The sequence below is a fragment of the Pseudomonas sp. NPDC089422 genome, assembly GCF_044749405.1.
Lineage (GTDB): Bacteria > Pseudomonadota > Gammaproteobacteria > Pseudomonadales > Pseudomonadaceae > Aquipseudomonas.
The window spans coordinates 113,130-169,651 of record NZ_JBIVHW010000004.1; the positions used below are offsets into that span (position 1 = coordinate 113,130).

Sequence of the window (56,522 nt, forward strand, 5' to 3'; positions counted from 1 at the left end):
CATCGAAGCCCGTCATCAGCCGCTCGGTCCGCTCGAAGGCGTGATTGGTGCACAGGTCAGCCGCAACGAGTTTTCGGCGCTGGGCGAGGAAGCTTTCGTCCCGCAAACCGACACCGACAGCCTGGCGCTGTTCATGCTCGAGCAGTGGCAGGCCACCGAGCGCCTGAACCTGAGCCTGGGCGCTCGCCTGGAACACACCCGCGTCGACCCCGATGCCAAGGGCAACGAGAACTTCGTCGACGCCGACAGCGCCAACAGCTTCAACGCCTTCAGCCTGTCCTCAGGCGCGGTGTACCAGCTCGACCCGATCTGGTCGCTGGCGGCCAATCTCGGCTACACCGAGCGCGCCCCGACGTTCTACGAGCTTTATGCCAACGGCGCCCACGTCGCCACTGGCGCATATGAAGTCGGTGATGCCAGCCTGAACAAGGAAAAGGCCATTTCCGCCGACCTGGCCCTGCGATTCGACAATGGCACGCACAAGGGCAGCATCGGGGTGTTCTACAGCCACTTCCGCAACTACATCGGCCTGATCGGCACGGGTAACCTGCGGGAAGGCCATGATCACGACCATGACGAGGATGATCACGATCATGACGATGACGGCTTCCCCGAATACCAGTACCAGGGCGTGCGTGCGCGCTTCTACGGCATCGAGGCGCAGGACCGCTGGAAGCTGCTCGAGAACCGCTATGGCAGCTTCGCGCTGGAGCTGTCCGGCGACTACACCCGGGCCAAGAACCTCGACAGCGGCGAGCCCTTGCCGCGCATCGCACCGTTGCGCCTGAACAGTGGCCTGGTCTGGGAACTGGACCGTTGGCAGGCGCGCGTCGATGTGCAACATGCCGCATCGCAGCATCGCAAGCCCGAGAACGAGACCAGCACCGACGGCTACACCACACTCGGAGCCAGCGTCGGCTATCGCTTCGACATTGGTCAGAGCCAGTGGCTGGCCTTCGTGCGCGGCGAGAACCTGACCGACCAGACCGTGCGCTATGCGAGTTCGATCCTACGGGATATCGCGCCTGCGCCGGGGCGTAGCGTGGAGGTTGGACTGCGCACCACCTTCTAAGCTGCGTGGGGCTGCTCAGCAGCCCCTTTCTCAGCTGACTGTTACCGGCTCAGCAATAATCAACTGCGACAATTTGTCTTTTTTTCTTACAACTTCCCCTATATCCTCCCCGCCGCAAGCTGAATCGCTTCACCCAGCATTCCCAATTGCCAACTCCATCGAAGAGCACGCTCCTCGGTGCGCTTGCCGTTTGCTCAACAATCAAAAGATAGCGCTATCTCATGTTCCAACTGCCCAACACCCGCTACACCGGCTTCGCCCTCATTGCCCTCACCGCCGGCCTGCCGAACTCGGCCAGCGCCAGCGAACCCTTCGCCAAGGACTCCCCATGGATGTTCGGCGACTGGGGTGGCACCCGTACCGAGCTGCTGGAGAAAGGCTACGACTTCACCCTCGGCTACACCGGCGAGATGGGCAGCAACCTGCACGGCGGCTACGACCATGACCGCACGGCACGCTACAGCGACCAGTTCACCTTCGGCAGCCACCTGGACCTGGAGAAGATCCTCGGCTGGAACGACACCGAGTTCCAGCTGACCCTCACCGAGCGCCACGGCGACAACATCAGCAATGACCGCATCAACGACCCGCGGGTCGGCGGCTTCACTTCAGCCCAGGAAGTCTGGGGCCGTGGCGAAACCTGGCGGCTGACACAAATGTGGATCAAGCAAAAGTACCTCGACGGCGCCCTGGACGTGAAAGTCGGCCGATTCGGCGAAGGCGAGGATTTCAACAGCTTCCCCTGCGACTTCCAGAACCTGGCCTTCTGCGGCTCGCAGGTAGGCAACTGGGTCGGCGGCATCTGGTACAACTGGCCGGTCAGCCAATGGGCCATGCGCGTTCGCTACAACCTCAACCCTGAGCTGTACGCCCAGGTTGGCGTGTATGAGCAGAACCCGTCCAACCTCGAATCGGGCAACGGCTTCAAGCTCAGCGGCAGCGGCACCCAAGGCGCGGTCATGCCTGTCGAACTGGTATGGAGCCCGCGCCTGAATGGCCTGAAAGGGGAATATCGCGCCGGCTACTACTACAGTAATGCCAAGGCACAGGATGTTCTCAAGGACAGCAACGGCCAGCCGGCCGCCCTCAGCGGCGCCGCCTACCGCAGCAGTTCGAGCAAGCACGGCTTGTGGCTCGGGGCCCAGCAGCAGGTCACCTCGCTGGCGTCCGACCAGTCGCGCGGCCTGAGCCTGTTCGCCAACGCCACGGTGCACGACAAGAAGACCAATGTCATCGACAACTATGTTCAAGCTGGACTGGTATTCAAAGGCCCCCTCGACGCCCGCGCCAAGGACGACATCGGCTTCGCCGTCGCCCGCGTGCACGCCAACCCGGCCTACCGCAAGAACGCCCGCCTGGCCAATCAGGTGGCCGGCCTCGACGACTACGACAACCCGGGCTACCTGCCGGTGCAAGACACCGAGTACAGCGCCGAACTCTATTACGGCATTCACCTGGCCGACTGGCTCACAGTGCGCCCGAACCTGCAGTACATCCGCCATCCGGGCGGGGTGTCGCAGGTCGATAGCGCGCTGATCGGCGGCCTGAAGATTCAAAGCACGTTCTGACCACTTTCACACTGACCACCTTCACTAAAGGGAGAACCTACGATGAGCACTGACGGTGCCAACCAAGGAACCCGCTGGCTGCCACGCCTGATGGGCGTGCTGCTGTTGCTGATGGGCCTGGCCCTGTTGGCCGGCGGCATCAAACTGAGCCAGCTGGGCGGATCGCTGTACTACCTGATCGCCGGAATCGGCTTTGCCCTGTCGGGCGCCTTGCTGCTGGCCAAGCGCCGTATTGCCCTGGGCCTGTATGGGCTGGTGCTGCTGGGCAGCACGGTCTGGGCCATGCTCGAAGTGGGCCTGGACTGGTGGCAATTGGTGCCGCGCCTGGCCATCTGGTTCGCCATCGGCGTGGTGCTGCTGCTGCCGTGGGCCCGTCGCCCGCTGACCGGCCCTGCCGCCAAGGCCAACACCGCGCTGCTGAGCGTTGCCGTGCTGGCTTCGGGCGCCTGCGCCTTGGGCAGCCAGTTCACCCACCCAGGTGAAGTGTTTGGCGAACTCGGCCGCGACAACAGCGAAATGGGCAGCGCCGCTCCGGCCATGCCGGATGGCGACTGGCAGGCCTATGGCCGCACCGAGCACGGCGACCGCTATTCCCCGCTGCGCCAGATCACCCCGCAGAACGCCTACCGCCTGGAAGAAGCCTGGCGCATCCGCACCGGCGACCTGCCGACCGACAACGACCCGGTCGAGTTGACCAACGAAAACACCCCGCTGAAGGCCAACGGCATGCTCTATGCCTGCACCGCCCACAGCAAGGTGCTGGCCCTGGACCCGGACACCGGTGCCGAGATCTGGCGCTACGACCCGCAGATCAAGACCCCGGTCGGCACCTTCAAGGGCTTCGCCCACATGACCTGCCGCGGCGTCTCGTACTATGACGAGAACAGCTACGTCAGCCGCGACGGCAGCCCGGCACCGAAAGTGTCCGACGCCGGCCAGGCCGTGGCCCAGGCCTGCCCACGCCGCCTCTACCTGCCGACCGCCGATGCCCGCCTGATCGCCATCAACGCCGACAACGGCAAGGTCTGCGAAGGCTTCGCCAACCAGGGCGCGATCGACCTGACCACCGGCATCGGCCCGTTCACCGCAGGTGGCTACTACTCCACCTCGCCCGTGGCCATCACCCGCAGCCTGGTGATCATCGGCGGCCATGTCACCGACAACGAGTCGACCAACGAACCGTCCGGCGTGATCCGCGCCTACGACGTACACGACGGCCGCCTGGTGTGGAACTGGGACAGCAACAACCCGGACGACACCAAGCCGCTGGCCCCGGGCAAGATGTACAGCCGCAACTCGGCCAACATGTGGTCGCTGGCCAGCGTCGACGAAGACCTGGGGATGGTCTACCTGCCGCTGGGCAACCAGACCCCTGACCAGTGGGGCGCTGACCGTACCCCGGGCGCCGAGAAGTACAGCGCCGGTGTGGTCGCCCTGGACCTTGCTACCGGCAAGGCCCGCTGGAACTACCAGTTCACCCACCACGACCTGTGGGACATGGACGTCGGCAGCCAGCCGACCTTGGTGCACCTGAAGACCAAGGACGACGTCAAGCCGGCGATCATCGTACCGACCAAGCAGGGCAGCCTGTACGTGCTCGACCGTCGTGACGGCACGCCGATCGTGCCGATTCGCGAGATCCCGGTCCCGCAAGGCGCGGTCAAGGGTGACCATACCGCACCGACCCAGGCCCGCTCCGACCTCAACCTGCTTGGCCCTGAGCTGACCGAAAAGGCCATGTGGGGTGCCACGCCGTTCGACCAGATGCTGTGCCGCATCCAGTTCCGCGAGCTGCGCTACGAAGGCCAGTACACCCCGCCGTCCGAACAGGGCAGCCTGATCTACCCGGGCAACGTCGGCGTGTTCAACTGGGGTAGCGTGTCGGTCGACCCGGTGCGCCAGCTGCTGTTCACCTCGCCCAACTACATGGCCTTCGTGTCGAAGATGGTGCCGCGCGAGCAGGTGGCCGCCGGCAGCAAGCGCGAAAGCGAGACCAGCGGTGTGCAGCCAAACACAGGCGCGCCTTATGCAGTGACCATGCACCCGTTCATGTCGCCGATCGGCATCCCCTGCCAGGCACCCGCCTGGGGTTATGTGGCGGCCATCGACCTGTTCACCAACAAGGTGGTGTGGAAGCGCAAAAACGGCACTACCCGGGACAGCACGCCGGTGCCGATCGGCATGCCGGTGGGCGTACCGAGCATGGGCGGTTCGATCGTCACTGCTGGCGGCGTCGGCTTCCTCAGCGGCACCCTCGACCAGTTCCTGCGCGCCTATGACGTGAACAACGGCAAGGAACTGTGGAAGGCCCGCCTGCCAGCGGGTGGCCAGGCCACGCCGATGACCTATACCGGCAAGGACGGCAAGCAGTACGTGCTGATCGTTGCCGGCGGCCATGGTTCGCTGGGCACGAAAATGGGCGATTACATCATCGCTTACAAATTGGCTGAGTAATGCCAGCGAGCCCCGCTAAGGGGCTCAATTACCTGTACCGGCGATGCTGCCGGTACAGGCCTGCAAAGATGAAACCCTCCCCCTGCGCCCTTCGTCTACCATTGAAACCCATCCCCCCCCGCCCCATCTAAGCACCATAGTCATTCACGCAGGTGCCCCATGAGCGACCAGCAGGATTTCCCGGAACAACCCGACGAACACAGCGCAGTCGAACAGCCCGACACCCAGGCCGATACCAGCCACGGCCACGCCCTCGCCCTGCCCGGCCAGCAGCTGCCGGACAAGGTCTACGTGATCCCGATCCACAACCGCCCGTTCTTCCCAGCGCAAGTGCTGCCGGTGATCGTCAACGAAGAGCCCTGGGCCGAAACCCTCGACCTGGTAGCCAAGACCGAGCACCACTCGCTGGCACTGTTCTTCATGGATACCCCGCCGGAAGACCACCGCCATTTCGACACCTCGGCCCTGCCGGAGTACGGCACCCTGGTCAAGGTGCACCACGCCAGCCGCGAAAACGGCAAATTGCAGTTCGTCGCCCAGGGCCTGACCCGGGTGCGCATCCGCACCTGGCTCAAGCACCATCGCCCGCCGTACCTGGTCGAGGTCGAGTACCCGCGCCAACCGGCCGAGCCGACCGACGAGGTCAAGGCCTACGGCATGGCGCTGATCAATGCGATCAAGGAGCTGCTGCCGCTCAACCCGCTGTACAGCGAAGAGCTGAAGAACTACCTCAACCGCTTCAGCCCCAACGACCCGTCGCCACTCACCGACTTCGCCGCTGCCCTCACCTCCGCCACCGGCAACCAGCTGCAGGAAGTGCTCGATTGCGTGCCCATGCTCAAGCGCATGGAGAAGGTCCTGCCGATGCTGCGCAAGGAGGTCGAGGTCGCGCGCCTGCAGAACGAGATTTCCGCCGAGGTCAACCGGCAGATCGGCGAGCACCAGCGCGAGTTCTTCCTCAAGGAGCAGCTCAAGGTCATCCAGCAGGAGCTGGGCCTGACCAAGGACGACCGCAGCGCCGACCTCGAACAGTTCGAGCAGCGCCTTGCCGGCAAGACCCTGCCTGAGCAGGCGAAAAAGCGCATCGACGAAGAAATGGGCAAGCTGGCCATCCTCGAAACCGGGTCGCCCGAATACGCCGTCACCCGCAATTACCTGGAATGGGCAACCGCCCTGCCCTGGGGCGTGTACGGCAAGGACAAGCTCGACCTCAAGCATGCACGCAAGGTGCTCGACCAGCACCACGCCGGCCTGGATGACATCAAGGAGCGCATCCTAGAATTCCTCGCCGTCGGCGCCTGGAAGGGCGAGATCAGCGGCTCGATCGTGCTGCTGGTGGGCCCGCCCGGGGTGGGCAAGACCAGCATCGGCAAGTCCATCGCCGAGTCCCTCGGCCGGCCGTTCTACCGCTTCAGTGTCGGCGGCATGCGCGACGAGGCCGAGATCAAGGGCCACCGCCGCACCTACATCGGCGCCCAGCCGGGCAAGCTGGTGCAGGCGCTGAAGGACGTCGAAGTGATGAACCCGGTGATCATGCTCGACGAGATCGACAAGATGGGCCAGAGCTACCAGGGCGACCCGGCCTCGGCGCTGCTGGAAACCCTCGACCCGGAGCAGAACGTCGATTTTCTCGACCACTACCTGGACCTGCGCCTGGACCTGTCCAAGGTGCTGTTCGTGTGCACGGCCAACACCCTCGACTCGATCCCCGGGCCGTTGCTCGACCGCATGGAAGTGATCCGCCTGTCCGGCTACATCACCGAAGAAAAGCTGGCCATCGCCAAGCGCCACCTGTGGCCCAAACAGCTGGACAAGGCCGGCGTGGCCAAGACCAGCCTGAGCATCAGCGACAGCGCCCTGCGCACGGTGATCGAGGGCTATGCCCGTGAAGCCGGGGTGCGCCAGCTGGAGAAACAGCTGGGCAAGCTGGTGCGCAAGGCTGTGGTCAAGCTGCTGGAAGACCCTGACGCCAAACTCAAGATTGGCACCAAGGACCTGGAGCCCGCCCTGGGCATGCCGGTGTTCCGCAGCGAGCAGGTGCTGGCTGGCAAGGGCGTGATCACCGGCCTTGCCTGGACCAGCATGGGCGGTGCGACCCTGCCGATCGAGGCCACCCACATCCACAGCCTCAACCGCGGGCTGAAACTCACCGGGCAACTGGGTGACGTGATGAAGGAATCGGCGGAAATCGCCTACAGCTACATCAGCTCGAACCTGAAGCAGTTCGGGGGCACACCTGGCTATTTCAACGAAGCCTTCATTCACTTGCACGTGCCCGAGGGCGCCACGCCCAAGGATGGCCCCAGTGCCGGGGTGACCATGGCCAGCGCCCTGCTGTCCCTGGCCCGTGACCAGGCGCCGAAAAAGGGTGTCGCCATGACTGGCGAACTGACCTTGACCGGCCAGGTGCTGCCAATTGGCGGCGTGCGCGAGAAGGTAATCGCGGCGCGACGGCAGAAGATCTTCGAGCTGATCCTGCCCGAACCCAATCGCGGTGACTACGAAGAGCTGCCGGACTACCTGCGCGAAGGCTTGACCGTGCATTTTGCCAAGCGCTTCGCTGACGTGGCCAAAGTGCTGTTCTGACCTGCACCGGCCTCTTCGCGGGCAAACCCGCGAAGAGGCCCGCACAGCCAGCACAATTTCCGCTGGTCATCGGGTATCCTCAGGCCATCGCCAGCCTTCGGAGCCACCATGACCGCCCCTCGTCTGCTCGTTCCCCTGAGCCTCGCCCTGCTCGCCGCCTGCGCCCAGCAACCCAGGCAAACCGTCGAACTGGACGCCGAAAGCGAATGCCCCAAGCGCCTGCAGGTCGGCCAGAGCCTCACCCTGACCCTACCCAGCAACCCCACCACCGGCTACCGCTGGCTGGTGCAGAACCCTGCATCCAACGTGCTGCAAAGCCTTGGCCCAGAGGTCTACAGTGCCCCCGAGGACGCCGGTATCGTCGGCAGCTCGGGCATCTCGACCTGGCGCTACCAGGCCCGCACCGCCGGTGAAGGCCACCTGGTGCTGGTCTATCAGCAGCCCTGGGCGCCGGAAGTGCGCCCGGTACAGACCTTCGATTGCGCCATCCGGGTCAACTGACCGGGCAGCGCTGGTCAGCCAACCATGCATCCTGGCCGCGGTTTGGCTAGAATGCCGGCCCTGCATATCGCCAGCCGCCTGGATTCACCGTGAGCAAACAACCCGACCGCCTTTTCGCCCAACCTCTGGAGCAAGTCCCCGACTTCGTGTTCAACGAAGACGTGGTGCGCGTGTTCCCGGACATGATCAAGCGCTCGGTGCCCGGTTACCCGACCATCGTCGAAAACCTCGGCGTGCTGGCCGCGCGTTTTGCCCAGCCAAACACCGCGCTATACGACCTGGGCGCCTCCCTGGGTGCCGTCACCCAGGCGCTGCGCCGCCATGTGCGCAGCGATGGCTGCCGGGTGATCGCGGTGGATAATTCCGCCGCCATGGTCGAGCGTTGCCGCCAGTACCTCACCGCCCAGGACTCGATGTTCCAGGAACTGCTGCCGGTCGACGTGCTGGAAGCCGACATCCTCACCCTGCCCTTCGAACCGGCCTCGGTGGTGGCGATGAACTTCACCCTGCAGTTCATTGCCCCGGAACAACGCCTGGCGCTGCTCGGCCAGATCCGCCAGGCACTGCTGCCCGGCGGCGCGCTGATCCTCTCGGAGAAACTGCGTTTCGCCGATGACGAGGAACAGTCACTGCTCAACGAACTGCACCTGGACTTCAAGCGGGCCAATGGCTACAGCGAACTGGAAATCGCCCAGAAGCGCAGCGCCATCGAGAACGTGATGAAGCCCGACACCCTGCAAGCCCATAAGGAACGCCTGCACGCGGCCGGTTTCACCAAGGTGGTGCCGTGGTTCCAATGCCTCAACTTTGCCTCGCTGATAGCCCTGCCATGATCGATCTGTCCCCCCTCGTCCGCCGCCTGGCGGGCACGCCCCTGGCTTCCTGGTCCCAGGGCCTGCAAGCACAACTGGAAGCCAAGCTGGAAAAAGGCCACGGCGACCTCGACCGCTGGCGCGGCGCGCTCGACGCACTGCCAGCCCTGCAGCCCAGCGAAATCGACCTGGCTGACGGCCTGCGCCTGGATTGCGAATGCGATGACGCCACCCGCGCGCAGATGCGCCAGGCGCTGATGGGCCTGTCGCCCTGGCGCAAGGGGCCGTTCGACCTGTTCGGCGTGCATGTCGACACCGAATGGCGTTCGGACTGGAAGTGGTCGCGGGTCGGCCCGCACCTCGACCTCAAGGGCAAGCGCGTACTCGATGTCGGCTGCGGCAACGGTTACTACCAGTGGCGCATGCTCGGTGCCGGCGCCGACATGGTCATCGGCGTCGACCCCAACTGGCTGTTCTTCTGCCAGTTCCAGGCGGTGCAGCAATACCTGCCCGAACTGCCCGCCTGGCATCTGCCATTCGCCCTGGAAGAGCTGCCTGCCAACCTTGAAGGCTTCGACACGGTGTTCTCCATGGGCGTGTTCTACCACCGCCGCTCGCCCATCGAGCACCTGCTGGCGCTCAAGGACTGCCTGGTCAAAGGCGGCGAGCTGGTGCTGGAAACCCTGGTGATCGAGGGCGATGAAAACCAGGTACTGGTGCCCGAAGACCGTTACGCGCAGATGCGCAACGTCTGGTACCTGCCGTCGGTGCCGGCCCTGGAGCGCTGGTTGCGCCGTGCCGGCTTCACTGACGTGCGCTGCGTGGATGTGAGCGTCACCAGCGTGGAGGAACAGCGCAGCACCGAATGGATGCGCTACCAGTCGCTGGGCGACTTCCTCGACCCGAACGACCACAGCAAGACCATCGAAGGTCTGCCCGCCCCGCGCCGCGCCACCCTGCTGGCGCGCAAATAAAAAAGGCGTCCATGTGGACGCCCGAATCACACCTGTGCCGGGGAGCAGTGCCGGCACAGCTGCTGTTGCCTCAATCCTTGGCCACCTCGCGGGCCTTCTGCTGCGCCTTGCGCTCACGCTCGGCGATGGCCTGTTGCTTGTCGCCGTGCAGGCGCTCCTGATCCTGGCGGAACGCTTGCCAGAATTGCTGGGAACGTTCGGCGCCGCCTTCGGCGTAGACACTGGCGCTGCCCAGGGCGAGGGTCGCCAGCAGCAGGTATTTGCTCAGGTTCATGGTGCTTGCCTCGTTGATAACCGATCAGACAGGGCAATCGTATCCACCGGCAGCTAACGCCAAGGTGAGGCGGGCATTACAGTCTTGCAATGTGGCCCTGACAGACAGCCAGATAACACCAGAATTACAAATCCGTTATCTGCGCCGATGGGCCATACGCATGCCGTAACATCCTGCTGCTTGACCCTGAAGCCCCTACAGGCCTGAAAATCCTGCCCTTTCCCGCCTACCGAGCCTACCCATGCGTCTACTGATCATCGAGGACGAACTGCGTACCGCCGACTACCTGCAACAGGGCCTGCGCGAAAACGGCTATGTGGTCGACTGCGCCCACACCGGCACCGACGGCCTGCACCTGGCGCGCCAACAGCCCTACGACCTGATCATCCTCGACGTCAACCTGCCCGAACTGGACGGCTGGACGGTGCTGCAGCGCCTGCGCGCCGAGTCGGCCACGCGGATCATGATGCTGACCGCCCATGGTCGCCTGTCAGACCGGGTCAGAGGCCTGGACCTGGGCGCAGATGACTACCTGCTCAAACCGTTCGAATTCCCTGAGTTGCTGGCCCGTATTCGCAGCCTGCTGCGCCGTAACGACCAGCAACTGCAACCCAGCACCCTGCGCGTCGCCGACCTGGAACTGGACCCAGGCCGCCACCGTGCCTACCGCGCCGGCAAGCGCATCGACCTGACCGCCAAGGAGTTCGCCCTGCTGCACCTGTTGATGCGCCAGAGCGGCGAAGTGCTGTCGCGCACGCAGATCATCTCGCTGGTGTGGGACATGAACTTCGATTGCGACACCAATGTGGTCGAAGTCTCGATCCGCCGGCTGCGGGCGAAGATCGACGACCCGTTTGACGACAAGCTGATCCATACCCTGCGCGGCGTCGGTTATGTCCTCGAGGCCCGCGTTTGAAGCACGCCAGCCTGTCGCTGCGCCTGGGCCTGAGCATGACCCTGATGGGCGCCGCCCTGGTCTTGCTGCTCGCCTGCCTGGCGGTGTTCGCCCTCGACCACGAACTGGACAGCCGTGCCCGCAAGGACCTCGCGCGCAAGATGTTGCAGGTGGAGCACAACCTGCGGGTCGACCTGCGCAGTGAGGACCTTGGCAACCGCGCCCATCCGTTGCTCGACCTGGTGATGGGCCACGACAACCTCAGCCTGAGCGTACTGGCCCTTGAGGGCCGCCACCCGCACCTGCTCAGCCTCGGCCCTGCGCTGGAGTCCCGGGTTGGCGAATTGCATACCGATTCACGGCTGAACTACCACGAATGGCGCGACAGCAACGGCAACCAGATCCTCACCGTGACCCGGCAGATGCGCCTGCGTGACGACACCCCGGTGCGGGTGATGATGTCGCTCAACCGGGCCGACGACCATGCCCTGCTTCAGGCCTATCTGCACTCCACCCTGCTGGCCCTGCCGGTGCTGTTGCTGCTGATCGGCGCTGGCGCCTGGTGGTTGATGCAACGCGGCCTGAAGCCACTGCGCCACTTCCGCCGCATCGCCGGGCAGGTCTCCACCCAGGACCTGCAACACCGGCTGCCCGCCACCGGGTTGCCGCTGGAGCTGGCAGAGCTGGCGCGCAGTATCAATGTGATGCTCGACCGCCTGGATCAGGGTGTGCGCCAGCTGTCGCAGTTCTCCGACGACCTGGCCCATGAACTGCGTACCCCGCTGGGCAACCTGATGGGCAAGGCCCAGGTCACCCTGGCGCGCGAGCGCGATAGCGCAAACTACCGGGAAGTGCTGGAAGACAGCATCGAGGAACTGACCCGGCTCAACCGCATCATCAACGACATGCTGTTCCTCGCCCAGGTCAGCCAGCCCCAGGCGCAGGTGGCGCTCAAGCCGCTGGCGTTGGCGGATGAAGCGGCGCAGGTGAGCGAGTTGTTTGCCTTCAGTGCCGAGCTGAAGGGTATCGAGCTGCGCTTGCAGGGCTGGGGGACGGCGCTGGCGGACCGTTTGATGTTCCAGCGGGCGCTGTCGAACCTGTTGAGCAATGCCATACGGCATGGGCCTGAGGGTCAGGTTGTAAAACTGGGCATCGAGCGCCAGGGCAGCGAGGTCCTGGTGTGGGTGGAGAATCAGGGGCCGGGGATTGCCGAAGAACATTGGCCGCAGTTGTTCGAGCGCTTTTACCGGGTGGGGTCGGGGCGTTCGCGGCTGGAGGGCGGGACGGGGTTGGGATTGGCGATCGTGAAGTCGATCATGCAGTTGCATGGGGGGTGGGTCGAGGTCAGCAGCAACCTTTCAGGGCCAACCCGGTTTACCTTGGTGTTTCGAGCTGAGTAAGGCGTTACCTGCACCGGCCTCTTCGCGGGCTTGCCCGCGAAGAGGCCGGTGCAGGCCGCCGATGAATCAGCGCGAAGCCGCGACAATCAGCGCCTTCATCTCGGCCACGGCAGCCTTGAAGCCGACGAACAGTGCATGCGCCACCAGCGCATGGCCAATGTTCAGTTCATTGATGCCCTTGATCGCCGCCACCGCCTCGACGTTGTGGTAGTGCAGGCCATGGCCGGCATTGACGATCAGCCCCTGGCCCACGCCAAACGCCACGCCATCAGCGATGCGCTGCAGTTCCTCGGCCACTTCGGTCGGTGTTTCGGCATCGGCATAACGCCCGGTGTGCAGCTCGACGGCTGGGGCGCCGACACGGCGCGAAGCCTCGATCTGCCGCTCGTCAGGATCGATGAACAGCGACACTTCAGCACCGGTACGCGACAGGCGCTCGACCGCCGCCTTGATCCGTGCCTCCTGGCCAGCCACGTCCAGACCGCCTTCGGTGGTCAGCTCCTGGCGAGTCTCGGGGACCAGGCAGATATGCGCCGGGCGGATTTTTTCGGCAAAGGCCATCATCTCTTCGGTGATGCCCATTTCGAAGTTCATGCGTGTCTGCAGCACGTCCTTGAGCACCACCACGTCGCGCTCCTGGATATGCCGGCGGTCTTCACGCAGGTGCACGGTGATGCCGTCGGCGCCCGCTTCCTCGGCATCCAGCGCAGCCTTGACCGGGTCAGGGTAGCGTGTGCCGCGGGCCTGGCGCAGGGTTGCCACGTGGTCGATGTTGACGCCGAGAAGCATGCGGTTGCTGTGAGTCACGAAAGGCTCTCCTGAAGTTTGAGCCACACAGCATACGACGTGCTCAGCGCTTGCGAAACAGTTCCCGGCTGACCAGCGGTTTTGCCCCCAGGTGTACCGCCAGTGCCTGGCGCATCAGGCGCTTGGCCGCCAGCAAGGCGCCAGGGGCATCCCAGTCAGCCTGGGCCAGTGCCAGCAGCTCGGTGCCATTGAACAACCCTGGCTGGGCCAGGTGCACGCGTTCGAGGCCGGCATCGACCCGCAGGCGGTACAGGCCGTCAGCTTCGATCGGGTCGTCGTTGACGTCGTGGCTGAGGGAAAAGGTGTAGCCCAGGTCCTCCAGCAGCCGCCACTCGAAGGAGCGCAACAGCGGTTCCAGCGGCCTTCCCGCAGCCAAGGCCTGCAGGGTCAGGGCGTAATGCTCGAACAGCTCGGGCTGCGGCGCCTCGGCGGGCAGCAGGCGCATCAGCAGTTCATTGAGGTAGAGGCCGCTGAACAGCGCGTCACCATGCAGCCACGCAGCAATGCCCACAGTGTCCAGGCGCCTGACGTTCTTTAGCTCACCTTTGCCGAACAGCTCCACCTCCAGCGGAACGAACGGCCGCACCAGGCTGCCACCCTTGCCGCGCGCACGGCGAAGCACCGCACGCAGGCGGCCCTGCGGCGTGAAGAAGTCCACCAGCGCACTGGTTTCCTTGTAGGCGCGGCTGTGCAGGACGTAGGCCGGCTGCGGGATGGGTTGATCCATTTTCAGTCTCTGAGACCGTGCCAGACGCAACCTTTGTAGGAGCGGCCTTGTGTCGCGAAAGGGCTGCGAAGCAGCCCAAAAATCTGTGTATCCGTCGAAATCCTGGGGCCGCTACGCGACCCTTTCGCGACACAAGGCCGCTCCTACAAAGGGCCGCGCAGAAGTTTAGAGGTCGCCGTAGCCCAGCGAACGCAGGGCGCGTTCGTCGTCGGACCAGCCGCCTTTGACCTTGACCCAGAGGTTGAGCATGACCTTGGAGTCGAACAGCACTTCCATGTCCTTGCGCGCTTCAGAGCCAATGCGTTTGATGCGCTCGCCCTTGTCACCGATGATGATCTTCTTCTGGCCATCACGCTCGACCAGGATCAGTGCATGGATGTGCAGTACATGGCCCTGCTGCTTGAACTCTTCGATTTCCACGGTGATCTGGTACGGCAGCTCGGCACCCAGCTGGCGCATGATCTTCTCGCGCACCAGTTCGGCGGCGAGGAAGCGGCTGCTGCGGTCGGTGATCTGGTCTTCCGGGAAGAAGTGATCGTTTTCCGGCAGGTGCTTGGCGATCTGGGCTTCCAGCGCTTCCAGGTTGTGGCCCTGCTGCGCGGAAATCGGCATCACTTCGGCGTTCGGCAGTTGTTCCTGCAGCCACTGCAGGTGCGGGATCAACTCGGCCTTTTCTTCCATGCGGTCGGTCTTGTTGACCGCAATGATCAGCGGGCCGGTCACGTACTGCACGCGCTCCAGCACCAGCTGGTCCTCGTCGGTCCACTTGGTGCGGTCGACCACGAAGATCACCACGTCGACGTCTTTCAGGGCCGCCGAGGCGTTGCGGTTCATGTAGCGGTTCAAGGCCTTGTCGTTGGCCTTGTGCATGCCCGGGGTGTCGACGTAGATCGCCTGCACGTCACCCTCGGTCTTGATGCCGAGCATATTGTGGCGGGTGGTCTGCGGCTTGCGCGAGGTAATCGCCAGCTTCTGGCCGAGGATGTGGTTGAGCAAGGTCGATTTGCCCACGTTCGGGCGGCCGACGATGGCCACGTAACCGCAGCGGGTCGGATTGTTATCAGTCATTGCCATTCTCCACGCCCAGGGCGATCAATGCAGCAGCGGCGGCGACCTGCTCGGCGATACGCCGGCTGACGCCCTGGCCACGGCTCTTGTTGTTCAGCAGCACCACTTCGCATTCGACGAAGAAGGTACGGCAGTGCGGTTCGCCCTGGATGTCGACCACCTCGTAACGCGGCAGCTCGCAGCTGCGCGATTGCAGGAACTCCTGCAGGCGGGTTTTCGGGTCCTTGTTGGTGTCGACCAGGGTCAGGCCTTCGAACTCGTCGGTCAGCCAGGCGAGGACTCGCTCGCGCGCGGTCTGCATGTCCGCGTCCAGATAAATGGCGCCGATCAGCGCTTCCAGGGCGTCAGCCAGGATCGACTCACGGCGGAAACCACCGCTCTTGAGCTCACCGGAGCCAAGGCGCAGGTAATCACCCAGGTCGAAACCACGGGCCAGGCGGGCCAGGGTCTCGCCCTTCACCAGGCGGGCACGCAGACGCGACAGCTGGCCTTCGCGGGCCTGCGGGAAGCGCTCGAACAGCGCCTCGCCGGCGACAAAGTTGAGAATGGCGTCACCGAGGAACTCCAGACGCTCGTTGTTGCGCCCGGCATAGCTGCGGTGAGTCAGGGCCAGCAGCATCTGCTCCTGGTTCTTGAAGGTGTAGCCGAGCTTGCGCTCGAGACGGGCAAGGGAAGCACTCATGCAGCCACCCGTTGGTTGTTCAACGCGTTGTTCAAATCAACATCCTGAAAGACTGTTGGGCTGTGGTCCGTCGCGGCGAGCGGCGAATCTCTCGTTCCTTGAGAACACAGCCTATGTCAGAAATGCATTCGGCGCTGTCTGCAAGACAGCGCCGAAGGGTATCAATGGATCAGGCCAACCCGCGACAAGTTGGGCAAGTGGCTGAGTTTTGGCTCTGGCCAGCTCATCCACACCGCGAAGGCCTTGCCGACGATGTTCCGGTCCGGAACCATGCCGTGCAGCTCTTTAGGGATTTTCGGGTCATCCCAGTAGCGGCTGTCGTTGGAGTTGTCGCGGTTGTCGCCCATCATGAAGTAATGGCCGGCCGGCACGGTCCATTGCTGGTCCGGCGGCATGCGATAACGGGTCATCTCCTTGCGGATCAGGTGCTCGGCTTCGCCGAGTTTTTCCTTGTACAGCTCGGCGCTGCCCAAGGTACCTGGCTCGGCGCCGACCAGCTGCTCGGCGATCGGCTGGCCGTTGACGAACAGCCGCTTGTCGCTGGTGTAGCTGATCTTGTCGCCTGGCAGGCCGACCACACGCTTGATGTAGTTGACGTTCGGGTCGCTCGGGTAGCGGAACACCATCACATCGCCGCGTTGCGGGTCACCGACCTCGATGACCTTCTTGTCGATCACCGGCAGGCGGATGCCGTAGGAGAACTTGTTCACCAGGATGAAATCGCCCACTTCCAGGGTCGGTTTCATCGACCCCGAAGGGATCTGGAACGGCTCGACCAGGAACGAGCGCAGCACCAGCACGATGAACAGCACCGGGAAGAACGACTTGCCGTACTCGACCAGCAGCGGTTCTTTGCTCAGGCGCTCGACCACCGCCATTTCTGGCTGGGTGACGCTGCCCTGGTAGTTGGCGATCGCTGCCCGCCGGCGCGGAGCCAGGAACAGCAGATCGATCAAGCCCAGCAGACCGCAGACGAAGACGGCGATGACTAGCAACAGCGGGAAATTTAGCGACATAGGACCTAGCTATCCAACCTGAGCACGGCGAGGAAGGCTTCCTGTGGAATCTCCACGTTGCCCACCTGTTTCATGCGTTTCTTACCGGCCTTCTGCTTCTCCAGCAGTTTCTTCTTACGGCTGACGTCACCACCGTAGCACTTGGCCAGTACGTTCTTTCTGAGCGCCTTGACGGTCGTCCGCGCGATGATCTGGCCACCAATGGCAGCCTGGATCGCCACGTCGAACATCTGCCGAGGGATCAGCTCCTTCATCTTCTCGGTCAACGCACGGCCTTTGTAGGCCGCGTTGTCGCGGTGCACGATCAATGCCAGGGCATCGACCTTGTCGCCGTTGATCAGTACGTCCAGCTTGACCAGGTTGGCCGACTGGTAGCGATCGAAATGATAGTCCAGCGAAGCATAGCCGCGGCTGGTCGACTTCAGGCGGTCGAAGAAGTCCAGTACCACTTCGTTCATCGGCATGTCATAGCGCACCTGCACCTGGCTGCCGAGGAACTGCATGTCGCGCTGCACGCCACGCTTCTCGATGCACAGGGTGATGACGTTGCCCAGGTGCTCCTGCGGCACCAGGATGGTCGCAGTGACGATCGGCTCGCGGAAATCGGCCACCGCCGAGACGTCCGGCAGCTTCGACGGGTTGTCGACGACGATGGTTTCGCCGGTCTTCAGTTCGAGCTCGTAGATCACGCTTGGCGCGGTGGTGATCAGGTCCAGGTCGTATTCGCGCTCCAGGCGCTCCTGGATGATCTCCATGTGCAGCATGCCGAGGAAGCCGCAGCGGAAGCCGAAGCCCAGGGCGTCGGAGCTTTCCGGCATGTATTGCAGCGACGAGTCGTTGAGGGTCAGCTTCTGCAGGGCGTCGCGGAAGTCCTCGAAGTCGTCGGAGCTGACCGGGAACAGGCCGGCGTAGACCTGCGGCTGGATCTTCTTGAAGCCTGGCAGCACTTCGACCTCGGGGGTCGTGGACAGGGTCAGGGTGTCACCGACCGGGGCACCGTGAATGTCCTTGATGCTGGCAATGATGAAGCCCACTTCACCGGCCTTCAGGTCGGCGGTCTGGGTGTGCTTCGGGGTGAACACACCGACGCTGTCGACCAGGTGCACCTTGCCGGTGGACTTGACCAGGATCTTGTCGCCTTTCTTGACACGGCCATGGCGCACACGCACCAGCGAGACCACGCCCAGGTAGTTGTCGAACCAGGAGTCGATGATCAGCGCCTGCAGTGGCGCCTCGATATCGCCTTCCGGCGCAGGGATGGTCTGCACCAGGCGCTCGAGCACCTCGTCCACGCCCATGCCGCTCTTGGCGCTGCAGGCCACGGCGTCGGTGGCGTCGATGCCGATGATTTTCTCGATCTCGTCCTTCACACGGTCTGGATCGGCCTGGGGCAGGTCCATCTTGTTCAGCACCGGCATGACTTCCAGGCCCTGCTCGATGGCGGTGTAGCAGTTGGCCACGGACTGGGCTTCGACGCCCTGGCCGGCGTCCACCACCAGCAGCGCACCTTCACAGGCCGCCAGCGAACGCGAAACTTCGTAGGTGAAGTCGACGTGGCCGGGGGTGTCAATGAAGTTCAGCTGATAGACCTTGCCGTCTTGCGCCTTGTAGTTGAGCGTGACGCTGTGGGCCTTGATGGTGATACCGCGTTCGCGCTCCAGGTCCATGGAGTCCAGTACCTGGGCTTCCATTTCGCGCGCCGACAGGCCACCGCACATTTGAATGAAACGGTCGGCCAGCGTCGACTTGCCATGGTCGATGTGGGCGATGATGGAGAAATTGCGGATATGACTCAAATCACTCACGGGTCAACACTCGGAAAAGGCTGCGAGCCGGACGCCCGCCGAAAAATAGCCGGGAATTGTACCTTAAGCTGCTGGGATATGGGAGATTCCTCTATCGGACTGTACACAGCATTCGCCCCCGTAATTGTGAACTTTCATGAAAAAGGGCAGCCGAAGCTGCCCTTTCCTACCTGTGAGTCCGCTTATTCAGCGAGTTTGAAGGTGATGAAGCTGGCACGCCCCTGACGCAGCACGCGCATCGACACCGAGCGGTTCTTCGGCAGGTCCTTGGCGATTTCGGTGAACTGCTTGGCCGACGCGACCGCCTGGTTGTTCAGGTGGCTGATCACGTCACCCGGACGCAGACCGATCATCGCTGCCGGGCCGTCCTGAACTTCCTTGATGACCACGCCGCCCTTGAGCTCCAGGGTCTTCTTCTGCTCAGCGGTCAGGTCCGACACGGACACGCCCAGGCGGTTGCTGTTGCGCTCGGCGCTGCCTTCAGGGCCGGTACCGGCCGTGATGTCGGCATCGTCATCCGGCATCGGGCCGACGGCGACGTCCAGGGTCTGGCGCTTGCCATTGCGGATGATCTCGAGCTTGGCCTTCTCGCCGTCCTTCAGGCTGCCGACCAGGTGCGGCAGGTCGGCCGACATGACGATCGGCTGGCCGTTCATGCTCAGGATCACGTCACCCACCTGCAGGCCGCCCTTGGCTGCCGGGCCGTTTTCCAGTACTTGCGCCACCAGGGCACCGGCGGGCTTGTCGAGGCCGAACGATTCAGCCAGGTCCTTATTGACCTCCTGAATCACCACGCCCAGCCAGCCGCGGCTGACCTTGCCGTCTTTCTTCAGCTGGTTGGACACATCGATGGCCACGTCGATCGGGATGGCGAAGGACAGGCCCATGAAGCCGCCGGAGCGGGTGAATATCTGCGAGTTGATACCCACCACTTCGCCCTTCATGTTGAACAGCGGGCCACCGGAGTTACCCGGGTTGATGGCCACGTCGGTCTGGATGAACGGCACATAGGTGTCGTTGGGCAGGGTCCGGCCCTTGGCACTGACGATGCCTTTGGTCACCGAGTGGTCGAAGCCGAATGGCGAACCGATGGCCAGCACCCACTCACCGACCTTGAGCTTCTCGGAATCACCCAGCTTGACGGTCGGCAGGTTCTTGCCCTCGACCTTGAGCAGGGCCACGTCGGTGCGCGGGTCGGTGCCGATCAGCTTGGCCTGCAGCTCGCTGCGGTCCGACAGGCGGACGATGATCTCGTCGGCATCGGCAACCACGTGATTGTTGGTCAGTACATAGCCGTCGCTGGAAATGATGAAGCCCGAACCCAGCGACATGGCCTCGCGCTGACGGTCACCGCGCGGCGAACGCGGCTGCTGCGGCATGTTGCGCTCGAAGAACTCGCGGAACATCGGCGGCAGGCCTTCGAGGTCCGGCATCTGCCCGGAGGCGACGCGGTCCGGCAGCTTTTGCTTGGTGCTGATGTTGACCACGGCCGGCGAGGCCTGCTCGACCAGGGTGGTAAAGTCCGGCAGGGCTTCATCGGCCTGGGCGCTGAGCACCTGGCCGAGCATCAGCACGGCGGCGAACATCGTTAGGTAGGATTTCAAGCGTGGTATTGACATACGGCTCCCGTCACAACGAGCGGTAGTTGGAAATTGCCCTGCACAAAGCAGGAAAGGCCAGACTCCTAGAAGCCTGACCTATAGAAAATTTGCCGAAGGATTGCAAATGACAATGCTTTAATTTCATTTCAGCCGCGTGTCCGTTCGCCTGTGCATTGCCCTTGATGAGACCCGCAAAGGCGCGCCGTCACTGGCGCGCCTGGGCATCCTGAGGGCGCATCGACAGCGCGATACGTTCTGCCGTACCCAGCGGAATTTCGCCGACCACGGTGACCTGCACCTTGCCCTTGGGCGTGTTCAGCCGGCGCGAAACGGCCGAGGTCGGGCCAAGCTGGGTGCGCACATCGGCACCGGCATCATCCTTCACGGGCTCGAGGAACACCGAGAATCGGGCCAGACCATCGTCATACATCAGGCTGCTGATCGAACTGTTGCGCTCAGGGTCGCGGCGCACCGTGCTGTTGATCAGTTCGAACCCCGGCGGCAGCCAGTCCGAACGCCAACCGGCAACCGCTTCGGTGGTGGTACTGGCCGCCCGCTCGACCGGCTTGCACGCAGCACTGGCTTGCAGTTCCTGGTCGGTAGGCAGGTCGTCGGTGTCCAGGCGGGTCATCTGGAAGCGTTCGAGCAATTGCCCCTTGTCATTGAGCATCAATGAGCGCAGCGGCAGGCCGGTACGGCGGTCCAGGTGGAGCTCGAATGCATAACGGTGCTGGTCACGCGGCGTCAGCGTGACAATCACGGCGTCGCGGTCAGCGACCCGGGACTTGCCCGCCACACCCAGGTCGTACCAGCTCATCAGCTTGAGGGGATCGAGCGAACGCTGTGCAGAATCGGGAGGGTTACCTACCCTGCTCGCCAAGGCACCACTGACGCACTGCACCTTGCCATCCACGCGCACGATTTCCTGGGCGGTGCCATCGAGCTGCAGAAGCCGCTCGCTGACCTTGCCGTCCTGAACGCGATGCCAGATATCGTGGGAAGAGAAGCTGCCGTTACGTTCGTAGACGAAGGAGCCCTGGTAACTCTGCTTCTGCTCGGCCTGTGCCAGCTTGTTCAACCATTCGCTCGCCTCGGGCGAGGAGTTGGCTGCCAACGCTGGCACCGTCATGCAGCTGCCTATCAGCAGCGACAGGAGAGGTAGCGCGCGCATGATCCTCCTTACTTAGCGGTTTTCCAGGCTGGCGGCGCGGGCATACGGCAGGGCGGTTTCAGTGCCCTTGAGCGCGGATTCCTGCGCGTGCTGGCGCAGATAGCCTGGCAGACGCTGATCCCAGCCGGCCTGGTTCTGCAGCACGCCGTTGGCCATCGGCCCGGTCGGTTGCTCACTGCTTTCACTATAGCCTGCCAAAACCGCCGGGCCCTGACTTTGTGGCATGGTCAGGCCTTGCTGTGCAGGCTGCTGGGCAGCCAGCTCGGCACCGGTGATCTCGTCCTGGTTGTACATGCGCACACCAGCCAGTACCGCAACGGTGACCGAGGCAGCCACGGCCAGGCGGCCAATGCTGCGCCACGGGCCCTGCTTGACCTTGGCCGGCACGGCTTCGTCGGCCAGCGCGGCGGAGACCGCCGAGGCGATATCCAGCTTGGGCAGCAGCAGTTCCTTGTGCATGGCTGCGCGGGCTACCTGGTAACGCGACCAGGTGGCACGGGTTTCGGCATCGTCGACGGCGTTCAACACCCGACGCAATTCCAGTTCGTCCGCTTCGTTATCCATCACCGCGGACAGCGATTCCTGCAAAGCTTCACGACTCATGGCGGTTCCTCTCTTGGCTGTCGCCGCTGTCTCAGGTTTCCTGCAACAACGGCTGCAGGGCTTTGTCTATGGCCTCCCGAGCGCGGAAGATTCGAGAGCGCACGGTACCCACCGGACATTGCATGACGCTGGCAATGTCTTCGTAACTCAACCCATCGAACTCACGCAGGGTCAGTGCCGTGCGCAAATCTTCGGGCAGTTGCTGGATGGTGCGATGGACAGTGCCTTCGATTTCATCCCGCAACAACGAGCGCTCTGGGGACTCGAGATCCTTGAGACCATGATCGCCGTCGTAAAACTCCGCATCCTCGGAGCTCACATCGCTGTCTGGTGGCCGTCTTCCACGGGACACCAGGTAGTTCTTCGCCGTGTTGATGGCGATGCGGTACAGCCAGGTATAAAACGCACTGTCACCGCGGAAATTGCCAAGCGCACGGTAGGCCTTGATAAAGGCTTCCTGTGCCACATCCTGGGCCTCGTGGGTGTCGTGAACGAACCGCACGATCAACCCTAGAATCTTGTGCTGATACTTCAGCACCAACAGATCGAACGCTCGCCTGTCTCCGCGCTGCACGCGCTCGACAAGCTGCTGATCCTCTTCCTGGGTTAGCATGAACACTCCTCAGTGAACTCGAAGGAGCGTTGCAACAGCCTTTGTTCAGGCTTGCAACCATAGACTCGGGCTTTGCGCAAAAGTTCTCCCCTCCAAGCAAGTTTCCTGCGGCCCTTGGTCGGCTCGCACGGAAGACGCGGCGCGGTCACGGCCCGCTGCGTCGATAATCAGGATTCGAATACGCAGGTGTCAGCCCGGATAGAGCTGCCGCCCCGCGTCGCCGCGGCAAATTATGGCGTGCGGACAGCCTTCATAGGATTTCCGGCCGTATCGGAAAGTTCCCGGAAAGATTGACGCAACGCCCCAAGTGGCATGGAAATTGGCTACCGCAGGCTGCTATAAAGACAGCCCGGCCAGCATTCACGATAGTTTCACATTGCCATCTGCACGTGACTATTGTGCCGCGCCCTTTCCAAAGATTACTAGTGTCCCGACATGAGCCAACAATTCCAACATGATGTCCTGGTGATCGGCAGCGGCGCAGCCGGTCTCAGCCTGGCACTTAACCTCCCCGGCCATTTGCGCATTGCCGTGCTGAGCAAGGGCGACCTGGCCAATGGTTCGACCTTCTGGGCCCAAGGCGGGGTCGCTGCCGTACTCGACGACACCGACACCGTGCAGTCGCATGTCGAGGACACCCTCAATGCCGGCGGCGGCCTGTGCAACGAAGAGGCCGTGCGCTTTACCGTCGAGCACAGCCGTGAAGCCATCGAATGGCTGATCGAGCAAGGTGTACCGTTCACCCGCGACGAACACTACAGCGTCGATGATGGCGGTTTTGAATTCCACCTGACCCGCGAAGGCGGCCACAGCCATCGACGCATCATCCATGCGGCCGACGCCACCGGCGCGGCGATTTTCACCACCTTGCTCGAACAAGCCCGTAAGCGCCCGAACATCGAGTTGCTGGAGCAGCGCGTGGCGGTCGACCTGATCACCGAGCGCCGCCTGGGCCTGGCGGGTGATCGCTGCCTGGGGGCCTACGTGCTGAACCGCAACAGCGGCGAAGTCGATACCTTCGGCGCGCGCTTCACCGTGCTGGCCACGGGGGGCGCAGCCAAGGTCTACCTCTATACCAGCAACCCCGACGGTGCCTGCGGCGATGGCATCGCCATGGCCTGGCGCGCCGGCTGCCGGGTGGCGAACCTGGAGTTCAACCAGTTCCACCCGACCTGCCTGTATCACCCTCAGGCCAAGAGCTTCCTGATCACCGAGGCCCTGCGTGGCGAAGGTGCGCTGTTGCGGCTGCCCAACGGCGAGCGCTTCATGCCGCGCTTCGACCCGCGCGAAGAACTGGCACCGCGCGATATCGTCGCCCGCGCCATCGACCACGAGATGAAGCGCCTGGGCGTCGATTGCGTCTACCTGGACATCACCCACAAGCCGGCCGACTTTGTCAAAAGCCACTTCCCGACCGTTTACGAGCGCTGCCTGGCGTTCGGCATCGACATCACCCGCCAGCCGATTCCGGTGGTTCCGGCCGCCCATTACACCTGTGGCGGGGTCATGGTCGATGATCGTGGCCACACCGATGTGCCCGGCCTGTACGCCATCGGCGAAACCAGCTTTACCGGCCTGCACGGCGCCAACCGCATGGCCAGCAACTCGTTGCTGGAGTGCTTCGTCTATGGCCGTGCCGCTGCGGCGGACATCGAGGCGCATCTGGACCAGATCGCCATGCCCAGGGCCCTGCCCTGCTGGGACGCCAGCCAGGTCACCGACTCGGACGAAGACGTGATCATCGCGCACAACTGGGACGAGTTGCGCCGCTTCATGTGGGACTACGTGGGCATCGTGCGCACCAGCAAACGCTTGCAGCGCGCCGAGCATCGCGTTCGCCTGCTGCTCGACGAGATCGACGAGTTCTACAGCAACTACAAGGTCAGCCGCGACCTGATCGAACTGCGCAACCTGGCTCAGGTGGCGGAGCTGATGATTCGCTCGGCGATGCAGCGCAAGGAAAGCCGTGGGCTGCACTACACCCTGGACTACCCGGGGTTGCTGCCCGAGGCCAAGGACACCATCCTCAGCCCGATCTGAAATAGCTGTCGAACCTGCGCCGACTGAACTTCAGCCTCACCCGCAAACGCCGGTGCTGGTCAGCGCCCAAGGCATCCCGAGGCACGCACTGGCTCTCACCGAGCCAGTGCCCTGCCCTGACGAAGCGCAATACCACCAGGCCCGGCACTGCCACACTGTCCCGACATAGGCGCACCGGTTGCCAGCCCAGCGCCCGACTGAACACACGCCAGCCCAGCGCATCCCGGCGCAGGCCAGTAACAGCACGGGGGTCAGTCAGCAGGATTCGACGGGGAATGGCCCAGCATGCGTGGGCAATACAAGCGGCAAGAACACCAAGACCAAGCCACCAGGGCAGCGCGCTCAGCCACACGGCCAGGAGCGCCAGCACCTGGCAACCCAGGTAGCCCGCCAGCAACAGGCGCGAGCCCTGCCAGCGGCACTCGAAACACTCACTTGGGCTGGACACGATCCAGAATGATGCGGACCATGCGCTGCAGCTCAGGGTCTTCCGACTCGGTACGCTCCATGAACCAGCCGAACATGTCCTGATCTTCACAGCTCAACAGGCGGACATAAAGTTCGCGGTCGGCTTCGCTCAGGGTCGGATAGACCTCCTGGGTGAATGGCACCAGCAATACGTCCAGTTCCAGCATGCCGCGGCGGCTGTGCCAGAAAAGCCGGTTGAGTTCAGTTTGTTCGACCATGGGGCCCTCCTCGAATGGTCGCGCAGTATACCGCGCAGCGAACGAAGCGACACAGGGCGTTGGTCTAGTCACCTACCTATTTTGTTACTGGCGTTCTATGATGGCCGCCAGTCTTTAGCCACCGCGATGACCCATGGCCGATTCCGCTTTCTTCAGCCCCCTGTCCCACGAGGGCATTCTCGCCGTCCGCGGCTCCGACGCCGGCAAGTTCCTGCAGGGCCAGCTGACCTGCAACATCAACTACCTCAGCCTCGAGCACGCCAGCCTTGGCGCCCGCTGCATGGTCAAGGGGCGCATGCAGTCGAGCTTCCGCATCCTGCCCGAGGGCAATGGCTACCTGCTGGCCATGGCCAGCGAGCTGCTGGAGCTGCAACTGGCCGACCTGAAGAAGTACGCCGTATTTTCCAAGGCCACACTCACTGACGAGAGCGCAGCCTGGGCACGCTTCGGCCTGCAAGGTGGCGGCGCCGCGCTGCAGGCCTTGGGGCTGGACGTTGCGCAAACAGCAGGCAGCACCGTACGCCATGATGGCCTGATTGCCATTGCCGTTTCCGCCGGCCGCACCGAACTCTGGGTACCGGCAGAGCAGGCCACCAGCATTCGCCAACAGCTGGCAGCGGCGTTGCCGGAAGGCAGCCTGAACGACTGGCTGCTGGGGCAAGTGCGCGCCGGCATCGGCCAGGTCATGGGCGCCACCCGCGAGCTGTTCATCCCGCAGATGATCAACCTGCAGGCAGTCGATGGCGTGAGCTTCAAGAAGGGCTGCTACACCGGCCAGGAAATCGTCGCGCGCATGCAGTACCTGGGCAAGCTCAAGCGCCGCCAGTACCGGCTGGCGCTCGAGCAGCAGGATGTTCCGGCACCCGGTAGCGAAATCTTCTCACCGACCCATGGCTCGTCCGTGGGCGAGGTGGTGCTGGCCGCCAGCACCGGTCAGGGTTGCGAGCTGCTTGCAGTGCTCAGCGCCGAGTCGGTGGAGGACGACAACCTGCACCTGGGCAGCCTCGAGGGCCCTCGTCTGCAGGTGCTGAGCCTGCCCTACGAGCTGGACCGCGATCAGGAAATCCAGCGCTGAACAGTGCACCACCCTTGCCGTTGAGACGTTCATGAACAAGCTGGCCGAGATGGTTCAAGCGCAGTTGCTCGCTGCCATCGACAACGATGACCTGGTCCTGCCAACCTTGCCCGAGGTAGCCCTGAGCATTCGCGAGGCCGCCGAAGACAGCGAGATCAGCGTTGCCGCCCTGAGCAAGGTGATCGGCCGTGACGCCGCCCTGTCGGCGCGCCTGATCAAGGTGGTCAACAGCCCGCTGCTGCGCGCCGCCGTCGAAGTCACCGACCTGCACACAGCCATCACACGATTGGGCATCAACTACAGCTGCAACCTGGCCATCGGCCTGGTGATCGAACAGATCTTCCATGCCCGCTCGTCGGCAGTTGAACAAAAATTACGTGATATCTGGTCGAACAGCCTCGAAGTTGCAGGCATCAGCTATGAACTGTGCCGCCGCTACACGCAGCTGAAACCCGACCAGGCGACCCTTGGCGGGCTGGTCAACCAGATCGGCGCGCTGCCGGTGCTGATCTACGCCGAAGAACACAACGAGCTGCTTTCCGACCCGGTCTGCCTGCACTACGTGATCGAGCAGATCCAGCCGGTGCTGGGGGACAAGATTCTCTCTGCGTGGGAGTTTCCCGAGCAGCTGGTCAACCTGCCGAGCCAGGTGCAGGACCTGGACCGGCGCACCGACAAGGTCGACTACATCGATGTGGTGCAGATCGCCAAGTGCCTGAGCCAGCGCACGCGCAGCCGACCGTTGGCGGCGTTGCCGGCTTATCGGCACCTTGGCTTGCCCTTTGGCACCGAGCTGGAGATTGCCGAACTGCTGGAAGCGCGGAGCATGTTGCGCTGATCCTGCGTTGCTGCACTGGCCTCTTCGCGAGGCAAGCGCAGGCAAACGGTCAGTCAGCGATAAAGCTCACCCGCACCTTCAACCCGCCCTTCTCGCCATCATGCAGGCTGATCTGCGCCAGGTGCGCCCTGCAGATTTCCCCAACGATGGCCAAGCCCAGCCCACTGCCCTGCACGCCCCTGCGATAGAAGCGCTCGAATACCCGCTCGCGCTCCTCTTCAGGAATCCCCGGCCCATCATCCTCGACCTCCAGCACCGCCGGCGCCAGCACCCGCAGGATCACATTGCCGCCGGCCGGGGTATGCGCCAGCGCATTGTCCACCAGGTTGCTGAGCAGCTCGTTGAGCAAGGTCGGCTCCCCCTTCAACCACACCGGCGCCTCGGCCTCCAGCGCCAAGGCCACGCCCCGGTTGTACGCCAGTGGCGCCATCGCCATGCCCAGTTCACGGGCCAACTGGCTCAGGTCCAGGCGCTGGGCCCCGCCTTCGGCAATCGCCCGGGCACCGTTCTCGACCCGGGCCAGCGACAACAGCTGATTGGCCAGATGGGTCAGGCGGTCGGTGCCCTGCGCCGCCGACTCAAGGGTCTGCCGCCATTCTTCGGGCTGCTGCGAACGCAGGCCGAGCTCGACCCGTGCCTTCAGCGCCGCCAGTGGCGTGCGCAGTTCGTGGGCAGCCTCGGCAATGAACTGAGCCTGGCGTTCGAACTGCCCGCGCAAACGCTCGGTAAAGTGGTTCAAGGCACGCACCAGTGGGCCCAGTTCACGCTGCACCTGTACCACCGGCAGCGCCCGCAGGTCATCCGGCTGACGCTCCTCCACCGCCGTGCGCAGGCGCTCCAGGGGGCGTAGCGCCGCGCTGACCGCGAACCACACCATGACCAGCGCCCCCAGCGCCAGCATGCCCAGGCGCAGCAAGGTGTCAGCCATCAACCCACGGGCCATGCGCACCCGCGCTTCTTCGGTCTCGGCCACGCGAATTTCCGCCATGCCGTTCATGTTCGGCTCGCTCACCGCCTTCAGCAGGCTGACCACACGCACGTCCTGGCCGAGGTAGGTGGCGTCGTAGAAGCGTGCCAGTGCCGGATAGTCGTCGGTACGCGGCGTGCCGGGCGGCGGTGGCGGCAGGTGTTCGTAACCGGAAATCAGCTGCTGGTTGATGTCCAGGACCTGGTAGTAGATACGCCCGGCGCTGTCGTAGGCGAAGGTGTCCAGCGCCACATAGGGCACATCGGCGCTGAGGCTGCCATCACGCTGGGACAGCCCGGCGGCGATGGTCCGCGCCGAAGCCAGCAAGGTCCGGTCGTAGGCGGTATCGGCCGCTTCGCGGCCATTCCAGTAGGCGCTCAGGCCGCTGGCCAGCATCAGCACCACCAGCAGCAGCGCCAGGTTGCCCAGCAGCCGCCCGCGCAAGCTGCCGTTGTCACGCATCGCGGTGCTCGAGCAGGTAACCCAGGCCGCGGAAGGTGACGATGGCAACCGAGTGGCCATCGAGCTTCTTGCGCAAGCGGTGGATGTAGATTTCGATGGCGTCGGGGCTGGCCTCTTCGTCCAGGCCGAATACCTGGGCGGCCAGCTGTTCCTTGCTCATCACACGCCCCGGGCGGGCGATCAATGCTTCGAGCACGCTCTGTTCACGCGAGGTCAGGGTCAGGTTGTCCTCGCCCAGGCTGAAACGCCGGGTGTCCAGGTCGTAGACCAGTGGCCCGCAGCGCTGCTGGCGTTCGCCACCGAGCACGCTGCGCCTGAGCAAGGCCTTGACCCGCGCTTCCAGCTCGGTCAGCTCGAAGGGTTTGGCCAGGTAGTCGTCAGCACCGAGGTTCAGGCCGTGCACGCGATCCTTCACATCGCTGCGTGCGGTGAGCATCAGCACCGGCAGGGTCTTGCCGCGACCGCGCAGGCGCGCCAGCACCTCGAAGCCGTCCATCCGCGGCAGGCCCACGTCGAGCACGGCAACGGCGTATTCCTCGCTGGCCAGGGCCAGGTCGGCGGCCACGCCGTCATGCAATACATCCACGGTCAGGCCTTGGCTTTTCAGGGCCTGGGCCACGCTTTCGGCCAGTTGCAGATGGTCTTCGACCAGCAGCACACGCATCGGATTCTCCCTGCTCGGGTGGGGCGGTGGCGCGGAGTGTACCGCCGTCGCCAAGCCTGTGAAGCCCCTTGTGGCAAACCTTTCACGCTGAAAGGTTAGCGAAAGGTTCATTGCCTAGCATCGCACCACGGTCGCTCCACGCGCCGAAAAAAGCACCAGCAAGGTGCAACGAACAAGAATAAAAAAACGGAGTCATCCCGATGCTGTCATCGCAGCCTGAGGCGTTCGCGCCTAGCCGTTCCCTGTCCGCACGCCCTTCTGCCATCGCGGGTGCCCTTGCACTTGCCGGTGTCGCCCCGCTGAGCCAGGCCGCCTTCTTCGAAGACAGCACGGCCACCTTCGAAACCCGTAACATGTACTTCAACCGCGACTTCCGCGATGGCACCAGCGCGCAGCAATCCAAGCGCGACGAGTGGGCCCAGGGCTTCATGCTCAACTTCGAGTCCGGCTATACCGAGGGCCCCGTGGGCTTCGGCCTGGATGCGCTGGGCATGATGGGCATCAAGCTCGACTCCAGCCCCGACCGCACCGACACCGGCCTGCTGCCGACCCACGATGACGGCAAGGCTGCCGACGAGTATTCCAAGCTCGGCCTGACCGGCAAGGTCAAAGTGTCGAAGACCGAACTGAAGGTCGGCACCCTGATCCCGGAACTGCCGACCCTGCAGCCCAACGACGGCCGCATCCTGCCGCAAACCTTCGAGGGCGGCCTGCTGACCTCGCAGGAAATCAAGGGCCTGACCTTCACCGGCGGGCGCCTGGACAAGGCCAAGGACCGCAACGACACCAACTGGGAAGACCTGGCCCTCAACAACAAGAACGGCCGCTTCGGTGGCACCTTCAGCGCCGACAACCTCGACCTTGCCGGCCTGGACTACAAGTTCACCGACCGCATCACCGGCAGCTACCACTTCGCCCAGCTCGACGACATCTACCGCCAGCACTTCATCGGCATGCTCGCCACCCAGCCGTGGGGCCCGGGCACCTTCGGCGCCGACGTGCGCCTGGCGGTCAGCGACGATGCCGGCGCGGCCAAGGCCGGGCGCATCGACAACACCACCTTCAACACGATGCTCAGCTACAGCCTGGGCGGGCACAAGGTCAGCGCCGCCTGGCAGCAGCTTTCCGGCGACAGCGCCTTCCCCTACATCGATGGTGCCGACCCGTACCTGGTCAACTTCGTCCAGATCAACGACTTCGCCGGCGCCGACGAGCGTTCGTGGCAAGCGCGCTACGACTACAACTTCGCCGCCCTCGGCGTCCCCGGCCTGACCTTCATGACCCGCTACATCAACGGCGACAACGTCAACCGGGCCGCCGGTGGCGAGGGCAAGGAGTGGGAACGCAACACGGAACTGAAGTACGTGGTACAAAGCGGCCCGTTGAAGAACGTCGCCGTGCGCCTGCGCAACGCCACCTTCCGCTCCAACTTCGCCCGCGATGCTGACGAAGTGCGGCTGCTGGTGAGCTACAGCGTCGCGCTCTGGTAACCCATGCGGTAACCCATAACAAAAACGCTCACGGAGACATTCGATGACCCTTTCACTGCGCCGCCTCGTCCTCGCCACCGGCTGCCTGCTGCTGGCCGGCAACGCCCTCGCCGCCGAACCGAAACGCCCTGAATGCATCGCCCCGGCCTCGCCCGGTGGTGGCTTCGACCTGACCTGCAAGCTGGCGCAGAGCGCCCTGGTGCAGGAGAAGATCCTCAGCAAGCCGATGCGTGTGACCTACATGCCCGGCGGTGTCGGCGCAGTGGCCTACAACGCCGTGGTCGCCCAGCGCCCGGCCGACGCCGGCACCCTGGTGGCCTGGTCCAGTGGTTCGCTGCTGAACCTGGCCCAGGGCAAGTTCGGCCGCTTCGACGAGAACGCAGTGAAATGGCTGGCGGCAGTTGGCACCAGCTACGGCGCCATCGCGGTGAAGAGTGATTCGCCCTACAAGACCCTCGACGACCTGGTCGCCGCACTGAAGAAAGACCCGAGCAAGGTGGTGATCGGCTCCGGTGGCACCGTCGGCAGCCAGGACTGGATGCAGACCGCACTGATCGCCAAGGCCGCCGGCATCAACCCGCGCGACCTGCGCTACGTGGCCCTGGAAGGCGGTGGCGAGATCGCCACCGCGCTGCTGGGCGGGCATATCCAGGTCGGCTCCACCGACATCTCCGACTCCATGCCGCACATCCAGAGCGGCAACATGCGCATCCTCGCGGTGTTCTCGGAAAACCGCCTGGACGAGCCGGAGATGAAGGACATCCCCACCGCCAAGGAACAGGGCTACGACATTGTCTGGCCGGTGGTGCGCGGTTTCTACCTCGGGCCGAAGGTGAGCGACGAAGACTACGCCTGGTGGAAAGAGTCGTTCGACAAGATGCTGGCTTCGGAGGACTTCGCCAAGCTGCGTGACCAGCGCGAGCTGTTCCCGTTCGCCATGACCGGCGCGGAGCTGGATGCCTATGTGAAGAAGCAGGTGGCTGACTACAAATCCCTGGCCAAGGAATTCGGCCTGATCCAGTAAGCCACTTCCGCCATTCGCTCTTTGTAGGAGCGGCCTTGTGTCGCGAAAGGACTGCGCAGCAGCCCCGGCAATATGTGCAGCGCTGCTGAAATCCTGGGGCCGCTTCGCGCCCCTTTCGCGACACAAGGCCGCTCCTACAAAGGGTCTGCGTACAACGAGGACTCTTCGATGATCCTGCAACGCATCTTCGCCCTGGCCCTGCTGGCGGTGTGCGCCGTCCTGGCCGTGATGGCCTGGCCCTACCAGGCAGCATTTTCCTACGAACCGGTCGGCCCGCGCGCCTACCCGCTGCTGATGCTCGGCCTGATGAGCCTGGGCCTGCTGTACCTGGTCGTTCGCCCCACGCCGATCGTGCGCAAGGACGATGAACCCGAACTGGACCGCGAAACCCTGATCAAGATCACCGCCTGCGTCGGCCTGCTGATCATCTTCGCCGCCACCTTCGAAGCCCTGGGCTTCATCCTCAGCGCCGTCCTGGTCGGCATCCCCATGGCCCGGCTGTACGGCGGCCGCTGGCTGCACAGCACCCTCGTGGTGGTGGGCATGAGCGTGCTCCTTTACTGGCTGTTCGACCGCGTCATGGACGTGCCCCTGCCCCTCGGCCTGCTGAGCGTACTGGAGAACTGACACATGGATACCTTGAGCTACCTGGGCCAGGGCTTCGGCGTCGCCCTGTCCCCCTACAACCTGGTCACCGCCCTGTCGGGCACGCTGATCGGCACCGTGGTCGGCCTGCTGCCGGGCCTGGGCCCGATCAACGGCGTGGCCCTGCTGATCCCGATCGCCTTCGCCCTCGGCCTGCCTCCGGAGTCGGCGCTGATCCTGCTGGCCGCGGTGTACCTGGGCTGCGAATACGGCGGCCGGATCAGCTCGATCCTGCTGAACATTCCGGGCGAAGCCTCGACCGTCATGACCACCCTCGACGGCTACCCGATGGCCCGCCAGGGCCTGGCCGGCGTGGCCCTGTCGCTGTCGGCCTGGAGCTCGTTCATCGGCGCGTTCATCGCCACCTGCGGCATGGTGCTGTTCGCCCCGCTGCTGGCGAAATGGGCGATTGCCTTTGGCCCGGCGGAATACTTCGTGCTGATGGTGTTCGCCATCGTCGCCCTCGGCGGCATGGCCGGTGACAAGCCGCTGAAGACATTCATTGCCGCACTGATCGGCCTGTTCCTGTCGGCAGTCGGTATCGATGCCAACAGCGGCGTGTACCGCTTCACTGGCGACAGTGTGCACCTGGCCGATGGCATCCAGTTCGTGGTGCTGGTACTGGGCCTGTTCTCCGTCAGCGAAATCCTGCTGTTGCTGGAAAAGACCCACCATGGCCACGAGGCGGTCAAGGCCACCGGGCGCATGCTGTTCAACCTCAAGGAAGCGGCCTCGGTGTTCGTGGTCAACATCCGCTGCGGCCTGCTGGGCTTCATCATGGGCGTGCTGCCGGGTGCCGGCGCAACCCTGGCCAGCGCCGTGGCCTACATGACCGAGAAACGCATCGCCGGTGAAAAGGGCAAGTTCGGCAAAGGTGACGCCCGTGGCCTGGCTGCCCCGGAAACCGCCATCGGCGCCTCCTGCTGCGGCGCCCTGGTGCCGATGCTGACCCTCGGCGTACCCGGCTCGGGCACCACGGCGGTGATGATCGGCGCGCTGACCCTGTACAACATCACCCCAGGCCCACTGCTGTTCGAACAGCAGCCGGACATCGTCTGGGGCCTGATCGCCTCGCTGTTCATCGCCAACATCATGCTGGTGATCCTGAACATTCCGATGATCCGCATCTTCACCCGCATCCTCGCCGTGCCGAACTGGGCGCTGGTGCCGGTGATCGCGATCATCACCGCGATCGGCGTGTACGCGGTGCATGCCACTACCTTCGACCTGTTCCTGATGGTCGGCATCGGCATCATGGGCTACATCCTGCGCAAGCTGGACTTCCCGCTGTCGCCGATCCTGCTCGGTTTCATCCTCGGCGGCCTGATGGAGCAGAACCTGCGCCGGGCGCTGTCGATTTCCAACGGTGAGCTGGGCATCCTCTGGTCGAGCCCGATCAGCCTGTCGGTCTGGGTGCTGACCCTCTGCATGCTGACCCTGCCGCTGCTGCGCATCTGGCGCAAGCGCAGCCTGCAGCGCCGGGCCATGGCTGATGCCTGATCGGTCACTGCCGCTGTTTGTCGCAACCGGGCTGGTCGGCCTTGCTGGCGGTTTTGCCGCCAGCAAGGTCGGCTGGCCTTTGCCCTGGATGGTCGGCTCATTGCTGGCGATCATCCTGGTGCGCTGCCTGACGCCCTGGCAATTGTCGGAAATCCCCAATGGCCGCAAGTGCGGGCAGTGCATCATCGGCATCGGTATCGGCCTGCATTTCACCCCAGCGGTGATCGAGCAGGTCGCCAGCCACTTCGCGCTGATCTTCTTTGGCGCACTGTTCACCACGCTTTCCAGCGTGATCAGCGTGTGGCTGCTACGGCGCACCGGTGAAGACCGGGCGACGGCGTTCTTCGCCAGCATGCCCGGTGGTTCGGGGGAGATGGTCAACCTGGGCGCGCGCAATGGTGCGGTACTCAGCCAGGTGGCCGCGGCGCAAAGCCTGCGCGTGCTGGCCGTGGTGCTGTGCGTGCCGGCGCTGTTCAAGTTCCTGCTCGGTAACGGCGTGCCGCTGAATCACGCCGGCAGTGTCAGCTGGGGCTGGCTGGCGCTGATCGTGCCACTGGGCGTGGCGGCGGGTTTCGCATGGCAGCGCTTGCGCCAGCCCAACCCCTGGCTGTTCGGGCCGTTGCTGGTCGCCGCGTCGGTGAGCCTGGCGGGCAACCTGCAAATCGCCTTGCCCAATGGCGCCAGCCAGATCGGCCAGTGGCTGATCGGCAGCGGCCTGGCCTGCCACTTCAATCGCGCGTTCTTCCGCCGCGCGCCGTCCTTCCTCGGGCGCACGCTGCTGGCCACGGCACTGTGCATGGCGATTGCCGGCAGCGCGGCGTGGGGGTTAAGCGTGATGACCGAGCTGGACCTGCGTTCGCTGACCCTGGGGATGATGCCGGGCGGCATTGCCGAGATGAGCCTGACGGCCGAAACCCTGCAGCTGTCGGTGCCACTGGTGACGGCGCTGCAGGTGGTGCGGTTGATCCTGGTGCTGTTTCTGGCGGAGCCGTTGTTCAGGTATTGGGTCAAGGCTAAGGGCTAGGGGCTGCCCTGCAGCCCCTGCCCGCCTTCAGAGTGGCGGCAACGCCCAGTTGATGGGCGCCATGCCACGCTGTTCGAGGAAGCTGTTGGTGCGGCTGAAGTGTCCACAGCCGAGGAACCCGCGATACGCCGACAACGGCGACGGGTGCACCGACTTGAGCACCAGGTGCTTGGTGCCATCGATCAGCTTCTGCTTGCTCTGGGCATGCGCCCCCCATAGCAGGAACACCACGTTCGGGCACTGCTCGCTGACCACCTGGATGATCCTGTCGGTAAAGAACTCCCAGCCCTTCTTCGCATGCGAGGCGGCATTGGCGCGCTCGACGGTCATGGTCGTGTTGAGCAACAGCACGCCCTGCTCGGCCCAGCTCTGCAGGTAGCCGTGGCTGGCGATCGGGATGTTCAGGTCGCGCTGCAGCTCTTTATAGATGTTGACCAGCGACGGTGGCGCCGGCACGCCCGGCTGCACCGAGAAGCACAGGCCATGGGCCTGGCCCGGGCCGTGGTACGGGTCCTGGCCGAGGATCACCACCTTGACCTGCTGCAGCGGCGTGGAATTGAGCGCATTGAAGATCAGCGGCCCCGGCGGGTAGATCTCCTTGCCGGCCGCGTGCTCCTGGCGCAGGAACTCACGCAGCTGGTGCATGTAGGGCTGGTCGAACTCGGCGCGCAGTGCAGCCTTCCAGCTGGGTTCGAGTTTGATGCGATCGTCTTCAGTCATGGGGCCATCCGTAAACAATGGCGCGACACTAGGTAAGCCACTCACCCTTGTCAATCGATCCGACCGACGACCGGCATGATCGGCGATGCGGGCCATACTTGGGGGATGACTTGCGCGAGGTAGTCCATGGCCATTCATTGCGAGGTACTCACCGGCGCCGATGGCGCCCGAATCGGCATCGCCACGCTCGATGCCCCCAAGGCGCTCAATGCCCTCAACCTGCCGATGATCGAGGTGCTGGGCGAACAGCTGCACAGCTGGGCCAGCGACCCAGGCGTCGTCTGCGTGCTATTGCGCGGCAACGGTGCCAAGGCGTTCTGCGCCGGCGGCGATGTGCGGGCGCTGGCCCAGGCCTGCCTGGCCCACCCCGGCAGCGTACCACCGCTGGCCGCCAGCTTCTTTGCCGCCGAATACCGCCTCGACTACCTCTTGCACACCTACCCGAAGCCCTTGCTGTGTTGGGGCCACGGGCATGTGCTGGGCGGCGGCATGGGGCTGCTGCAGGGCGCCGGTGTACGCATCGTCACCCCAAGCAGCCGGCTGGCCATGCCGGAAATCAGCATCGGCCTGTACCCGGACGTAGGAGCCAGCTGGTTTCTCGCCCGCCTGCCCGGCAAGCTTGGCTTGTTCCTCGGGCTGACCGGGGCACCGATCAATGCCCGTGATGCCCTCGACCTGGACCTGGCTGATCGTTTCTTTGGGGAAGAACAGCAAGAGGCCTTGGTCGAAGAACTGCTGCAACTGAACTGGCAGGAGCAGACCGGCCTGCAGCTGAACAGCTTGCTCAAGGCCGAACAGCATCGCGCCTGGGCCGAGCTGCCGGCGGCGCAGTGGCTGCCGCGGCGCCAAGTGATCGACGACCTGCTCGACGTGGCCGACCCGGCTGCCGCCTGGCGCGCCCTGGAAAGTCTCAAGCATCACGCTGACCCGTTGCTGGCCGAAGCAGGTCAACGCCTGCATGAAGGCTGCCCACTGACGGCGCACCTGGTCTGGGAGCAGATCCTGCGTGCCCGGCACCTGTCACTGGCCCAGGTGTTCCAGATGGAATACAGCATGAGCCTCAATTGCTGCCGGCACCCGGAATTCAGTGAAGGCGTGCGAGCGCGACTGCTGGACAAGGACAACCAGCCGCACTGGCACTGGCCGGATGTGGCGCAGGTGCCAGCGGCGGTGGTCGAGGCGCACTTTGCCAAGGTGTGGGAAGGGCGGCACCCGTTGGCCGACCTGGGGTCATGACAGCATCAGCGCTGCCAGTTGTGGTCTCCTCCACGCCCGCGCTCCGACTGGCGGTCGTTGTCCCCGCGGTTGTTGGAATGCCAGCGATCATGCTGGTAACGCTGGCTGCCATCGCGATAATCATTGCGGTCGCGGTCCCGTCCATAGTCATTGCGCTGGCGGTTGCCATAGTCGTAGCGCGGGTTGCCATGCCACTGGTTCATCCCCGGCTGAGGGCCGGGCCGGTAATAAGGGGCCGGAGCCGGTCGGTAGTAACGGGGGGCAGGCTGGTAGTAGTAACGCGTCTGCGGCGTTACATAGTAGCGGTCATACCGGTAGTACCCGGGTGTTACATAGCGATCGGTGGTGTAGTAATCCGAACGGTAATAGTCACCGCGCTCGTAGTAGGGCGCGCAGGCGGACGTCATCAGACCCAGCAGGGCGATCAACAGAATTCGATAGGACATGGCGGCCTCCTGGACCGCTGAGGTGCCCGAACAGCGGCGCTGGCGAGCGTCGACGAAAATGTGTTCATCGACAATGAATCAGACAACGGCGCCAAGGTGCAGTGCCATTTCAGCAACAAATTGATACAGGTCGAAATAACCATTAAAAACATGCAGTCATTTGCCCGTCATCTCACTAGAATGAGCGCCTCGGCACACATCACGGGAAGATCATGCCTTCACGCTCCGCCCTGTTTTCACAGCGCTCGCTGATCCTCGCCCTGCTGCTGTTGCTGACCTGCGGCTTCCTCGCCACATCGCTGATCAGCTATTTCGCCTCGCGCAGCGCGATCCGCGACGGCATCGTCAATACCGAACTGCCGCTCACCTCCGATACCGTCTATTCGGAAATCCAGAAAGACCTTATCCGCCCGGTGCTGATCGCCTCGATGATGGCCCAGGACACCTTCCTGCGCGACTGGGTGCTGGCGGGCGAACAGGACACCCGGCGCATCACTCGCTTTCTCGGCGAGGTCATGGGCAAGCAGGCCACCTTCACCTCGTTCTTCGTCTCCGACCGCACCCTCACTTACTACCAGGCCAAGGGCGTGCTCAAGCACGTGGTACCGAACACCTGGCGCGATGCCTGGTACTTTCGCCTGCGCGAGATGAAAGCGCCGTATGAGATCAACGTCGACCTGGACATGGCCAACCAGGACAACCTGACGGTGTTCATCAACTACCGGGTGCTGGACTATCAGCAGCGCTTCATCGGTGCCACCGGCGTGGGCCTGAGCGTGGACGCGGTGATCAAGCTGATCGACAAGTACCAGCGCCGCTACCAGCGCTCGGTGTTTTTCACCGACGCCAAGGGCAAGGTCATTCTGACCGGCTCGGAGGGTGGCCCGCATGGCCTGAAGGTCGGGCAACCCTTGACCGACAATACCGACCTGAGCGATTTGCTGGCGCAGCGCCCGACGCCCACCGAGGGCAGCCACGAGTACAAGGACAGCAAAGGTCACAGCCACTTCCTCAATGTGCGGCAACTGCCCGAACTGGGCTGGTACCTGCTGGTCGACAAACGCGAGACCGGCGCCCTGGACCCTATCCGCCACTCGCTGTACCTGAACCTGGTGATCTGCGCGATGATCACCCTGGTGGTGCTGTCGCTGCTCAACGGCATGCTCAGGCGCCACCAGGCCAGTACCGAAGCGCTGGCGACCCTCGACAGCCTGACCGGCCTGCCCAACCGGCGCAGCTTCGACCTGCTGGCCGCCCAGGCCCTGCAGGAGGCCCAGCGCGATTGTGCGCCGCTGGTCGCCTTGCTGATCGACCTCGATCACTTCAAGGTGCTCAACGATACCCATGGCCACCTGGCAGGCGACGAAGTGCTGCGCCAGTTCGCCAACGTGCTGCAGGGCAGCCTGCGCCAGTCGGATATACTCTGCCGCTGGGGGGGTGAGGAATTCATCGTCCTGTTGCGCGAGGCCGAGGGCCGGCAGGCCATCGACGTGGCGGAGAAAGTCCGCCGGCGTACCGAGCAACTGACCTTCAGCTACGAAGATCAACCCTTGCGCCTGACCACCAGTATCGGCCTCAGCGCCTTGCAGCCGGGCGACACCCTGCACGCCCTGCTGACCCGCGCCGACCGTGCGCTCTATCGTGCCAAGCAGGCCGGCCGCAACCGCGTCTGCAGCGAAACACCCGGAACCGAACATGACTGACAGCCAGCACTGCCCCGCCTGTGGTGCCCTCAACCAGTGCAGCCTGGCCGACCCGCGCAGTGCCACCCAGGCCTGTTGGTGCTTCGGCGTGACCATCGACCCCGCCGTGCTCCAGGCCCTGCCTGCCGAACTGCGCGACAAGGCCTGCCTGTGCCCGCGCTGCGCGGCTGTGGAAGACCAGCTTGCGAGTGATGCAACAGCGATCGTCGGTGAAAAACGCTAGACTGCGCGCCTCCTTTTATAGCCTTGCCGCCATGCGCCTAGACCGCTTCCTCGCCAACCTGCCCTGCTACAACCGCCAGCAAGTGCGCCTGCTGCTGGTGCAGCGCCGTGTGCGCCTGGACGGCGAAATGGTCAGCGATCCCAAAGCGGAGGTCCGCGAATTCAGCCGCGTGGAAGTGGACGATCAACTGCTGCAGGTCGGCCGCCCCGCGCGCTACCTGATGCTGCACAAGCCCACTGGCTGCGTCAGCGCCACGCAAGACCCGCAGCACCGCACCGTGCTCGACCTGCTGCCCAGCGAATTGCGTGACGACCTGCACATCGCCGGGCGCCTGGACTTCAACACCACCGGCCTGATGATCCTGACCAACGATGGCCAGTGGTCGCGGCGCCTGACCCAGCCGGCCACCAAGTTGCCCAAGCATTACCTGGTGGAAACCGAAGACGAGATCGGCGCGCACTATGTCGCCAAGTTCAGCGAAGGCTTGTATTTCGCCTTTGAAGACCTGACCACCCTGCCCGCCCGACTCGACATCCTCGGCCCGCGTCAGGCACGGCTGGCAATCGTCGAAGGGCGCTATCACCAGGTCAAGCGCATGTTCGGCCATTTCGACAACAAGGTGGTCGGCCTGCATCGCGAAAGCATGGGTACGATCCAGCTCGATCCAGGCCTGCAGCCTGGCGAATTCAGGGCCCTGACAGCGGAAGAGATCGCCTCGGTCTGAATGCCGTAATACAGGCATACGACCGCTGAGCGGCCCGAGTCACAAATTTGCGCAAACGGCACTTGCGGGATCCCCAACCCACTGCTTGACTCCTAACTCGTCAGTCCGCGAGTGACCAACCAGTCACGCCTGCAGTTCATGACACCTTTTGCCGGCCACCCAAAGCCCAGATGCCTTGGGGCACGGCAGATTGCCCGCCACAACAATATCGTCGACACGTGTGCCAAGGATCGACACAGGGCCCCCCGTTTTATTCAGGCGAATGCCTACCTGTCATAAAGAACGTGCACCCTAGGTGACGCGATTACCCTTTTTGCGCCAGGAGTCGATGACATGAGGCCAGAAATCGCTGTACTTGATATCCAAGGTCAGTATCGGGTTTACACGGAGTTCTATCGCGCGGATGCGGCCGAGAAGACGATCATACTGATCAATGGGTCGCTGGCCACCACGGCCTCGTTCGCCCAGACGGTGCGTAACCTGCACCCGCAATTCAACGTTGTGCTGTACGACCAGCCGTATGCCGGCAAGTCCAAGCCGCACAACCGCCAGGAACGGCTGATCAGCAAGGAGGACGAGGCGCAGATCCTCCTCGAACTGATCGAGCGCTTCCAGTGCGACCACGTCATGTCGTTCTCCTGGGGCGGTGCCTGCACCCTGCTGGCGCTGGCGCACCAGCCGCGGCTGGTGAAGAAGGCGGTGGTCAGCTCGTTCTCGCCGATCATCAACGAACCGATGCGCGACTACCTCGAGCGTGGGTGCAAGTACCTGGCCGCCTGCGATCGCTACCAGGTCGGCAACCTGGTCAACGACACCATCGGCAAGCACCTGCCATCACTGTTCAAGCGCTTCAACTACCGGCACGTCAGCAGCCTGGACAGCCACGAGTACGCGCAGATGCACTTCCACATCAATGAAGTGCTGCAGCGTGACCTGCAACGGGCACTGAACGGCGCGCGCAATATCGACATCCCGGTGCTGTTCATCAACGGCGACCGCGACGAGTACACCACCGTCGAAGATGCACGCGAGTTCGGCAAACACGTGGGCAACAGCCAGTTCAGCGTGATCCGCGACGCTGGCCACTTCCTCGACATGGAAAACAAGGCAGCCTGTGAAGACACCCGCAACGTCATGCTCGGCTTCCTCAAACCGACCGTACGCGAGTCCCGTCAACGCAGTAACCCATACCTCCAGGGGCAGCATGCATTGGCCATCTGAGCGCATCGGCGTCCCTTACCCACACCCGCAGGTCATGGGGCGCCGACAAGCTTTTTTATAACTTGGGCTTCTAATTCAGGGAGGGTTCTGGTAAAAAGTCCAGCGCAGACGCGGGTATAGTTTAGTGGCAAAACGAAAGCTTCCCAAGCTTTAGTTGAGGGTTCGATTCCCTCTACCCGCTCCACACATTGCATTCCCCGCATGGCGTTCCAGCAACGTCATCGCTGTCAAAAGGAGCCCACGGCTCCTTTTTTCGTTTCTGCCCTTTCATTGATATGGCCCATGGCCGCAGTCGACGGCTTCCGCTTCAATGCGCTTGCAAGCGAAACGACTTGGGGCGCATATGCTTCATGGATCCGTGAAACATATTGAAAGGACGACGCATGTTTCTCTCCCGCTGGCTCCCCGGCCTTGCCAACCTGCTGCACTACCGCCGTGAATGGTTCCACGCCGACCTGCAGGCCGGGCTGTCGGTGGCCGCGATCCAGATACCCATCGCCATCGCCTACGCCCAGATCGTCGGCCTGCCGCCGCAATACGGCCTGTATGCTTGCGTGCTGCCGATGATGGTCTATGCCCTGATCGGCAGCTCACGGCAATTGATGGTCGGCCCTGACGCCGCCACCTGCGCCATGATCGGTGGCGCCGTGGCGCCACTGGCCATGGGCGACCCGCATCGCATCGCCGAGCTCTCGGTGATCGTCACCGTGCTGGTCGGGGTGATGCTGATTGTCGCCGGTGTGGCGCGCGCCGGGTTCATCGCCAGCTTCTTCTCACGACCGATCCTGATCGGTTACCTCAACGGCATCGGCCTGAGCCTGATTGCCGGGCAATTGTCCAAGGTCGTGGGGTTCAAGATCGAGGGGGAAGGCTTCATCCTCAGCGTGGTGAATTTCTTCCAGCGCCTCAACGAGATCCACTGGATGACCCTGGCCATCGGCCTGGCCGGGCTGGCACTGCTGATCGTGCTGCCGCGCCGCTACCCTCGCCTGCCGGCGGCCTTGGTGACCGTGGCACTCTTTACCCTGCTGGTCGGCCTGCTCGGCCTGGACCGTTCCGGCGTCGCCATTCTCGGGCCGGTGCCGTCCGGCATCCCCAAGCTCGCCTGGCCCCACAGCAACCTGGACGAAACCAAGAGCCTGCTGCGCGATGCCTTGGGTATCGCCACCGTAAGCTTCTGCAGCGCCATGCTCACTGCGCGCAGCTTTGCCGCACGGCACGGCTATGCCATAAACGCCAACCACGAGTTCGTCGCCCTTGGCGTAAGCAACCTGGCCGCCGGCATTTCCCAGGGCTTTGCCATCAGCGGCGCCGACTCGCGCACCGCGGTCAATGACATGGTCGGTGGCAAGAGCCAGCTGGTCGGCATTATCGCGGCACTGGTCATTGCCCTGATCCTGCTGTTCTTCACCGCACCGATGGCGTTGATCCCGCAGGCGGTGCTGGGTGCGGTGCTGCTGATGGCTGGCTGGGGGCTGATCGATATCAAGTCGCTGGGCAGCATCCGACGCCTGAGCCGCTTCGAGTTCTGGCTGTGCCTGCTGACCACGGTCGGCGTGCTCGGCCTGGGTGTACTGCCGGGTATCGTGTTTGCCGTGACCCTGGCGATCCTGCGCCTGCTCTATACCATCTACCAACCCACCGACGCCGTGCTCGGCTGGCTGCCGGGCACCGAAGGCCAGGTCGACATCCGCAAGCACAAGGACGCCCGCACCGTGCCGGGCCTGGTGGTGTATCGCTTCGACGACGCGATCCTGTTCTTCAACGCCGACTATTTCAAGATGCGCCTGCTCGAAGCGGTGAAGAGCCAGGCCCAACCCCAGGCGGTGCTGTTCGACGCAGAAGCGGTGAGCAGCATCGACGTCAGCGGCATCGCCGCCCTGCGCGAAGTGCGCGACACCCTGACAGCGCAGGGCATCCACTTCGCCATCGCCCGCGCCCGCGGTGCCTTCCTGCGCATGCTGGTGCGCTCGGGGATGGCGCGGGAGATGGAAGAAAAGTTGCTGTTTGGCTCGGTAAGGGCGGGAATTCGGGCTTATCGGGTTTGGCGGAACAGGAATCGCGAGGCGCCAGTGGCCGAGCAAAAGCCACTGGCGAGTCAGGACAATCAATAACCCAAAGTTTGCAGCAGTTCGGGTTCGGAGCGCTTCACGGGTCGCTGCAGGAAGCGCAACAGCTCTGCGGACCGATTTGTGAAGATTCCGTCGACACCGGACTGCATGGCCTTGTCGAAATCGACCCGGTCGTCGAGTGTGTAGACGTGAACCAACAGCCCGCGCTGGTGATTGGCCTGGTTCATCCACGGCTGGATCAGGTCGCTGTAGCTCTGCTCGCCCAGATGAGTGCGCGTGGCTGACGGGCCGGTACCGATGGCGCCCTCCTGCGTAGCATGGTCAAGCCAGCGCAGGTACTCCGCCTTGTCCTTGGGCTGTTGGCGCGCATAGAAAGCGGCCTTGTCCTGCTCACCTGACTGGGCGAAATCCTGCCCGGATGCCGATGCGATGCCATTGTTGCCCACCCACAGCAGGAGGATCTTCGGCACCTGCGGCATCGCTTCGTGCAGCAGCTTGAGACTGTTGCGGTCGAACGTCTGCAACACGACCCGCCCCGGCCGATCGAGCCAGCCACGGGCTTCGAGGCGTGCCTTCAGGTCTTTCTCAATGCCGGGGAACTGGTTGGGCACCTTGGTTTCGATATACAGCCCGGGGTGGCGGTCGGGGTTGCCTTCGGCGATGTCGATGACTTCGTCCAAGGTCAGGATCGGCAACTTTTCGAACGACGAACGGGCACGCTTCGGGTAGGCCTGATTGAACCAGCTGCCGGCATCCAGCGACTTCAGCTCAGCCAGGGTGAAGGCACTGACCGGGCTTTTCGCGCGCTCGGGGAATCGCTCGGCGACGTTGCTGGTGCGCGACAGCTCATCATCGTGAACCACCACCAGCACGCCATCGCGGGTGCGCTGCAGGTCGAGTTCCAGGTAATCGGCGCCCAGCTCGCGGGCAAGCAGGTAAGCAGGCGTGGTGGATTCGGGGGCATCGTAGGAAGCGCCGCGGTGGGCGATCACGGCCGGGTAAGGAATGCCTTGGGCGGCGGCCAAGGTCTTGCCATCAGTGGCGGAGGCCAGTGCAGCCGAGAACAGCGTGCTCAGGGCCAGGGTGCGGAGCAGCGGGTTGCGCATGGAGAAGTCCTCTTTCGTCCTGCGTTGCAGGCAGCACAAGGCTGCAATGTAAACACCAACCCTCGCACACCTTGCATGACATGCTAAAGTCCCCGCCGTTTCCCGCACCACCGAACGGACCGCACATGCCAGCTCTCGACGCCCGCCACGCCTCTTGGCCAGACCTCAACCAGCGCCACCCGTGCACAGCCCTGCTGCTGGGCAACGGCGCCAGTCGCGCGCTGTGGAAACCGTTCGGCTATTTCTCGCTGTACGAGGAAGCCCAGCGCGCCGGGCGCAAGAAAGGCCTGGCGATCAGTGACCAGGCACTGTTCAAGTCGCTGGGCACCGAGCTGTTCGAGCCGGTACTGAGCACCCTCAACCACACCGTGCGCGCCAACGCCGCCCTGGCCATCAATTCCACCGCGCCGCTGAACCGCTACTACTCGATCAAGGAAGGCCTGATCCACGCCATCCGCACCCTGCACCTGCCCTGGCCGCTGGTGCCAGCCGCTACCCTGGCGTCGATCAACCAGGCCTTGCGCGAATACCGCAGCGTCTATACCAGCAACTACGACCTGATCCTGCCCTGGGCCCTGCAGCACAATCCGCAGGGTTTCGCCGCGTTGTTCGACGATCAAGGATTCTTCGACGTACGCCGCACCCGCAGCGAAGGCACCCGCGTGCTGCACCTGCATGGCGGCCTGCACCTGCTCAAGCTGCCCGACGGCAGCACCCGCCAGCGCAGCGCCGACAGCGCCGAATTGCTGGACGGCTTTGCCGTGAACATTCCCGGTGAAGTGCCGTTGTTCGTCAACGAAGAACGCAGCGACGAGAAAATGCGCGCCATCCGCAATTCGGATTACCTGGCCTGGGGGTTGGGGCAATTGGCGCAGGAAAGCCAGGGCGTGTGCCTGTTCGGGCAGCATCTGGACGGCACTGACCAGCACCTGGTCGACGCCATTCGCCAGGCACGGCCGGCGCATCTGTCGATTGCCATCCGGCCGTTGAGCGAGGCTTCGGTGATCAACCAGAAGCAGCACTTTGTCGAGCGGTTCGGGGATATGACCGGGACGGCGCTGCACTTCTTCGATGCCAGTACGCATCCGTTGGGGTTGGAGGGGTTGGCGATCGAGGTGCCGTCGGTAAAGCGCTGAATCCAAACAGCATGGTAACCATTACGATGTACTGAAATGCCGCACATGGAAGCAGAACAAGGAGTTTCATATCGGACAGTGCCATGCATGAGTTCCACCTGGTCATCAGGTTGCTTGAGAAATCAAGCAAGCTGAACATTCCTACAAAACATTCAGAACCATCCGTAATCCAGGTCTGAAATTACACAGCAACTCAAAAAAGTCATTGAAGACATTACACTTCTGAGGCTCTATCTACTCACGAGACGGCCGCACATCTCGCCCCTTCGAGTTGATGCCTCAGGAAATCATCATGAGCTGGCTATACCTATCGCTAATGGCTCCACTACTATGGAGCCTGTGCAACATGATCGATAAATTTGCGATCAACAACATCACATCCAACTACATTTCCTTTATCTTCCTGCTAAGCATTGGAAATGTATTTTTCGCCATCGTTATTTATGCAGCACTGGAACCAACTGATATAGCCTTCGCTACCGCATGCCTCAACATACTTTCAGGTCTTGCCATATTCCTCCAGTATTTTGCCTATAGCTATTCGCTGGAGGACATGGATGTATCAGTCGTGATACCGATTCACCAATCGGAACCACTCTTCGTTCTCGTTGCCACAGCACTGCTCTTTAACGCCATTCCGACATACTGGCAGGCGGGCGGCTTTTTCCTGATAACAGGAGGTATCCTTTTGCTATGTACATCGGGCAAGACGCTCGACGGGCTAGGTCAAAGAAAGCACATCCTAATGATTTTGGTTTCCGCCTTCTTTGGTGCAGCATCAACGGTTATCTCAGACGAGATACTGAAGGTAAAAAGCCTGGAGTCCGTACTGTTTCTGAATTTCCTTGGCTATGCGCTCGGCGGGCTGTTACTTCTGCTAATACCTTACTGCCGAAAGCTGATCACCCATGATCTGAGGCAGTTGAACCTCAAGCAGTTTGGCATCTTTGGGCTCACCAACAGCTTTGATGTGGGGGGCTATATATTTTTCATGGCTGCACTTGCAGCAGGCGGTGGTGCAGCATTGGTGTCCGTCGTTGTCAGCATACATCCGTTATTTGTTCTGCTGTTTGGGTACATTGCTACACGCTACTTTCCAACTTTTTTGCGAGAGGACATTGCGCCAACCAGCGTTTTACGCAAGATCACTTCGATCATGGTCATCGTAGCTGGCGTCGCCGTCATATCGATGCATGATGGCTGAAAAGGGAATTGGGGCGATCAGATCAGCTTATCCGCCCGCAACAACGTCTCCAGGCAATGCTCCTGCACCCCATAAAACGCCTTGAGCTGCTCGATCTTCTCCAGCAATGCCGCGTTGTCCCCCGCTTGCCGGCGCTTCACCGCAAGAATCATCTTGTTCTTGTTGGTGTGTTCCAGGGAGATGAACTCGAACACCTTGGTCTCGTAACCGCAGGCTTCCAGGTACAGCGCTCGCAGGCTGTCGGTCAGCATCTCGGCCTGCTGCCCCAGATGCAGCCCGTACTGCAGCATCGGCTGCAGCAGCCCCGGGCTGTGCAGTTGCGGGCGGATCTGTTTGTGGCAGCACGGCGAGCACATGATGATCGCCGCATTGCAGCGGATGCCGGTGTGGATGGCGTAGTCGGTGGCGATGTCGCAGGCATGCAGGGCGATCATCACCTCGATGGCCTCGGGCACCACGCTGCGCACGTCGCCGCACTGGAACTCCAGGCCCGAGTGCTCCAGGCGCTGCGCAGCGGCATTGCACAGGTCGACCATGTCCTGGCGCAGTTCCACCCCGGTCACCTGCGCTTCTCGCGCCAGGGTATTGCGCAGGTAGTCATGCATGGCGAAGGTCAGGTAACCCTTGCCCGAGCCGAAGTCGGCCACCCGCAGTGTCTGCTCGGCCGGCACCGGGGCATTGGCCAGGGCGTGGTCGAACACTTCGATGAACTTGTTGATCTGCTTCCACTTGCGCGACATCGACGGGATCAGCGCGCCTTGGGCATCGGTCACGCCCAGGTCACGCAGGAATGGCCGCGACAGCTCCAGGTAGCGCTTCTTCTCACGGTCATGGCCGGTATTGGCAACCGCCTCGCGTGGCGCCTGCGCGCCGTGGCGCTGGAGCATCGGCTTGCCCTTCTTGCTGAAGGTCAGCTGCACCTCGCCGTCGGCGTCGAACAGGTGGGCATTGCGAAAGCTCTCCGGCAGCAGCTCTGCAACCAGCGCCTGGGCCTGGTCCAGCGGCAGGTTGCGGGTGATGTCGCGGGTCTGGTGGCGGTAGACCAGCGACAGCTGGGCCTGCCCCTTCACCAGCAGCGGCTTGGCGATGATGCGCTGCAGGGTCTGGTCAGCACCGACATGGCGCGCCAGCACCAGCTTGACCAGGGTGTTGCCGTGCAAGGCAGCACTCAGCAGGTCGAGGAACTGGGCGCGCGCATCCGGCGCGGAAGAAGCGGAAGTACTGGCGGACATGGAAAGCGGGTGCCTCGGATAACAGGGGGCGCGTTGCGCAATGCCGCGCATTCTACACCCTGTGCCAGCCAGTTCAGTCGAGAATCACCAGACGGTTGGGCAGTTCGTTGCGCGCATGGGTGCGTGGCACGTGTTCGCAGAGCAACTCGCCGCATGCCTCGATGCACTCGACAAAACCCTGCAAGGTCCGCCCCTGGCGAACCTGTTCGGCGAAACGCGCAACCAGCACGGCGCGGGCCTGGGCATCGAGATGGTGATCGATGCCCTGGTCGACCAGGATTTCCACATGCCGCTCGGCCTCGGCGACAAAGATCAGCACCCCCGTGGCACCTTCCGTGCCTTGCAGGTTCTGTTCGCGAAACTGCTGGCGCGCCAGGCTCGAAGCACGCCAGCGGCGCAAGGCAGCCGGGATCAGCATGGCCGCCAGGCGCGGGCTGCGCAGCAGCAGGCACAGGCCGATGAACAGCAGCACGTTGGCGACCAGCAGCCCTCGTACCCCGGGCCAGCCCAGCGACCACTGCAGCAGGCCAGGCACGGCCAGCGCCAGCACGGCGGCCCAGAACAGTGGCAGGTAGGCATAGTCATCGGCGCGGCGCGCCAGCACGGTTACCAGTTGCGCATCGGTGCGCCGCTCCACCCGGGCGATGGCCTCGGCCACCTGGCGGCGTTCGTATTCGTTGAGGGGGGTCATGCCTTCGCTCTCTTCAGCGTTCTTATAGTTGTTGTCCCGGCATTCGGGTCTTCGTCCGCGGCCGACATATTCAGGCATAATCCGCCGCTGGAAGCATTACCCGCGAATCGTACAACAATAGCCGCCTGAAAACTTCGGCCGCGCACGTATCACCGTGGATACGGCAAAGGCCTCGACAATGGAATTGATGATGAAACTGTCTTTGCTGGGCCTGGCCATGGGCCTCGCCAGCCAGGCGGCCCTTGCCGCCCCTACCGCCCCGCCCCTGCAGGACAAGCAGGCGTTCATCGACCATCTGATCAGCCAGATGACCGAGGCTGAAAAGATCGGCCAGCTGCGCCTGATCAGCATCGGCCCGGAAATGTCCCGCGAGAAGATCCGCGAAGAAATCGCCGCTGGCCGCATTGGTGGCACGTTCAACTCGCGCACCGCCCCCGAGAACCGGCCGATGCAGGACGCCGCCATGCGCAGCCGCCTGAAGATCCCGATGTTCTTCGCCTACGACACCATCCACGGCGAGCGCACCATCTTCCCGATCGGCCTGGGCCTGGCCGCCAGCTGGGACATGGACGCCATTGCCAAGGTCGGCCGCACTTCGGCCATCGAAGCTTCCGCCGACGCCCTGGACATGACCTTCGCGCCAATGGTCGACATCGCCCGCGACCCACGTTGGGGCCGCACCAGTGAAGGCTTCGGCGAAGACACCTACCTGACCTCGAAGATCGGCCAGGTGATGGTCCGCTCGTTCCAGGGCAGCAGCCCGGCCAACCCCGACAGCATCATGGCCATCGTCAAGCACTTCGCCCTGTATGGCGCGGTGGAAGGCGGGCGCGACTACAACACGGTCGATATGAGCCTGCCGAAGATGTACAACGACTACCTGCCGCCCTACCGCGCCGCGCTCGACGCCGGTGCCGGCGGTGTGATGGTGGCACTCAACTCGATCAACGGCGTGCCGGCCACCTCCAACACCTGGCTGATGAACGACCTGTTGCGCAAAGAGTGGGGCTTCAAGGGCGTGACCATCAGCGACCATGGCGCCATCCAGGAGCTGATCCGCCACGGTGTCGCCCGCGACGGCCGCGAAGCCGCCAAGCTGGCGATCAAGGCCGGCATCGACATGAGCATGAACGACACCCTGTACGGCGAAGAGCTGCCAGGGCTGCTGAAATCCGGCGAAGTGACCCAGCACGAGCTGAACCAGGCCGTGCGCGAGGTGCTGGGTGCCAAGTACGACATGGGCCTGTTCAAGGACCCGTACGTGCGCATCGGCAAGGCCGAAACCGACCTGAAAGACTACTACGCCGACAACCGCCTGCACCGCGACGCCGCCCGTGACGTGGCGCGCCGCAGCCTGGTGCTGCTGGAAAACCACAACCAGACCCTGCCACTGAAAAAGGCCGGCACCATCGCCCTGGTCGGCCCGCTGGCCGATGCCCCGATCGACATGATGGGCAGCTGGGCCGCCGACGGCAAACCGATGCACTCGGTCACCGTGCGCGAAGGCCTGCGCCGTGCGCTCGAGGGCAAGGCCAAGCTGGTGTACGCCAAGGGCTCCAACGTCACTGGCGACAAGGCGATCCTCGACTACCTGAACTTCCTCAACTTCGATGCCCCGGAAATCGTCGATGACCCGCGCCCTGCGGCCGTGCTGATCGATGAAGCGGTCAAGGCCGCCCAACAGTCCGATGTGGTGGTGGCCGTGGTCGGTGAGTCCCGGGGCATGTCCCACGAGTCGTCGAGCCGCACCACCCTGGAAATCCCGGCCAGCCAGCGCGAGCTGATCAAGGCCCTGAAGGCCACTGGCAAACCGTTGGTCCTGGTGCTGATGAACGGTCGCCCGCTGTCGATCGGCTGGGAGCGTGAACAGGCCGACGCCATGCTCGAAACCTGGTTCTCCGGTACCGAAGGCGGCAACGCCATCGCCGATGTGCTGTTCGGCGACTACAACCCGTCGGGCAAGCTGGCCATTACCTTCCCGCGTTCGGTCGGGCAGATCCCGATGTACTACAACCACACCCGCATCGGCCGGCCGTTCACCCCAGGCAAGCCGGGCAACTACACCTCGCAGTACTTCGAAGAGCCCAACGGCCCGCTGTACCCGTTCGGCTATGGCTTGAGCTACAGCAGCTTCGAGCTGTCGGGCCTGACCCTGTCGAACAAGGACCTCAAGCGTGGCGACACCCTGGAGGCCAAGGTGACAGTGAAGAACACCGGCAAGCTTGACGGCGAGACAGTGGTGCAGCTGTACCTGCAGGATGTTTCGGCGTCGATGAGCCGCCCGGTCAAGGAACTGAAGAACTTCCAGAAACTGATGCTCAAGGCCGGTGAGTCGCGGACCTTGACCTTCCGCATCAACGAGGACGACCTGAAGTTTTACAATGGCCAGCTGCAGCGGGTGGCCGAGCCTGGCGAGTTCAATGTCCAGGTCGGGCTGGATTCCGAGGCGGTGCAGCAAAAGAGCTTCGAGCTGCTGTAACAGGCTCGTCGCTTGTTCCGGCCTCTGTGGGAGCGGGTTTTACCCGCGAAGAGGCCGGACCTGATAGCTCTCTACCCGGATCCGCCCCATGCCCTTTTCCTTTCGCGCCCTGCGTCTGGGGCTGATCACCCTGCTTATCGTGCTTGGCACCGTCTTCAGCGCCGGCTGGGCCATGCACCAGGCCAAACGCCAGGCCATGGAAGACGACGCCCGCCGCGCCAGCCAGCAGCTTGTGCTGTATGCCAACGCCCTGCACACCCTGATCGATCGCTACCGCGCCCTGCCCGCCGTGCTGGCGCTGGACCCGGAACTGATCGAAGCCCTGCGCGGCCCGGTCAGCGAACAGGTGCAGCACGCGCTCAACCTCAAGCTCGAGCGTATCAACGGCGCCGCCAACTCCTCGACCCTGGAGCTGCTCGACCGCACCGGGCTGGCCGTGGCCGCCAGCAACTGGCGCCTGCCGACTACCTACGTAGGCTCCAACTACGGCTTTCGCCCCTACTTCAAACAGACCCGCGGCCAAGGCAGCGGCCGCTTCTACGCGGTGGGCGTGACCAGTGGCGTGCCGGGCTATTTCCTGTCCAGTGCGGTCAGTGACGAGCACGGGCGCTTCCTCGGCGCCATGGTGGTCAAGCTGGAGTTCCCCGAGCTTGAGCGCGAGTGGCGCCAGGGCAGCGACATCCTGCTGGTCAGTGACGCCCGCGGGATCACCTTCATCGCCAACCAGGATGGCTGGCGCTACCGCGAGCTCAAACCGCTCAGCGGCGCCGATCGCGCCGAGCTTGGCGAAACCCGCCAGTACGACAAACAACCGCTGGTGCCGCTTCAGCACCAGATACTGACCCGCTTCGCCAGCAACAGTCACCTGAGCCGCGTGCAGGGCCCCGATGGCGCCGCCGAATACCTCTGGGAAAGCCTGCCGCTGGAGGGCGAGGACTGGACCTTGCACCTGCTGCGCAAACCCCAGGTCGACGCCGCTGGCCGCAACGCGGCACTGGGCGCCGCCGCCGTGTGGCTGAGCCTGGTGTTCGCCGTACTGTTCGTCAGCCAGCGCCTGCGCCTGGCCCGTCTGCGCCAGCGCAGCCGCGAAGAGCTCAAGCGCCAGGTCGAGGAACGCACCCGCGAGCTGCGCACCGCCCAGGAAGGCCTGGTGCAGTCGGCCAAGCTGGCCGCGCTGGGGCAGATGTCGGCGGCCATGGCCCACGAGATCAACCAGCCGCTGACCACCCAGCGCATGCAGCTGGAAACCCTGCGCCTGCTACTCGACCACGGCCGCTACGACGACGCGCGCAAGGCCCTCGAACCGCTGGAGCAGATGCTCACGCGCATGGCTGCACTGACCAGCCACCTGAAGACCTTCGCCCGCAACAGCCCGGTCGGCCTGCGCGAACGCCTCGACCTGGCCACCGTGGTCGACCAGGCCCTGCACCTGCTGGACACCCGCATTCGCAGCGAGGAAGTCGAGGTGGCCCTGTACCTGGCACGACCGGCCTGGGTCCGGGGCGATGCAATCCGCCTCGAACAGGTATTGATCAACCTGCTGCGCAACGCCCTCGACGCCATGGCCGACAAGCGCTACAAGCGCCTGGAGGTACGCATCGAACCGGACCACGAGCAGTGGCGCCTGAGCGTGCTGGATTCCGGCGGCGGCATTGCCGAAGCGGACCTGGCCAAGGTCTTCGACCCCTTCTTCACCACCAAGCCGGTGGGCGAAGGCCTGGGCCTGGGCCTGGCGATTTCCTATGGCATCATCGTCGAAGCCGGCGGCCAGTTGCACGCCGAGAACCTGCCGGGCGGTGCCCGGTTGAGCCTGACCCTGCCCCGTGACCTGGAGCCTGTATGTTGAATTCGGTGATCGTCGTCGATGATGAAGCCAGCATCCGCACTGCCGTCGAGCAGTGGCTGAGCCTGTCGGGCTTCAGCGTGCAACTGTTCGCTTGCGCCGAAGATTGCCTGGCCCGGCTGCCCGCGCACTTTGCCGGGGTGATCATCAGCGACGTACGCATGCCGGGCATGGGTGGCCTGCAACTGCTCGAACGCCTGCAGGCGGATGACCCGGACCTGCCGGTGATTTTGCTGACCGGCCATGGCGATGTGCCGATGGCGGTCGAGGCGATGCGCAACGGCGCCTACGACTTCCTCGAAAAGCCCTTCACCCCGCAGCATTTGCTGGGCAGCCTGCGCCGCGCCCTGGAGAAACGCCAGCTGGTCCTGGAGAACCGCCGCCTGCATGAACAGGCTGACCTCAAGTCGCGCCTGGATACGACCCTTCTGGGCATGTCGCAAGGCTTGCAGCAGCTACGCCGGCAGGTGCTGGACCTGGCCAGCCTGCCGGTCAATGTGCTGATCCGCGGCGAAACCGGCAGCGGCAAGGAGCGCGTGGCGCGCTGCCTGCACGACTTCGGCCCACGCGCCGACAAACCGTTCGTCGCGCTCAACTGCGCGGCCATCCCCGAAGCATTGTTCGAAGCCGAACTGTTCGGCCACGAAAGCGGTGCCTTCACGGGCGCCCAAGGCAAACGCATCGGCAAACTGGAGTACGCCAACGGCGGTACGGTGTTTCTCGACGAGATCGAGAGCATGCCGCTGGCCCAGCAGGCCAAGCTGTTACGGGTGATCCAGGAGCAGAAGCTGGAGCGACTGGGGGCCAACCAGAGCATCAGCGTCGACCTGCGAATCATTGCCGCCACCAAGCCCGACTTGCTCGAAGAGGCTCGCGCCGGGCGTTTTCGCGAGGATTTGGCCTATCGCCTGAACGTGGCGGAACTGCGCCTGGCACCGTTGCGCGAGCGGCGTGAGGACATCCCGCTGCTGTTCGAACATTTCGCCCGTGCGGCTGCGGCCAAGCTGGGGCGCACGGCGCCAGCGCTGAGCGGTGCGCAACTGGCGCAGCTGCTGTCCCATGACTGGCCGGGCAATGTGCGTGAGCTGGCCAATGCTGCAGAACGGCATGCCCTGGGCCTGGGGGCGCCGAATATCGAAGTGGCGCCCACCGGGCAGTCGTTGGCTGAGCAGATGGAGGCGTTCGAGGCGCAGTGCCTGCGCGCGGCATTGCGCCAGCATGCGGGGGAGATCAAGGCGGTCATGGAAGCCCTGCAGCTGCCTCGGCGTACGCTTAACGAAAAGATGCAGCGGCATGGCTTGGTCCGCGAGGCATTCGTCGGGCGAGAATAGGCGGAAATCCGCTTATCGACGGATATTGATCAGCGAAAATCCGCTTATTCCTGCAAGAATCAGGGGCTGCTCTGCAGCCCTTCGCGGGCAAGCCCGCTCCCACAGATTACAGCGTTGTGCCAGTTAACACGGGGTTCCTGTGACACTGCAACGCCCCCATTTGGATCGTCACGCACCCATTTGGCACACCTTCTGCAATTGCCTTGGCAAGCTGCGCCTCGGCGCGCTCCACAAAAACAACGAGAAGGTATCCCTGATGGATAACGCCACCTCCCTGCCAGCCGGGGCGGCCGTCACGCCCGCCGCTGAAAAAACCACCGCCAGCCGCCTCAAGTCGATCTTCAGTGGTTCCATCGGCAACATGGTCGAATGGTACGACTGGTACGTCTACGCCGCATTCTCGCTGTACTTCGCCAAGGCCTTCTTCCCGGCCGGCGACTCCACCGCGCAACTGCTCAACACCGCCGCGATCTTTGCCGTGGGCTTCCTGATGCGCCCGATCGGTGGCTGGCTGATGGGCCTGTACGCCGACCGCAAGGGCCGCAAGGCCGCGCTGATGGCCTCGGTACTGCTGATGTGCGCCGGCTCCCTGGTGATCGCCCTGACCCCGGGCTATGAAACCATCGGCGTCGCCGCGCCGGTCCTGCTGGTCATCGCACGCCTGATGCAGGGCCTGTCGGTGGGCGGCGAATACGGCACCTCGGCCACCTACCTGAGCGAGATGGCCAGCAAGGACCGCCGTGGCTTCTTCTCCAGCTTCCAGTATGTGACGCTGATTTCCGGCCAGCTCATCGCCCTGGCGGTACTGATCATCCTGCAGCAGACCCTGACCACCGAGCAACTGTATGCCTGGGGCTGGCGTGTGCCCTTCGTGATCGGTGCGCTGTGCGCAGTGGTTGCGCTGTACCTGCGCCGCGGCATGGAAGAAACCGCCTCCTTCACCAAGAAGGAAAAGGCCAAGGAAAGCCTGATGCGCACCCTCATGCGCCACCCCAAAGAGCTGATGACCGTGGTCGGCCTGACCATGGGCGGTACCCTGGCCTTCTACACCTACACCACCTACATGCAGAAGTACCTGGTCAACACCGTGGGCATGAGCATCAGCGATTCGACCACCATCTCGGCGGCCACGCTGTTCCTGTTCATGTGCCTGCAGCCGGTGATCGGTGGTCTGTCCGACAAGATCGGCCGTCGCCCGATCCTGATCGCCTTCGGCGTGCTTGGCACCCTGTTCACCGTACCGATCCTCAGCACCTTGCACACCATCCAGACCTGGTGGGGCGCGTTCTTCCTGATCATGGCAGCGCTGATCATCGTCAGCGGCTACACCTCGATCAACGCGGTGGTGAAGGCCGAACTGTTCCCTACCGAAATACGCGCCCTGGGCGTTGGCCTGCCGTACGCGCTGACCGTGTCGATTTTTGGCGGCACCGCCGAGTACGTGGCCCTGTGGTTCAAGAGCGTCGGCATGGAAAGCGGCTTCTACTGGTACGTCACGGCGTGCATCGCCTGCTCGCTGCTGGTGTATGCGACCATGAAGGACACCAAGCAGCATTCGCGGATTACTACTGACTGATTGTGATACCGCATGGAAAAAGGGCGCCCTATCAAGGGCGCCCTTTTTGCTTCAGGACATCTCCAGCACCTGACGCGGCTCGCGGCGCTGGTACCAGTTCGCCATCAGCACCAGCACCAGCAGCACGCCACCCAGCACGGCGGAAGAACCGATGGTGCCGAAGTCCAGGCCGCCCTTCTCGTAAGGTTTGGTCAGGAAGTCGCCAAGGGTCGCGCCGAACGGACGGGTCAGCACGAAGGCCACCCAGAACAGCACCACACCTGGGATACGCGTCCAGTAGCGGGCCAGTACCACCAGCGCGATGGCGCTGCCGATCAGCAGTGCGCCACCAGCAAAGCCCAGCCCCGAGTCGTCCGCCAGGTAGTCACCCAGCGCAGTGCCCAGGGTGTTGGAGAACAGGATGGCGACCCAGTAGAAGACTTCACCGGTGCGGTTCTTGATGCGGGTGACGTCGAGCGGGTTGCCGCTCAGGCGCCAGACGAGGAAGGTCAGCAGCAGGATACCGATCAGGATTGCCGAGCCCGCGGCATAGCCC

The 56,522-nt window shown here is 63.6% G+C and carries 50 protein-coding genes and 1 tRNA gene (2 of these 51 cut by a window edge); 30 read left to right on the forward strand and 21 right to left on the reverse strand.

What is annotated here, in order from left to right:
• From ACIPZ8_RS09145 to cmoB, 7 genes are all read left to right on the forward strand, one after another.
• Positions 1-1,072 carry the 3' portion of a TonB-dependent receptor gene (locus ACIPZ8_RS09145; RefSeq protein ID WP_400721767.1) on the forward strand. It extends 968 nt beyond the left edge of the window, so 1,072 of the gene's 2,040 nt are visible here — the last part of the coding sequence; its start codon lies beyond the left edge, outside the window; it ends in the stop codon at positions 1,070-1,072.
• 221 nt (positions 1,073-1,293) lie between these two features.
• Entirely contained in the window at positions 1,294-2,640 is a 1,347-nt protein-coding gene (locus ACIPZ8_RS09150) for a carbohydrate porin (protein ID WP_400721769.1), read from the forward strand.
• Between the two features lie 42 nt (positions 2,641-2,682).
• Positions 2,683-5,094 (forward strand): glucose/quinate/shikimate family membrane-bound PQQ-dependent dehydrogenase, encoded by a 2,412-nt coding sequence (locus tag ACIPZ8_RS09155; RefSeq protein WP_400721772.1) that lies wholly within the window; start codon positions 2,683-2,685, stop codon positions 5,092-5,094.
• A gap of 159 nt (positions 5,095-5,253) precedes the next feature.
• Positions 5,254-7,680 carry an endopeptidase La gene (gene lon, locus ACIPZ8_RS09160; protein ID WP_400721774.1) on the forward strand — a complete coding sequence of 809 codons (2,427 nt, stop codon included), beginning with the start codon at positions 5,254-5,256 and terminating at the stop codon, positions 7,678-7,680.
• A 108-nt stretch (positions 7,681-7,788) separates the two neighbouring features.
• Positions 7,789-8,181 (forward strand): protease inhibitor I42 family protein, encoded by a 393-nt coding sequence (locus tag ACIPZ8_RS09165; protein WP_400721777.1) that lies wholly within the window; start codon positions 7,789-7,791, stop codon positions 8,179-8,181.
• Positions 8,182-8,270: 89 nt separating this feature from the next.
• Positions 8,271-9,014, forward strand: coding sequence for a carboxy-S-adenosyl-L-methionine synthase CmoA (gene cmoA, locus ACIPZ8_RS09170; protein ID WP_400721780.1), 744 nt, complete (start codon positions 8,271-8,273; stop codon positions 9,012-9,014).
• Positions 9,011-9,967, forward strand: coding sequence for a tRNA 5-methoxyuridine(34)/uridine 5-oxyacetic acid(34) synthase CmoB (cmoB, locus tag ACIPZ8_RS09175; protein ID WP_400721783.1), 957 nt, complete (start codon positions 9,011-9,013; stop codon positions 9,965-9,967). Before cmoA ends, cmoB begins: the two co-directional genes overlap by 4 nt.
• A 70-nt stretch (positions 9,968-10,037) precedes the next feature.
• Here cmoB and ACIPZ8_RS09180 read toward each other — a convergent pair whose 3' ends face one another.
• Positions 10,038-10,241, reverse strand: coding sequence for a hypothetical protein (locus ACIPZ8_RS09180; protein WP_400721786.1), 204 nt, complete (start codon positions 10,239-10,241; stop codon positions 10,038-10,040).
• Between the two features lie 241 nt (positions 10,242-10,482).
• On the opposite strand from ACIPZ8_RS09180, the gene ACIPZ8_RS09185 reads away from it, so the two are divergent.
• Together ACIPZ8_RS09185 and ACIPZ8_RS09190 are read left to right on the forward strand one after the other, a co-directional pair.
• Positions 10,483-11,157, forward strand: coding sequence for a heavy metal response regulator transcription factor (locus ACIPZ8_RS09185; protein ID WP_400721788.1), 675 nt, complete (start codon positions 10,483-10,485; stop codon positions 11,155-11,157).
• On the forward strand, positions 11,154-12,536 hold the full coding sequence (locus ACIPZ8_RS09190) for a heavy metal sensor histidine kinase (RefSeq protein ID WP_400721791.1): 1,383 nt from the start codon (positions 11,154-11,156) through the stop codon (positions 12,534-12,536). The genes ACIPZ8_RS09185 and ACIPZ8_RS09190 overlap by 4 nt, the downstream gene beginning before the upstream one ends.
• A gap of 66 nt (positions 12,537-12,602) precedes the next feature.
• Here ACIPZ8_RS09190 and pdxJ read toward each other — a convergent pair whose 3' ends face one another.
• The 10 genes from pdxJ to rpoE form a co-directional block, all read right to left on the reverse strand.
• Positions 12,603-13,325: a pyridoxine 5'-phosphate synthase gene (gene pdxJ / locus ACIPZ8_RS09195; RefSeq protein ID WP_400722464.1), complete on the reverse strand. Its 723-nt coding sequence runs from the start codon at positions 13,323-13,325 to the stop codon at positions 12,603-12,605.
• Between the two features lie 61 nt (positions 13,326-13,386).
• Positions 13,387-14,070 (reverse strand): DNA repair protein RecO, encoded by a 684-nt coding sequence (gene recO, locus ACIPZ8_RS09200; RefSeq protein WP_400721794.1) that lies wholly within the window; start codon positions 14,068-14,070, stop codon positions 13,387-13,389.
• A 165-nt stretch (positions 14,071-14,235) separates the two neighbouring features.
• On the reverse strand, positions 14,236-15,138 hold the full coding sequence (gene era, locus ACIPZ8_RS09205; RefSeq protein ID WP_016498176.1) for a GTPase Era: 903 nt from the start codon (positions 15,136-15,138) through the stop codon (positions 14,236-14,238).
• The gene (gene rnc / locus ACIPZ8_RS09210) at positions 15,131-15,820 is read right to left on the reverse strand and encodes a ribonuclease III (protein ID WP_027917873.1); all 690 of its coding nucleotides are present in this window, start codon (positions 15,818-15,820) and stop codon (positions 15,131-15,133) included. The genes era and rnc overlap by 8 nt, the downstream gene beginning before the upstream one ends.
• A 161-nt stretch (positions 15,821-15,981) precedes the next feature.
• A complete protein-coding gene (lepB, locus tag ACIPZ8_RS09215) occupies positions 15,982-16,836 on the reverse strand; it encodes a signal peptidase I (RefSeq protein WP_054885003.1) in 855 nt (284 codons plus the stop codon).
• A 5-nt stretch (positions 16,837-16,841) separates the two neighbouring features.
• Positions 16,842-18,641 carry a translation elongation factor 4 gene (lepA, locus tag ACIPZ8_RS09220; protein WP_079226743.1) on the reverse strand — a complete coding sequence of 600 codons (1,800 nt, stop codon included), beginning with the start codon at positions 18,639-18,641 and terminating at the stop codon, positions 16,842-16,844.
• A 182-nt stretch (positions 18,642-18,823) separates the two neighbouring features.
• Positions 18,824-20,260 carry a DegQ family serine endoprotease gene (locus ACIPZ8_RS09225; RefSeq protein WP_400721798.1) on the reverse strand — a complete coding sequence of 479 codons (1,437 nt, stop codon included), beginning with the start codon at positions 20,258-20,260 and terminating at the stop codon, positions 18,824-18,826.
• Positions 20,261-20,447: 187 nt separating this feature from the next.
• The gene (locus ACIPZ8_RS09230; protein ID WP_400721801.1) at positions 20,448-21,413 is read right to left on the reverse strand and encodes a MucB/RseB C-terminal domain-containing protein; all 966 of its coding nucleotides are present in this window, start codon (positions 21,411-21,413) and stop codon (positions 20,448-20,450) included.
• 12 nt (positions 21,414-21,425) lie between these two features.
• Positions 21,426-22,016 carry a sigma-E factor negative regulatory protein gene (locus tag ACIPZ8_RS09235; RefSeq protein WP_103449366.1) on the reverse strand — a complete coding sequence of 197 codons (591 nt, stop codon included), beginning with the start codon at positions 22,014-22,016 and terminating at the stop codon, positions 21,426-21,428.
• A 31-nt stretch (positions 22,017-22,047) separates the two neighbouring features.
• A complete protein-coding gene (gene rpoE, locus ACIPZ8_RS09240; protein ID WP_003252049.1) occupies positions 22,048-22,629 on the reverse strand; it encodes an RNA polymerase sigma factor RpoE in 582 nt (193 codons plus the stop codon).
• 435 nt (positions 22,630-23,064) lie between these two features.
• Here rpoE and nadB point away from each other — a divergent pair, with 435 nt between their 5' ends.
• On the forward strand, positions 23,065-24,669 hold the full coding sequence (gene nadB / locus ACIPZ8_RS09245) for an L-aspartate oxidase (protein WP_400721804.1): 1,605 nt from the start codon (positions 23,065-23,067) through the stop codon (positions 24,667-24,669).
• On the opposite strand, the gene ACIPZ8_RS09250 is transcribed toward nadB, so the two are convergent.
• Together ACIPZ8_RS09250 and ACIPZ8_RS09255 are read right to left on the reverse strand one after the other, a co-directional pair.
• A complete protein-coding gene (locus tag ACIPZ8_RS09250; RefSeq protein ID WP_400721807.1) occupies positions 24,656-25,117 on the reverse strand; it encodes a protein YgfX in 462 nt (153 codons plus the stop codon). The genes nadB and ACIPZ8_RS09250 overlap by 14 nt on opposite strands.
• On the reverse strand, positions 25,101-25,355 hold the full coding sequence (locus ACIPZ8_RS09255; protein ID WP_008094993.1) for a succinate dehydrogenase assembly factor 2: 255 nt from the start codon (positions 25,353-25,355) through the stop codon (positions 25,101-25,103). Before ACIPZ8_RS09255 ends, ACIPZ8_RS09250 begins: the two co-directional genes overlap by 17 nt.
• 133 nt (positions 25,356-25,488) lie before the next feature.
• Between ACIPZ8_RS09255 and ACIPZ8_RS09260 the strand changes: the two genes are divergently transcribed.
• Together ACIPZ8_RS09260 and ACIPZ8_RS09265 are read left to right on the forward strand one after the other, a co-directional pair.
• Complete coding sequence (locus ACIPZ8_RS09260) at positions 25,489-26,430, forward strand: YgfZ/GcvT domain-containing protein (RefSeq protein ID WP_400721810.1); 942 nt, start codon at positions 25,489-25,491, stop codon at positions 26,428-26,430.
• 31 nt (positions 26,431-26,461) lie between these two features.
• Positions 26,462-27,268: an HDOD domain-containing protein gene (locus ACIPZ8_RS09265; protein ID WP_400721813.1), complete on the forward strand. Its 807-nt coding sequence runs from the start codon at positions 26,462-26,464 to the stop codon at positions 27,266-27,268.
• Between the two features lie 49 nt (positions 27,269-27,317).
• On the opposite strand, the gene ACIPZ8_RS09270 is transcribed toward ACIPZ8_RS09265, so the two are convergent.
• The gene (locus tag ACIPZ8_RS09270) at positions 27,318-28,697 is read right to left on the reverse strand and encodes a sensor histidine kinase (RefSeq protein ID WP_400721815.1); all 1,380 of its coding nucleotides are present in this window, start codon (positions 28,695-28,697) and stop codon (positions 27,318-27,320) included.
• Positions 28,690-29,361 carry a response regulator gene (locus tag ACIPZ8_RS09275; RefSeq protein ID WP_054885013.1) on the reverse strand — a complete coding sequence of 224 codons (672 nt, stop codon included), beginning with the start codon at positions 29,359-29,361 and terminating at the stop codon, positions 28,690-28,692. The genes ACIPZ8_RS09270 and ACIPZ8_RS09275 overlap by 8 nt, the downstream gene beginning before the upstream one ends.
• A 200-nt stretch (positions 29,362-29,561) precedes the next feature.
• Between ACIPZ8_RS09275 and ACIPZ8_RS09280 the strand changes: the two genes are divergently transcribed.
• The 5 genes from ACIPZ8_RS09280 (at position 29,562) to ACIPZ8_RS09300 (ending at position 35,044) form a co-directional block, all read left to right on the forward strand.
• Positions 29,562-30,851: an OprD family porin gene (locus tag ACIPZ8_RS09280; protein WP_400721818.1), complete on the forward strand. Its 1,290-nt coding sequence runs from the start codon at positions 29,562-29,564 to the stop codon at positions 30,849-30,851.
• Positions 30,852-30,894: 43 nt separating this feature from the next.
• The gene (locus ACIPZ8_RS09285; protein WP_400721821.1) at positions 30,895-31,875 is read left to right on the forward strand and encodes a Bug family tripartite tricarboxylate transporter substrate binding protein; all 981 of its coding nucleotides are present in this window, start codon (positions 30,895-30,897) and stop codon (positions 31,873-31,875) included.
• Between the two features lie 168 nt (positions 31,876-32,043).
• On the forward strand, positions 32,044-32,502 hold the full coding sequence (locus ACIPZ8_RS09290) for a tripartite tricarboxylate transporter TctB family protein (RefSeq protein ID WP_400721824.1): 459 nt from the start codon (positions 32,044-32,046) through the stop codon (positions 32,500-32,502).
• Between the two features lie 3 nt (positions 32,503-32,505).
• A complete protein-coding gene (locus tag ACIPZ8_RS09295; RefSeq protein WP_400721827.1) occupies positions 32,506-34,020 on the forward strand; it encodes a tripartite tricarboxylate transporter permease in 1,515 nt (504 codons plus the stop codon).
• Entirely contained in the window at positions 34,013-35,044 is a 1,032-nt protein-coding gene (locus ACIPZ8_RS09300; protein WP_400721830.1) for an AbrB family transcriptional regulator, read from the forward strand. The genes ACIPZ8_RS09295 and ACIPZ8_RS09300 overlap by 8 nt, the downstream gene beginning before the upstream one ends.
• A 27-nt stretch (positions 35,045-35,071) precedes the next feature.
• Here the strand turns inward: ACIPZ8_RS09300 and ung are convergent, their stop codons facing one another.
• Positions 35,072-35,764, reverse strand: a complete 693-nt coding sequence (gene ung, locus ACIPZ8_RS09305; protein ID WP_400721833.1) for a uracil-DNA glycosylase — start codon at positions 35,762-35,764, stop codon at positions 35,072-35,074.
• A 126-nt stretch (positions 35,765-35,890) separates the two neighbouring features.
• Between ung and ACIPZ8_RS09310 the strand changes: the two genes are divergently transcribed.
• Complete coding sequence (locus ACIPZ8_RS09310; protein ID WP_400721836.1) at positions 35,891-37,000, forward strand: enoyl-CoA hydratase/isomerase family protein; 1,110 nt, start codon at positions 35,891-35,893, stop codon at positions 36,998-37,000.
• Positions 37,001-37,005: 5 nt separating this feature from the next.
• On the opposite strand, the gene ACIPZ8_RS09315 is transcribed toward ACIPZ8_RS09310, so the two are convergent.
• Complete coding sequence (locus tag ACIPZ8_RS09315; RefSeq protein WP_400721839.1) at positions 37,006-37,446, reverse strand: hypothetical protein; 441 nt, start codon at positions 37,444-37,446, stop codon at positions 37,006-37,008.
• A gap of 212 nt (positions 37,447-37,658) precedes the next feature.
• On the opposite strand from ACIPZ8_RS09315, the gene ACIPZ8_RS09320 reads away from it, so the two are divergent.
• The 6 genes from ACIPZ8_RS09320 to ACIPZ8_RS09345 all read left to right on the forward strand — a co-directional run bounded on the left by ACIPZ8_RS09320 (position 37,659) and on the right by ACIPZ8_RS09345 (position 43,431).
• Positions 37,659-39,149, forward strand: a complete 1,491-nt coding sequence (locus tag ACIPZ8_RS09320) for a diguanylate cyclase (RefSeq protein WP_400721842.1) — start codon at positions 37,659-37,661, stop codon at positions 39,147-39,149.
• Positions 39,142-39,372, forward strand: coding sequence for a cysteine-rich CWC family protein (locus ACIPZ8_RS09325; protein WP_400721844.1), 231 nt, complete (start codon positions 39,142-39,144; stop codon positions 39,370-39,372). The genes ACIPZ8_RS09320 and ACIPZ8_RS09325 overlap by 8 nt, the downstream gene beginning before the upstream one ends.
• Positions 39,373-39,403: 31 nt before the next feature.
• Positions 39,404-40,096 (forward strand): pseudouridine synthase, encoded by a 693-nt coding sequence (locus ACIPZ8_RS09330; RefSeq protein ID WP_400721847.1) that lies wholly within the window; start codon positions 39,404-39,406, stop codon positions 40,094-40,096.
• 333 nt (positions 40,097-40,429) lie between these two features.
• Complete coding sequence (locus ACIPZ8_RS09335) at positions 40,430-41,317, forward strand: alpha/beta fold hydrolase (protein ID WP_400721849.1); 888 nt, start codon at positions 40,430-40,432, stop codon at positions 41,315-41,317.
• A gap of 110 nt (positions 41,318-41,427) precedes the next feature.
• Positions 41,428-41,501: transfer RNA gene (locus tag ACIPZ8_RS09340), tRNA-Gly, on the forward strand.
• 199 nt (positions 41,502-41,700) lie between these two features.
• Positions 41,701-43,431: a SulP family inorganic anion transporter gene (locus ACIPZ8_RS09345; RefSeq protein WP_400721852.1), complete on the forward strand. Its 1,731-nt coding sequence runs from the start codon at positions 41,701-41,703 to the stop codon at positions 43,429-43,431.
• Here ACIPZ8_RS09345 and ACIPZ8_RS09350 read toward each other — a convergent pair.
• On the reverse strand, positions 43,425-44,495 hold the full coding sequence (locus tag ACIPZ8_RS09350) for a glycerophosphodiester phosphodiesterase (RefSeq protein WP_400721855.1): 1,071 nt from the start codon (positions 44,493-44,495) through the stop codon (positions 43,425-43,427). The two genes, ACIPZ8_RS09345 and ACIPZ8_RS09350, sit on opposite strands and share 7 nt — an antisense overlap.
• A gap of 125 nt (positions 44,496-44,620) precedes the next feature.
• On the opposite strand from ACIPZ8_RS09350, the gene ACIPZ8_RS09355 reads away from it, so the two are divergent.
• Complete coding sequence (locus ACIPZ8_RS09355) at positions 44,621-45,631, forward strand: DUF4917 family protein (RefSeq protein WP_400721858.1); 1,011 nt, start codon at positions 44,621-44,623, stop codon at positions 45,629-45,631.
• Between the two features lie 292 nt (positions 45,632-45,923).
• Positions 45,924-46,835, forward strand: coding sequence for an EamA family transporter (locus tag ACIPZ8_RS09360; RefSeq protein ID WP_400721861.1), 912 nt, complete (start codon positions 45,924-45,926; stop codon positions 46,833-46,835).
• A 17-nt stretch (positions 46,836-46,852) separates the two neighbouring features.
• Here the strand turns inward: ACIPZ8_RS09360 and ACIPZ8_RS09365 are convergent, their stop codons facing one another.
• Entirely contained in the window at positions 46,853-48,067 is a 1,215-nt protein-coding gene (locus tag ACIPZ8_RS09365) for a class I SAM-dependent methyltransferase (protein ID WP_400721864.1), read from the reverse strand.
• Positions 48,068-48,140: 73 nt separating this feature from the next.
• Positions 48,141-48,758 carry a TPM domain-containing protein gene (locus ACIPZ8_RS09370; RefSeq protein ID WP_400721867.1) on the reverse strand — a complete coding sequence of 206 codons (618 nt, stop codon included), beginning with the start codon at positions 48,756-48,758 and terminating at the stop codon, positions 48,141-48,143.
• 187 nt (positions 48,759-48,945) lie between these two features.
• Here ACIPZ8_RS09370 and bglX point away from each other — a divergent pair, with 187 nt between their 5' ends.
• The 4 genes from bglX to ACIPZ8_RS09390 all read left to right on the forward strand — a co-directional run bounded on the left by bglX (position 48,946) and on the right by ACIPZ8_RS09390 (position 55,987).
• Entirely contained in the window at positions 48,946-51,237 is a 2,292-nt protein-coding gene (gene bglX / locus ACIPZ8_RS09375; RefSeq protein WP_400721870.1) for a beta-glucosidase BglX, read from the forward strand.
• An 88-nt stretch (positions 51,238-51,325) separates the two neighbouring features.
• Positions 51,326-53,083, forward strand: coding sequence for an ATP-binding protein (locus ACIPZ8_RS09380; protein WP_400721872.1), 1,758 nt, complete (start codon positions 51,326-51,328; stop codon positions 53,081-53,083).
• Positions 53,077-54,411, forward strand: coding sequence for a sigma-54-dependent transcriptional regulator (locus ACIPZ8_RS09385; RefSeq protein ID WP_400721875.1), 1,335 nt, complete (start codon positions 53,077-53,079; stop codon positions 54,409-54,411). Before ACIPZ8_RS09380 ends, ACIPZ8_RS09385 begins: the two co-directional genes overlap by 7 nt.
• Positions 54,412-54,667: 256 nt before the next feature.
• Positions 54,668-55,987, forward strand: coding sequence for an MFS transporter (locus tag ACIPZ8_RS09390; RefSeq protein ID WP_110636269.1), 1,320 nt, complete (start codon positions 54,668-54,670; stop codon positions 55,985-55,987).
• 51 nt (positions 55,988-56,038) lie between these two features.
• On the opposite strand, the gene ACIPZ8_RS09395 is transcribed toward ACIPZ8_RS09390, so the two are convergent.
• Positions 56,039-56,522: the 3' portion of a hypothetical protein gene (locus ACIPZ8_RS09395; RefSeq protein ID WP_400721878.1), read on the reverse strand. 269 nt of this gene lie beyond the right edge of the window; only the last 484 of its 753 coding nucleotides appear in the window; its start codon lies beyond the right edge, outside the window — the gene reads right to left on this strand; its stop codon occupies positions 56,039-56,041.

Coding starts and splice junctions, on each gene's coding strand:
- ACIPZ8_RS09310 (WP_400721836.1), top strand. CDS start 35,891: ATGGCCATTCATTGCGAGGTACTCACCGGCGCCGATGGCGCCCGAATC.
- ACIPZ8_RS09360 (WP_400721861.1), top strand. CDS start 45,924: ATGAGCTGGCTATACCTATCGCTAATGGCTCCACTACTATGGAGCCTG.
- ACIPZ8_RS09345 (WP_400721852.1), top strand. CDS start 41,701: ATGTTTCTCTCCCGCTGGCTCCCCGGCCTTGCCAACCTGCTGCACTAC.
- ACIPZ8_RS09180 (WP_400721786.1), bottom strand. CDS start 10,241: ATGAACCTGAGCAAATACCTGCTGCTGGCGACCCTCGCCCTGGGCAGC.
- ACIPZ8_RS09320 (WP_400721842.1), top strand. CDS start 37,659: ATGCCTTCACGCTCCGCCCTGTTTTCACAGCGCTCGCTGATCCTCGCC.
- ACIPZ8_RS09260 (WP_400721810.1), top strand. CDS start 25,489: ATGGCCGATTCCGCTTTCTTCAGCCCCCTGTCCCACGAGGGCATTCTC.
- ACIPZ8_RS09355 (WP_400721858.1), top strand. CDS start 44,621: ATGCCAGCTCTCGACGCCCGCCACGCCTCTTGGCCAGACCTCAACCAG.
- lon (WP_400721774.1), top strand. CDS start 5,254: ATGAGCGACCAGCAGGATTTCCCGGAACAACCCGACGAACACAGCGCA.
- ACIPZ8_RS09155 (WP_400721772.1), top strand. CDS start 2,683: ATGAGCACTGACGGTGCCAACCAAGGAACCCGCTGGCTGCCACGCCTG.
- recO (WP_400721794.1), bottom strand. CDS start 14,070: ATGGATCAACCCATCCCGCAGCCGGCCTACGTCCTGCACAGCCGCGCC.
- rnc (WP_027917873.1), bottom strand. CDS start 15,820: ATGAGTGCTTCCCTTGCCCGTCTCGAGCGCAAGCTCGGCTACACCTTC.
- ACIPZ8_RS09165 (WP_400721777.1), top strand. CDS start 7,789: ATGACCGCCCCTCGTCTGCTCGTTCCCCTGAGCCTCGCCCTGCTCGCC.
- ACIPZ8_RS09365 (WP_400721864.1), bottom strand. CDS start 48,067: ATGTCCGCCAGTACTTCCGCTTCTTCCGCGCCGGATGCGCGCGCCCAG.
- ACIPZ8_RS09300 (WP_400721830.1), top strand. CDS start 34,013: ATGCCTGATCGGTCACTGCCGCTGTTTGTCGCAACCGGGCTGGTCGGC.
- ACIPZ8_RS09185 (WP_400721788.1), top strand. CDS start 10,483: ATGCGTCTACTGATCATCGAGGACGAACTGCGTACCGCCGACTACCTG.
- ung (WP_400721833.1), bottom strand. CDS start 35,764: ATGACTGAAGACGATCGCATCAAACTCGAACCCAGCTGGAAGGCTGCA.
- ACIPZ8_RS09385 (WP_400721875.1), top strand. CDS start 53,077: ATGTTGAATTCGGTGATCGTCGTCGATGATGAAGCCAGCATCCGCACT.
- bglX (WP_400721870.1), top strand. CDS start 48,946: ATGATGAAACTGTCTTTGCTGGGCCTGGCCATGGGCCTCGCCAGCCAG.
- ACIPZ8_RS09290 (WP_400721824.1), top strand. CDS start 32,044: ATGATCCTGCAACGCATCTTCGCCCTGGCCCTGCTGGCGGTGTGCGCC.
- ACIPZ8_RS09315 (WP_400721839.1), bottom strand. CDS start 37,446: ATGTCCTATCGAATTCTGTTGATCGCCCTGCTGGGTCTGATGACGTCC.
- ACIPZ8_RS09335 (WP_400721849.1), top strand. CDS start 40,430: ATGAGGCCAGAAATCGCTGTACTTGATATCCAAGGTCAGTATCGGGTT.
- era (WP_016498176.1), bottom strand. CDS start 15,138: ATGACTGATAACAATCCGACCCGCTGCGGTTACGTGGCCATCGTCGGC.
- ACIPZ8_RS09370 (WP_400721867.1), bottom strand. CDS start 48,758: ATGACCCCCCTCAACGAATACGAACGCCGCCAGGTGGCCGAGGCCATC.
- rpoE (WP_003252049.1), bottom strand. CDS start 22,629: ATGCTAACCCAGGAAGAGGATCAGCAGCTTGTCGAGCGCGTGCAGCGC.
- ACIPZ8_RS09230 (WP_400721801.1), bottom strand. CDS start 21,413: ATGCGCGCGCTACCTCTCCTGTCGCTGCTGATAGGCAGCTGCATGACG.
- ACIPZ8_RS09325 (WP_400721844.1), top strand. CDS start 39,142: ATGACTGACAGCCAGCACTGCCCCGCCTGTGGTGCCCTCAACCAGTGC.
- ACIPZ8_RS09275 (WP_054885013.1), bottom strand. CDS start 29,361: ATGCGTGTGCTGCTGGTCGAAGACCATCTGCAACTGGCCGAAAGCGTG.
- ACIPZ8_RS09150 (WP_400721769.1), top strand. CDS start 1,294: ATGTTCCAACTGCCCAACACCCGCTACACCGGCTTCGCCCTCATTGCC.
- cmoB (WP_400721783.1), top strand. CDS start 9,011: ATGATCGATCTGTCCCCCCTCGTCCGCCGCCTGGCGGGCACGCCCCTG.
- ACIPZ8_RS09225 (WP_400721798.1), bottom strand. CDS start 20,260: ATGTCAATACCACGCTTGAAATCCTACCTAACGATGTTCGCCGCCGTG.
- ACIPZ8_RS09350 (WP_400721855.1), bottom strand. CDS start 44,495: ATGCGCAACCCGCTGCTCCGCACCCTGGCCCTGAGCACGCTGTTCTCG.
- ACIPZ8_RS09380 (WP_400721872.1), top strand. CDS start 51,326: ATGCCCTTTTCCTTTCGCGCCCTGCGTCTGGGGCTGATCACCCTGCTT.
- ACIPZ8_RS09390 (WP_110636269.1), top strand. CDS start 54,668: ATGGATAACGCCACCTCCCTGCCAGCCGGGGCGGCCGTCACGCCCGCC.
- ACIPZ8_RS09295 (WP_400721827.1), top strand. CDS start 32,506: ATGGATACCTTGAGCTACCTGGGCCAGGGCTTCGGCGTCGCCCTGTCC.
- lepB (WP_054885003.1), bottom strand. CDS start 16,836: ATGTCGCTAAATTTCCCGCTGTTGCTAGTCATCGCCGTCTTCGTCTGC.
- ACIPZ8_RS09285 (WP_400721821.1), top strand. CDS start 30,895: ATGACCCTTTCACTGCGCCGCCTCGTCCTCGCCACCGGCTGCCTGCTG.
- ACIPZ8_RS09255 (WP_008094993.1), bottom strand. CDS start 25,355: ATGGTCGAACAAACTGAACTCAACCGGCTTTTCTGGCACAGCCGCCGC.
- ACIPZ8_RS09330 (WP_400721847.1), top strand. CDS start 39,404: ATGCGCCTAGACCGCTTCCTCGCCAACCTGCCCTGCTACAACCGCCAG.
- ACIPZ8_RS09235 (WP_103449366.1), bottom strand. CDS start 22,016: ATGAGTCGTGAAGCTTTGCAGGAATCGCTGTCCGCGGTGATGGATAAC.
- ACIPZ8_RS09280 (WP_400721818.1), top strand. CDS start 29,562: ATGCTGTCATCGCAGCCTGAGGCGTTCGCGCCTAGCCGTTCCCTGTCC.
- ACIPZ8_RS09265 (WP_400721813.1), top strand. CDS start 26,462: ATGAACAAGCTGGCCGAGATGGTTCAAGCGCAGTTGCTCGCTGCCATC.
- pdxJ (WP_400722464.1), bottom strand. CDS start 13,325: ATGCTTCTCGGCGTCAACATCGACCACGTGGCAACCCTGCGCCAGGCC.
- nadB (WP_400721804.1), top strand. CDS start 23,065: ATGAGCCAACAATTCCAACATGATGTCCTGGTGATCGGCAGCGGCGCA.
- ACIPZ8_RS09270 (WP_400721815.1), bottom strand. CDS start 28,697: ATGCGTGACAACGGCAGCTTGCGCGGGCGGCTGCTGGGCAACCTGGCG.